The sequence below is a fragment of the Paraburkholderia sp. EG287B genome (genome assembly GCF_040965595.1).
Lineage (GTDB): Bacteria > Pseudomonadota > Gammaproteobacteria > Burkholderiales > Burkholderiaceae > Paraburkholderia.
This window is the reverse complement of sequence record NZ_JBFRCG010000006.1, coordinates 341,695-398,309: the sequence shown is the minus strand read 5'-3', so window position 1 is coordinate 398,309 and position 56,615 is coordinate 341,695. Positions and strand designations below refer to the sequence as shown.

General features: G+C 64.7%; 51 protein-coding genes and 2 pseudogenes (3 of these 53 cut by a window edge). 29 read left to right on the top strand and 24 right to left on the bottom strand.

The genetic code is table 11. The features are described from left to right. Positions 1-3 carry the 5' portion of a gluconate 2-dehydrogenase subunit 3 family protein gene (locus tag AB4Y40_RS13290; RefSeq protein WP_368688062.1) on the bottom strand. It extends 669 nt beyond the left edge of the window, so the window shows 3 of its 672 coding nt (coding positions 1-3); it begins with the start codon at positions 1-3; its stop codon lies off the left edge, out of view. Further along, positions 1-932 carry the 5' portion of a hypothetical protein gene (locus AB4Y40_RS13285; RefSeq protein WP_368688061.1) on the bottom strand. Its footprint begins 1 nt before the window's first position, so only the first 932 of its 933 coding nucleotides appear in the window; it begins with the start codon at positions 930-932; only part of the stop codon is in view: it crosses the left edge, with 2 bases visible at positions 1-2. Before AB4Y40_RS13285 ends, AB4Y40_RS13290 begins: the two co-directional genes overlap by 4 nt. A 151-nt stretch (positions 933-1,083) precedes the next feature. On the opposite strand from AB4Y40_RS13285, the gene AB4Y40_RS13280 reads away from it, so the two are divergent. From AB4Y40_RS13280 to AB4Y40_RS13270, 3 genes are all read left to right on the top strand, one after another. Then, complete coding sequence (locus tag AB4Y40_RS13280; protein WP_368688060.1) at positions 1,084-2,073, top strand: chemotaxis protein CheB; 990 nt, start codon at positions 1,084-1,086, stop codon at positions 2,071-2,073. Positions 2,074-2,149: 76 nt separating this feature from the next. Then, positions 2,150-6,229 carry a CheR family methyltransferase gene (locus AB4Y40_RS13275; protein ID WP_368688059.1) on the top strand — a complete coding sequence of 1,360 codons (4,080 nt, stop codon included), beginning with the start codon at positions 2,150-2,152 and terminating at the stop codon, positions 6,227-6,229. A 34-nt stretch (positions 6,230-6,263) separates the two neighbouring features. Next, a complete protein-coding gene (locus tag AB4Y40_RS13270) occupies positions 6,264-6,857 on the top strand; it encodes a recombinase family protein (protein ID WP_368688058.1) in 594 nt (197 codons plus the stop codon). On the opposite strand, the gene AB4Y40_RS13265 is transcribed toward AB4Y40_RS13270, so the two are convergent. Beyond that, positions 6,850-7,206: a hypothetical protein gene (locus AB4Y40_RS13265; protein ID WP_324141858.1), complete on the bottom strand. Its 357-nt coding sequence runs from the start codon at positions 7,204-7,206 to the stop codon at positions 6,850-6,852. The genes AB4Y40_RS13270 and AB4Y40_RS13265 overlap by 8 nt on opposite strands. A 280-nt stretch (positions 7,207-7,486) precedes the next feature. On the opposite strand from AB4Y40_RS13265, the gene hpnJ reads away from it, so the two are divergent. Both hpnJ and AB4Y40_RS13255 read left to right on the top strand, forming a co-directional pair. Beyond that, positions 7,487-8,908 carry a hopanoid biosynthesis associated radical SAM protein HpnJ gene (gene hpnJ, locus AB4Y40_RS13260; RefSeq protein ID WP_368688057.1) on the top strand — a complete coding sequence of 474 codons (1,422 nt, stop codon included), beginning with the start codon at positions 7,487-7,489 and terminating at the stop codon, positions 8,906-8,908. 259 nt (positions 8,909-9,167) lie between these two features. Further along, entirely contained in the window at positions 9,168-10,862 is a 1,695-nt protein-coding gene (locus tag AB4Y40_RS13255; protein WP_368688056.1) for an ATP-binding protein, read from the top strand. Here the strand turns inward: AB4Y40_RS13255 and AB4Y40_RS13250 are convergent. The 4 genes from AB4Y40_RS13250 to AB4Y40_RS13235 all read right to left on the bottom strand — a co-directional run bounded on the left by AB4Y40_RS13250 (position 10,859) and on the right by AB4Y40_RS13235 (position 13,314). Continuing rightward, positions 10,859-11,014, bottom strand: a complete 156-nt coding sequence (locus tag AB4Y40_RS13250; RefSeq protein ID WP_169739106.1) for a hypothetical protein — start codon at positions 11,012-11,014, stop codon at positions 10,859-10,861. The two genes, AB4Y40_RS13255 and AB4Y40_RS13250, sit on opposite strands and share 4 nt — an antisense overlap. Positions 11,015-11,369: 355 nt before the next feature. After that, positions 11,370-11,630: a DUF1488 domain-containing protein gene (locus tag AB4Y40_RS13245; protein ID WP_028204289.1), complete on the bottom strand. Its 261-nt coding sequence runs from the start codon at positions 11,628-11,630 to the stop codon at positions 11,370-11,372. Positions 11,631-11,711: 81 nt separating this feature from the next. Beyond that, positions 11,712-11,972, bottom strand: a complete 261-nt coding sequence (locus AB4Y40_RS13240; protein ID WP_368688055.1) for a hypothetical protein — start codon at positions 11,970-11,972, stop codon at positions 11,712-11,714. 85 nt (positions 11,973-12,057) lie between these two features. Then, a complete protein-coding gene (locus AB4Y40_RS13235; RefSeq protein WP_368688054.1) occupies positions 12,058-13,314 on the bottom strand; it encodes an MFS transporter in 1,257 nt (418 codons plus the stop codon). A 157-nt stretch (positions 13,315-13,471) separates the two neighbouring features. Here AB4Y40_RS13235 and sufB point away from each other — a divergent pair, with 157 nt between their 5' ends. Genes sufB through AB4Y40_RS13200 form a run of 7 tightly spaced genes read left to right on the top strand, consistent with a single transcriptional unit; the run spans position 13,472 to position 19,456 of the window. After that, a complete protein-coding gene (sufB, locus tag AB4Y40_RS13230; protein WP_342923286.1) occupies positions 13,472-14,920 on the top strand; it encodes a Fe-S cluster assembly protein SufB in 1,449 nt (482 codons plus the stop codon). A 13-nt stretch (positions 14,921-14,933) separates the two neighbouring features. Further along, positions 14,934-15,746, top strand: a complete 813-nt coding sequence (gene sufC / locus AB4Y40_RS13225; protein WP_368688053.1) for a Fe-S cluster assembly ATPase SufC — start codon at positions 14,934-14,936, stop codon at positions 15,744-15,746. Next, positions 15,743-17,068, top strand: coding sequence for a Fe-S cluster assembly protein SufD (gene sufD / locus AB4Y40_RS13220; RefSeq protein WP_368688052.1), 1,326 nt, complete (start codon positions 15,743-15,745; stop codon positions 17,066-17,068). The genes sufC and sufD overlap by 4 nt, the downstream gene beginning before the upstream one ends. After that, positions 17,065-18,318 carry a cysteine desulfurase gene (locus AB4Y40_RS13215; protein ID WP_368688051.1) on the top strand — a complete coding sequence of 418 codons (1,254 nt, stop codon included), beginning with the start codon at positions 17,065-17,067 and terminating at the stop codon, positions 18,316-18,318. The genes sufD and AB4Y40_RS13215 overlap by 4 nt, the downstream gene beginning before the upstream one ends. Further along, entirely contained in the window at positions 18,315-18,767 is a 453-nt protein-coding gene (gene sufU / locus AB4Y40_RS13210) for a Fe-S cluster assembly sulfur transfer protein SufU (RefSeq protein ID WP_069262276.1), read from the top strand. The genes AB4Y40_RS13215 and sufU overlap by 4 nt, the downstream gene beginning before the upstream one ends. Positions 18,768-18,795: 28 nt before the next feature. Continuing rightward, on the top strand, positions 18,796-19,122 hold the full coding sequence (locus AB4Y40_RS13205) for an SUF system Fe-S cluster assembly protein (RefSeq protein WP_368688050.1): 327 nt from the start codon (positions 18,796-18,798) through the stop codon (positions 19,120-19,122). 1 nt (position 19,123) lies between these two features. Further along, a complete protein-coding gene (locus AB4Y40_RS13200) occupies positions 19,124-19,456 on the top strand; it encodes a non-heme iron oxygenase ferredoxin subunit (protein ID WP_368688049.1) in 333 nt (110 codons plus the stop codon). Positions 19,457-19,485: 29 nt separating this feature from the next. On the opposite strand, the gene AB4Y40_RS13195 is transcribed toward AB4Y40_RS13200, so the two are convergent. Continuing rightward, complete coding sequence (locus AB4Y40_RS13195; RefSeq protein WP_368688048.1) at positions 19,486-21,429, bottom strand: aconitate hydratase; 1,944 nt, start codon at positions 21,427-21,429, stop codon at positions 19,486-19,488. 176 nt (positions 21,430-21,605) lie between these two features. Here AB4Y40_RS13195 and AB4Y40_RS13190 point away from each other — a divergent pair, with 176 nt between their 5' ends. The 3 genes and pseudogenes from AB4Y40_RS13190 to AB4Y40_RS13180 all read left to right on the top strand — a co-directional run. Then, complete coding sequence (locus AB4Y40_RS13190) at positions 21,606-21,821, top strand: hypothetical protein (RefSeq protein ID WP_368688047.1); 216 nt, start codon at positions 21,606-21,608, stop codon at positions 21,819-21,821. 69 nt (positions 21,822-21,890) lie between these two features. After that, a complete protein-coding gene (locus tag AB4Y40_RS13185; protein WP_368688046.1) occupies positions 21,891-22,637 on the top strand; it encodes an SDR family NAD(P)-dependent oxidoreductase in 747 nt (248 codons plus the stop codon). 436 nt (positions 22,638-23,073) lie between these two features. Continuing rightward, positions 23,074-24,633, top strand: a pseudogene (locus AB4Y40_RS13180) (phospholipase C); the annotation flags it as partial. Positions 24,634-24,728: 95 nt separating this feature from the next. Here the strand turns inward: AB4Y40_RS13180 and AB4Y40_RS13175 are convergent. Continuing rightward, positions 24,729-26,099, bottom strand: a complete 1,371-nt coding sequence (locus tag AB4Y40_RS13175; protein WP_368688045.1) for an MFS transporter — start codon at positions 26,097-26,099, stop codon at positions 24,729-24,731. Between the two features lie 266 nt (positions 26,100-26,365). On the opposite strand from AB4Y40_RS13175, the gene AB4Y40_RS13170 reads away from it, so the two are divergent. Beyond that, positions 26,366-27,106, top strand: a complete 741-nt coding sequence (locus tag AB4Y40_RS13170) for a hypothetical protein (protein WP_368688044.1) — start codon at positions 26,366-26,368, stop codon at positions 27,104-27,106. Between the two features lie 8 nt (positions 27,107-27,114). On the opposite strand, the gene AB4Y40_RS13165 is transcribed toward AB4Y40_RS13170, so the two are convergent. The 4 genes from AB4Y40_RS13165 to AB4Y40_RS13150 form a co-directional block, all read right to left on the bottom strand. After that, the gene (locus AB4Y40_RS13165) at positions 27,115-27,795 is read right to left on the bottom strand and encodes a hypothetical protein (protein ID WP_368688043.1); all 681 of its coding nucleotides are present in this window, start codon (positions 27,793-27,795) and stop codon (positions 27,115-27,117) included. Positions 27,796-27,885: 90 nt separating this feature from the next. Then, positions 27,886-29,667, bottom strand: coding sequence for an ABC transporter transmembrane domain-containing protein (locus tag AB4Y40_RS13160; RefSeq protein WP_368688042.1), 1,782 nt, complete (start codon positions 29,665-29,667; stop codon positions 27,886-27,888). Between the two features lie 73 nt (positions 29,668-29,740). Beyond that, complete coding sequence (locus AB4Y40_RS13155; RefSeq protein WP_368688041.1) at positions 29,741-30,043, bottom strand: hypothetical protein; 303 nt, start codon at positions 30,041-30,043, stop codon at positions 29,741-29,743. 16 nt (positions 30,044-30,059) lie between these two features. Beyond that, positions 30,060-30,629 (bottom strand): RNA polymerase sigma factor, encoded by a 570-nt coding sequence (locus AB4Y40_RS13150; protein WP_368688097.1) that lies wholly within the window; start codon positions 30,627-30,629, stop codon positions 30,060-30,062. A gap of 177 nt (positions 30,630-30,806) precedes the next feature. Here AB4Y40_RS13150 and AB4Y40_RS13145 point away from each other — a divergent pair, with 177 nt between their 5' ends. Further along, positions 30,807-31,742 (top strand): flagellar brake domain-containing protein, encoded by a 936-nt coding sequence (locus tag AB4Y40_RS13145; RefSeq protein ID WP_368688040.1) that lies wholly within the window; start codon positions 30,807-30,809, stop codon positions 31,740-31,742. A gap of 19 nt (positions 31,743-31,761) precedes the next feature. Here the strand turns inward: AB4Y40_RS13145 and AB4Y40_RS13140 are convergent, their stop codons facing one another. From AB4Y40_RS13140 to AB4Y40_RS13120, 5 genes and pseudogenes are all read right to left on the bottom strand, one after another. Further along, complete coding sequence (locus tag AB4Y40_RS13140; RefSeq protein WP_368688039.1) at positions 31,762-32,073, bottom strand: hypothetical protein; 312 nt, start codon at positions 32,071-32,073, stop codon at positions 31,762-31,764. A 31-nt stretch (positions 32,074-32,104) separates the two neighbouring features. Next, the gene (locus AB4Y40_RS13135; RefSeq protein ID WP_368688038.1) at positions 32,105-33,133 is read right to left on the bottom strand and encodes a hypothetical protein; all 1,029 of its coding nucleotides are present in this window, start codon (positions 33,131-33,133) and stop codon (positions 32,105-32,107) included. Between the two features lie 2 nt (positions 33,134-33,135). Beyond that, positions 33,136-33,657: a (2Fe-2S)-binding protein gene (locus AB4Y40_RS13130; RefSeq protein ID WP_368688037.1), complete on the bottom strand. Its 522-nt coding sequence runs from the start codon at positions 33,655-33,657 to the stop codon at positions 33,136-33,138. Beyond that, a complete protein-coding gene (locus tag AB4Y40_RS13125; protein WP_368688036.1) occupies positions 33,654-36,383 on the bottom strand; it encodes a xanthine dehydrogenase family protein molybdopterin-binding subunit in 2,730 nt (909 codons plus the stop codon). Before AB4Y40_RS13125 ends, AB4Y40_RS13130 begins: the two co-directional genes overlap by 4 nt. 36 nt (positions 36,384-36,419) lie before the next feature. Further along, positions 36,420-37,574, bottom strand: a pseudogene (locus AB4Y40_RS13120) (formylglycine-generating enzyme family protein); the annotation flags it as partial. Positions 37,575-38,101: 527 nt separating this feature from the next. On the opposite strand from AB4Y40_RS13120, the gene AB4Y40_RS13115 reads away from it, so the two are divergent. From AB4Y40_RS13115 to AB4Y40_RS13075, 9 genes are all read left to right on the top strand, one after another. After that, a complete protein-coding gene (locus AB4Y40_RS13115) occupies positions 38,102-38,527 on the top strand; it encodes a DUF4399 domain-containing protein (RefSeq protein WP_368688035.1) in 426 nt (141 codons plus the stop codon). A 51-nt stretch (positions 38,528-38,578) separates the two neighbouring features. Then, positions 38,579-39,004, top strand: coding sequence for a DUF4399 domain-containing protein (locus AB4Y40_RS13110; protein ID WP_368688034.1), 426 nt, complete (start codon positions 38,579-38,581; stop codon positions 39,002-39,004). 324 nt (positions 39,005-39,328) lie between these two features. Beyond that, positions 39,329-39,598: a hypothetical protein gene (locus AB4Y40_RS13105; RefSeq protein ID WP_321921957.1), complete on the top strand. Its 270-nt coding sequence runs from the start codon at positions 39,329-39,331 to the stop codon at positions 39,596-39,598. Between the two features lie 207 nt (positions 39,599-39,805). Next, positions 39,806-41,194, top strand: a complete 1,389-nt coding sequence (locus tag AB4Y40_RS13100; RefSeq protein WP_368688096.1) for an efflux transporter outer membrane subunit — start codon at positions 39,806-39,808, stop codon at positions 41,192-41,194. Positions 41,195-41,371: 177 nt separating this feature from the next. Beyond that, positions 41,372-43,234: an FHA domain-containing protein gene (locus AB4Y40_RS13095; RefSeq protein WP_368688033.1), complete on the top strand. Its 1,863-nt coding sequence runs from the start codon at positions 41,372-41,374 to the stop codon at positions 43,232-43,234. Between the two features lie 22 nt (positions 43,235-43,256). Then, the gene (locus tag AB4Y40_RS13090; protein WP_368688095.1) at positions 43,257-44,642 is read left to right on the top strand and encodes an HlyD family efflux transporter periplasmic adaptor subunit; all 1,386 of its coding nucleotides are present in this window, start codon (positions 43,257-43,259) and stop codon (positions 44,640-44,642) included. A gap of 48 nt (positions 44,643-44,690) precedes the next feature. Further along, positions 44,691-45,443 carry a peptidylprolyl isomerase gene (locus tag AB4Y40_RS13085; protein WP_324146608.1) on the top strand — a complete coding sequence of 251 codons (753 nt, stop codon included), beginning with the start codon at positions 44,691-44,693 and terminating at the stop codon, positions 45,441-45,443. Positions 45,444-45,461: 18 nt separating this feature from the next. Then, positions 45,462-48,533 (top strand): peptidase domain-containing ABC transporter, encoded by a 3,072-nt coding sequence (locus AB4Y40_RS13080; protein ID WP_368688032.1) that lies wholly within the window; start codon positions 45,462-45,464, stop codon positions 48,531-48,533. After that, the gene (locus AB4Y40_RS13075) at positions 48,530-49,849 is read left to right on the top strand and encodes a sigma-54 interaction domain-containing protein (RefSeq protein ID WP_368688031.1); all 1,320 of its coding nucleotides are present in this window, start codon (positions 48,530-48,532) and stop codon (positions 49,847-49,849) included. Before AB4Y40_RS13080 ends, AB4Y40_RS13075 begins: the two co-directional genes overlap by 4 nt. A 34-nt stretch (positions 49,850-49,883) precedes the next feature. Here AB4Y40_RS13075 and AB4Y40_RS13070 read toward each other — a convergent pair whose 3' ends face one another. Together AB4Y40_RS13070 and AB4Y40_RS13065 are read right to left on the bottom strand one after the other, a co-directional pair. Next, entirely contained in the window at positions 49,884-50,654 is a 771-nt protein-coding gene (locus tag AB4Y40_RS13070) for a protein phosphatase 2C domain-containing protein (RefSeq protein WP_342923256.1), read from the bottom strand. A 17-nt stretch (positions 50,655-50,671) separates the two neighbouring features. After that, the gene (locus AB4Y40_RS13065) at positions 50,672-50,965 is read right to left on the bottom strand and encodes a hypothetical protein (protein WP_368688030.1); all 294 of its coding nucleotides are present in this window, start codon (positions 50,963-50,965) and stop codon (positions 50,672-50,674) included. A gap of 477 nt (positions 50,966-51,442) precedes the next feature. On the opposite strand from AB4Y40_RS13065, the gene AB4Y40_RS13060 reads away from it, so the two are divergent. After that, a complete protein-coding gene (locus tag AB4Y40_RS13060; protein ID WP_368688029.1) occupies positions 51,443-51,910 on the top strand; it encodes a lecithin retinol acyltransferase family protein in 468 nt (155 codons plus the stop codon). 58 nt (positions 51,911-51,968) lie between these two features. After that, positions 51,969-52,211, top strand: a complete 243-nt coding sequence (locus AB4Y40_RS13055; protein WP_368688028.1) for a hypothetical protein — start codon at positions 51,969-51,971, stop codon at positions 52,209-52,211. 2 nt (positions 52,212-52,213) lie between these two features. On the opposite strand, the gene AB4Y40_RS13050 is transcribed toward AB4Y40_RS13055, so the two are convergent. From AB4Y40_RS13050 to AB4Y40_RS13040, 3 genes are all read right to left on the bottom strand, one after another. Beyond that, positions 52,214-52,429 carry a hypothetical protein gene (locus AB4Y40_RS13050; RefSeq protein WP_368688027.1) on the bottom strand — a complete coding sequence of 72 codons (216 nt, stop codon included), beginning with the start codon at positions 52,427-52,429 and terminating at the stop codon, positions 52,214-52,216. Positions 52,430-52,556: 127 nt separating this feature from the next. Next, positions 52,557-52,829: a hypothetical protein gene (locus AB4Y40_RS13045; protein WP_368688026.1), complete on the bottom strand. Its 273-nt coding sequence runs from the start codon at positions 52,827-52,829 to the stop codon at positions 52,557-52,559. 94 nt (positions 52,830-52,923) lie between these two features. Then, entirely contained in the window at positions 52,924-53,196 is a 273-nt protein-coding gene (locus tag AB4Y40_RS13040) for a hypothetical protein (RefSeq protein WP_028204749.1), read from the bottom strand. Between the two features lie 531 nt (positions 53,197-53,727). Here AB4Y40_RS13040 and AB4Y40_RS13035 point away from each other — a divergent pair. Beyond that, the gene (locus AB4Y40_RS13035; RefSeq protein ID WP_368688094.1) at positions 53,728-55,827 is read left to right on the top strand and encodes a protein kinase; all 2,100 of its coding nucleotides are present in this window, start codon (positions 53,728-53,730) and stop codon (positions 55,825-55,827) included. A gap of 145 nt (positions 55,828-55,972) precedes the next feature. On the opposite strand, the gene AB4Y40_RS13030 is transcribed toward AB4Y40_RS13035, so the two are convergent. After that, a protein-coding gene (locus tag AB4Y40_RS13030) for a phosphatase PAP2 family protein (protein WP_368688025.1) crosses the window boundary here: on the bottom strand, positions 55,973-56,615 show its 3' portion. 53 nt of this gene lie beyond the right edge of the window; only the last 643 of its 696 coding nucleotides appear in the window; its start codon lies off the right edge, out of view — the gene reads right to left on this strand; the stop codon is at positions 55,973-55,975.

Below are 56,615 nucleotides of genomic sequence, written 5' to 3'. Positions count from 1 at the left end.
CATCGTTCGGTCTCCCGCATGCGTAACGCGGCGAGCCCGGCGAGCGCGAGCGCGCTGAAGGCGGGCGGCGCGGGCAGTGGCGGCCCCGCGAACAGGTTTTGCGACCAGTTGCGCCAGCCGCCCTGCGCGCGCGCCACGCCGTTCGCATGAAAGCCGAAGCCCGCAAAGCCGAGCGCCGCCGTGAGCCGCAGCCAGAAGCGCGCGAACACGCTCGCGCGGGCCGCATGGCGGGGTGGGGCCCACGCCGCATGCGCGAGCAGCGCGCTGCTCACGGGCACGATGGTCACGGGCGCATACATCGCCGGATGCTGGAATGCGCCGCGAAAATGCAGCAACGCCGCTTCGGCCGCCGTGCCGAGCAGCCCCGCGCCGGCCACCAGGGCGAGCGCCTTGCCCGCGGGCATGCCGAACAGCTGCGGGTCGTGCCCGGGCTCGTCCCGCAACTGCTCGGCGACCGCGCCCAGCACGCCGGAGAGCACCAGCGCGAAGGGCGCACCCGCCGGCGCGCCGTAAAAGGCGTTATGCCAGCTGAATCCGCCGGGCCGTTTCGTCACGTTGTAAAGATGGAAGGCGGTGCCCGTCACGCCGGTCGCGGCGCTGGTGAGCTGGATCGCGTGACGCAGCCGGTGCGAGGCGGCGCGCCGGTCTGCGCCGCCGTGCAGCGCCGCGGCGAGCGCGCAGAGCGCCACGGCGGGCGGCAGATACATCGCACGGTTTTCGAACGAGCCGCGATAGTGCTCCATGGCGCTGTCGGCCAGCACGGAGAGCGCGAGCAGCGCCGACCCATGATTGAAGCTGCGCGCCGCGGCCACGTGCTTGCCGCTCGCACGCGCGTGCGCCGATTCGCGTAGGTTGCGCGTGGACCAGATCGCGAGCGCGGCGCCCGCGGCGACGCTCGCGACGGCCGCGGCGGCGCGCGTGGATTGTGTCATCGACCTGCCCTCCGTCGAGTTTCGTCAGTCCCAGACGAAACAGCAAGGCAGATGCCGTGGCGCCCGCGCCCGTTCTCTGCCGCCCGTGCAGGCACGGCAATTGCGCCAAATGACTGATTAATCCCGATTCATCCGCCAGCCTGGACACAAATTGATCTACCGAGACTTCATCGCCATAGGCACATCGTCGGGCGGCGTCGATGCGCTTCGAAGTCTTGTGTCCGGGCTTCCGCCCGACTTGCAGGCGACGGTCGCGATCGTGCTCCACGTGGGCAGCCACTACAGCCATCTGCCGTCGCTGCTCAGCAGCGCGGGCCCGCTGCGCGCGGTCCATGCCGAGGACGGCGAAACCTGGTCGCCGGGCCGGATTTACGTGGCGCCCCCCGACCAGCACATGATCGTGGAGGGCTCGCGCCTGCGTCTCGTGCACGCTGCGAAGGAGAACTTTGCCCGCCCGGCCATCGACCCGCTGTTTCGCAGCGTGGCCTCGGAACTCGGGCCGCGCGGCATCGGCGTGATCCTCACGGGCCTGCTCGACGACGGCGCGGCCGGCCTCGAGGCCATCCAGGCCTGTGGCGGCACCGGGATCGTCCAGGACCCGTCCGACGCCTTCGCCAGCGAGATGCCACTCAACGCCGCGCCTTTTGCCGACTACATCCTGCCGATCGCGGGCATGGCCCACCGGCTCGTGGAGTTGACGGGCCGCGTGCCGCCCGCGACGGCCGACGAAATCCTCGCGAGGCGCCGCACCGCCGAACTCATCAGCACGGAGCAGCGCGCGTGGCGCGAGGGCAACGGACTGGCCGGCGATCTGAACCGCATCGGCAGGCCTTCGACGTTCACCTGTCCCGAGTGCAACGGCACGCTCTGGCGCCTCGACTACTCGCGTCTGCTGCGCTACCGCTGCCACACGGGCCACGCCTATACGGCGGCCTCGCTCAACCGGGGCCGCAGCCGCGACGTGGAGCGGGCGCTGCGCGACGCGCTGCGGGCGCTGCGCGAGCGCGAATCGATGAGCCGTGCCCAGAGCGAGCACTACCGGCAGTGCGGCGACCGCGATGCGCAACAGCGGGAGGACGAAACCGCGCGGCGCGCGGGCGATGCGGCAGGACTATTGCAGTCGATGCTCCTGGAGGGATAATGTCGGCGCAGCACCCGCGGCCTGAGGGACGAGCGAGTGCGAACGCGATTCATTCCAACTTCAGGACCTGGCAACCATGCCGAAACGTCGTGGCCATGTGCCCCGCAGCCAGACCAATTACCCGATCGTCGGTATCGGCGCATCGGCGGGCGGCCTTAGTGCACTGCTGGCCTTCTTCGAATCCCTGCCCTCCCACACCTCGATGGCGTTCGTGGTGGTCGTCCATCTCGCGCCCGACCACGAAAGCAGTATGGCCGCGCTGCTGCGCAAGGCGACCAGCATGCCCGTGACGGAGGTGACGAGCCCGACGCCCATCGAGCCCGACCACGTGTACGTCATCACCCCGTCACTCGATCTGGCGATGGTGGACGACTATCTGCGCGTGTCCCCCAGTCAGCCTCAGGAGGGCCGCCGCGCGGCGATCGACGTGTTCTTCCGCACGCTCGCTGAAACGCATCGCGAGCGCGCCATCGGCATCGTGCTCTCGGGCGCGGGCTCGGACGGCTCCGCCGGCCTCTCGCGCGTCAAGGAAATGGGCGGCATCACGTTTGCCCAGGATCCCTCGGAGGCGGAATACGACAGCATGCCGCGCAGCGCCATCGCCACCGGCATGGTCGACTTCGTCATCACGGCGGCGGAGATGCCGCAGCGGCTGATGGACCTCTGGTCGACGACGAAGGAAATTCAACTGCCCGTCGCCGAAACCGAAGAGCGGCGCGAAGAGCATATCAACGAGGCGGCCGAGCGGGCGCTGCGCGAGATCATGATCATCCTGCGCACGCGCACGGCGCACGATTTCCGCCACTACAAGCGCGCCACGGTCCTGCGCCGCATCGAACGGCGCTTGCAGGTCAACGGCATCACCGACCTGCAGGCGTATCGCGACCATCTGCATCTGCATCCCGAGGAAACCCAGGCGCTGCTGCAGGACATGCTCATCAGCGTCACCAACTTCTTCCGCGACAAGGAAGCGTTCGACGTGCTCGAGCGCGAAGTCCTGCCGCAATTGTTCGAAGGGCGTGGCGAACAGGACCGCATCCGCGTGTGGTCGGTGGGCTGCGCCACGGGCGAGGAGGCCTATTCGCTGGCGATGCTGCTCCAGGAGCGCTCGCTCAAGTCGACGGAAGGCACCTCGTTCCAGGTCTTCGCGACCGACATCGACGAACGCGCGATTTCGTTCGCGCGCACGGGTCTCTTTCCCGACTCGATCCTCGCCGACGTCACGCCGGCACGCGTGCGCCAGTTCTTCTCCAAGGACGCCGCGCATTATCGTGTGAAGAAAGAACTGCGCGAGCACATGCTGTTCGCGCATCACAACGTGCTGAGCGATCCGCCGTTTTCGCGCCTCGACCTGATCTGCTGCCGCAACCTGCTGATCTATCTGGACCGCGAAGCGCAGATCGAAATCCTCAAGATGTTCCACTTCGCGCTGCGCCCGGGCGGCGTACTGTTCCTCGGCAGCTCCGAGTCGGCGGACAGCGTGAGTTCGATGTTCACGGTGGTGGACAAGCGCAACCGCATTTACCGCGCGAACATGGCGGTGCGCGGCGACACGCCCGTGCCCGTGGCGATTTCCGGCACGATGAACGCGCGGCCCGTGGTCGCGACCGTGCAGCCGCCGGGGCGCCGCCGCTTTTCGTTCGGCGACCTGCACCAGCGCCTCGTCGAACAGTACGCGCCGCCTAGCGTGCTGGTGAGCCGCGATTCGGAAATCGTGCATCTGTCCGACCGCGCGGGCCGCTTCCTCCAGTATTCGGGCGGCGAGCCTTCGCACAACATCGTTGCCGCCGTGCGCCCGGAATTGCGGCTCGAGCTGCGCACCGCGATCTACCAGGCGCTGCACACGAACCGCAGCGTCGAGGCGCGGCGCGTGCGTCTGGAGCGCGACGGGCGCTCGTATTTCGTCAACATGACGGCGCGGCCGGTGCACGACCCCGAGGCCAACGCCGACTTCGTGCTGGTGCTCTTCGACGAAGTCGAAGACAGCATGAGCGGGGCGGAAACGGTTTCCGTGGACGTGCAGAAGGACCCGATCATCACGCAGCTCGAACGCGAACTGCAGCGCACCAAGGAGCAGCTGCAGTCGACCATCGAGCAGTCCGAAACCTCGACGGAAGAACTGAAGGCGTCCAACGAGGAGTTGCAGGCGATCAACGAGGAATTGCGCTCGGCGACCGAGGAACTCGAAACCAGCAAGGAAGAGCTGCAGTCGATCAACGAGGAGCTCACCACCGTCAACGCGGAGCTGAAGTCGAAGGTCGAAGAGACCAGCAAGATCAACGACGACTTGCAGAACCTGATCGCCGCGAACGATATCGGCACGATCTTCGTCGACCGCAACATCTGCATCAAGCGCTACACGCCGCGCGCGACCGACGTGTTCAGCATCATTCCCTCGGATATCGGCCGCTCGCTGCTCGACATCACGCACCGGCTCGAATACGACAAGCTCGCCGACGACGCCGCCGAAGCCTTCGACTCGCTGCGCCTGATCGAGCGCGAACTGAAGAGCAACGACGGGCGCTGGTATCTCGCGCGCTTCGTGCCGTACCGCACGACCGAAGACCGTATCGACGGCGCGGTGCTCTCGTTCATCGACATCACCGGGCGCCGCCAGGCCGAAGACCAGTTGCGCGAAGGCGAGCGGCGCATGCGCATCGTCGCCGAGGGCACGAAGGACTACGCGATCATCACGTTCGACGACGAAGGCTACATCACGAGCTGGAACGCGGGCGCGGAGCGCATTTTCGGTTATACGGAGGCCGAAATGATCGGCCAGTCCGCCGATCTGCTCTCGACCGAAGAAGACCGCGTGAACAAGGTCGCCGACCGCGAGTTCGCGCTCGCGCGCCAGCATGGCCGCACCGACGAAGAGCGCTGGCACCTGCGCAAGGACGGCACGCGCTTTTTCGCGAGCGGCGTGCTTTCGCGCCTCGATGAAGCCGGCGTGAGCGGCTTTGCCAAGATCGCGCGCGACCTGGGCGAACTCGTGCCCGCGGACGCGGACCTGCGCGAGACCACGCTCGAACAGGTGCGCGACGCCGGCGAGCGCGACGGACAGCGGCGCCAGGACGAGTTTCTCGCCGTGGTGTCACACGAACTCAAGCATCCGCTCAATCTGATCTCGGCGAGCGCGGAACTCATTGCGCGGGCGCCGGAAACGCGCCAGAGCCTGAACCTCACGCGCGCCGCGGACACGATCCGGCGCACCGTGGTCGGCCAGGCGCAGATCATCGACGACCTGCTGGACATTTCGCGCGTGCGTACCGGCAAGCTCTCGGTCATGCGTTCGGCGGTGGACATGCGCGAGATCGTGCAGCGCGTTTGCCACGCCGTGCAGTTCGAGGCGCAGCAGCGCGGCATTGTGCTGAACGTCTCGATCAGCCAGACGCCGGTGATTCTGCATGCCGATTTCACGCGCATCGAGCAGATTGTCTGGAACCTCATCAGCAATGCGATGAAGTTCACCAATCGCGGTTCGGTGGACGTCTTGCTCGACGTCGCCGAAGACGAAGCCGTGCTGCGCGTGAAGGACACCGGCACCGGCATCGAACCGGCGCTCCTGCCGCATATCTTCGACATGTACAAGCAAAGCCGCCAGTCCGCCGCGCGGCGCTCGGGTCTCGGCATTGGTCTTGCGCTCGTGCGGGAACTCGTGACGATCCACGGCGGCAGCGTGCGCGCGGAGTCGCAAGGCCTCGGGCGCGGCGCGACGTTCACGGTGACGCTGCCGATGCAGCGTTCGTTCGCGCATGCGGAAAGCCGCGACGGCGCGGCCATCGCGTCGCTGCAGGGGCTCCGTATCCTGATGGTCGACGACGACACCACCACAGTCGAAACGTTCAAGCTGCTGCTGGAAAGCGAGGGTGCGAAGGTGCAGACGGCCACGAGCGGCGAGGAAGCGCTGACGCTGCTCAACGGCACTGCGCCGGATCTCGTGCTCTCCGATCTCGGCATGCCGGGCATGGACGGATACGAGTTCATCGGCAAGCTGCGTTCGCAGCCCGCGCTCGAATCGGTGATCTGCATCGCGCTGAGCGGCTTTGGCCAGGAGGCCGATGTCGAGCAGTCCGAGCAGGCGGGTTTCGACGCGCACCTCAAGAAGCCGGTGATGCTCGAAGACCTGCTGGCGACTTTCGCGCACTTGCGACGCTAGTTCGCGCGCCTCCGGGCGAGTACGGGAGCCACGTGTGCAACGGACGTTTTTCTACATCAACGGCGCAAGCGACGGCGAGTTTCCCGAGCGGGAACTGATCCAGCTCGACAAGGCGGGCTACACGGTGGCGCTCAGCCGCGTGGCCATGGACGCGGTGGCGCCGTATGTGGCCGCCGCCGAACGGCCCGCGTTGACGAGACTGCTCGGACGCATCGATCCCGAGGACGAACTCGTGGTTCTGCAGCTTTCCGCCCTGGGCTGCAACGCGCGCGACGTGCTCGCCACGCTGCTCAACTGCCGCAAGGGAAAGATTGGCGTGCGCTGTGTCGAACTGGGCGGCGTCGATCTCACGGGGCGCCCCGAGCCGCAAGCGGTCAAGATGCTGCGCGCGGTGGTGCGCATGGAGGCGGCCACCCGCAGCGAACGCAGCCGCAACGGCCTCAAGGCCGCGCAGCGCAGCGGGCGCCCCACGGGCAGGCCCGCCTCGCTCTCGGCGCACGACCGCGCGCGCGTGATGAGTTCGCTGGGCAGCGGGCTCTCGGTGAGCGAGGTGGCGCGGCGCTTCGGCACTTCGCGGCAGACGGTCCTGCGCATACGCGCCGCCGCGGGAACACCGGATCTCACGTAACCAGCGTATAAGGGTCGGCTTCCAGCGCGACGCCCGCCCCGCGTATCACCTGCATGTAAGCGAACGTGTCACCCACTGCCGCGCTCGCTTGCTCCGCGAGACTGCGCACATCGGCCGATTTTTCGGCGCTCGCCATCATGGATTCGAGCACGGCGGAATCCGCGAAGCCGTGCGCGGCCGCTGCACTGAGCACCGCATCGAGGATACGCCGGGCCGCCGCTCGGGCATCGACCGATGCGAGCGGGGCACGGTAGGCGAGAAAGCCTGCCATCAGCAGAAAGTCCGCTGGGCTGATACGGTGGCCATTGCCAACCGGCACGCCTTCCGGCATGTCGTGATATCGCGACATACATCGCCTCCCGGTTTGGAGCGCTGTGAATGCTGCTGCGGATGCCAGAAAAATATAGTACAGAAAGCATCGCTCATGCCGACGAATGCGGGGTTCTACTGTGTTCGACCGGCGGCGGCCTTGTTAAGTGGGGCTTTCGATAAGCGGGTACAGACGTTTTTTCGACGTGCCGCGGCAGCAAGTCGTAGTATTCTTGACCCGGGCAAAGCCGCCATCCAGCAAAAGTGTCATGTTTTTGTAGGCTTCGAGACAAATTCACGATTTTTCTCCGAGGGCATTCATGAAAACGCTGTTTCTGCAGGCACCTTCGTATGAAGGCTTCGATGGCGGCGCGGGCTCGCGCTTCCAGACGAAGCGCGAAATCCGTTCGTTCTGGTATCCCACGTGGCTCGTTCAGCCCGCCGCGCTGGTCGAAGGCAGCCGCGTGGTGGATGCCCCCGCAGACGACCTGACGCTCGAAGCGACCCTGGATATTGCACAGGAATACGAACTCATTATCATTCACACGAGTTCGCCCTCGTTCCAGAGCGACATCCAGTTCGCCGAGCACCTGAAGCGGCGCAAGAGCACGATTCTCATCGGCATGATCGGCGCCAAGGTGGCGGTCGATCCGCATGGTTCGCTGACCGCGAGCAATGCGCTCGATTTCGTGTGCCGCGAAGAATTCGACTTCACGTGTCTCGAGATCTCCCAGGGGCGGCCGTTCGACTCGATCCTGGGCCTGAGCTATCGGCTGCCCGACGGCGGCATCATGCACAACGACGCCCGGCCGATCCTCGAAGACATGGATCAGCTTCCCTTCGTCTCGCCGATCTACAAGCGCGACCTCACGCCCGAGCATTATTTCAGCGGCTATCTCAAGCATCCGTATCTCTCGCTCTACACGGGGCGCGGCTGCAAGTCCCGCTGCACCTTCTGTCTCTGGCCGCATACGGTGGGGGGCCATCGCTATCGCACGCGCTCGGTCGAGCACGTGCTGGAAGAGGTGAAATGGATTCGGGACAACATGCCCGAAATCAAGGAGATCATGTTCGACGACGACACGTTCACGGATCTCAGGCCGCGCGCCGAAGAGATCGCGCGCGGGCTGGGCAAGCTGGGCGTGACGTGGTCGTGCAATGCCAAGGCGAACGTGCCGTACTCGACGCTCAAGGTGATGAAGGACAACGGCTTGCGTCTGTTGCTCGTGGGCTTCGAATCCGGCGACGATCAGATTCTCGTCAACGTCAAGAAGGGTGTGCGCACGGACTTCGCGCGCCAGTTCAGCGAGGACTGCCGCAAGCTCGGCATCAAGATTCACGGGACCTTCATCCTCGGCCTGCCGGGCGAGACGCATGAAACGATCCAGAAGACCATTCAGTACGCGAAAGAGATCAATCCCCATACCATTCAGGTCTCGCTCGCCGCGCCTTATCCCGGCACGGTGCTGCATAAGCAGGCGGTCGAAAACGGCTGGCTGAACGATACCAAGGTCATCACACTCATCAATTCGGCCGGCACCCAGGCCTCGACGATCGGCTATCCGCACCTGTCGCGCGAAGAGATCTACCTTGGCGTCGAGGAGTTCTACAAGCGCTTCTATTTCCGGCCGTCGAAGATCTGGGAAATTGTCCGCGAGATGCTGGTGAGCTGGGAAATGATGAAGCGGCGCCTGCAGGAGGGCGCAGAGTTCTTCAAATATCTCCGCGCGCGCAAGGTCTGAAGCCGCCGGCGTCCCCTTCAGGGGAAACGCCCGGCATTTCCGGGCGTTTCCCTTGTCACTCGTCTGGCACAGTCCCCGTCTTTTTTCGTCGGCAGAATTGCGCGCAAGTCGCGCTGCGGCGTGCAGCACGCGCCTGACCGAAATGCTGTCATTACGAACGACCTGCGGCAATTAACATTCTTTCCGGCGGTGCATAAAATGGCTCAGCCCTATTACGTACGCCATAAATAGCTTCATCGGGCCACCGGAGGAGACCGCAATGGCACCGGAAGGCAGGTCGCCCGCCATCGCCGACATCGATGCGCGGCCGTCTCGCGCGCCCGACCATGCGCGCGAGAATCAGGCGCTGCTCGCTCTGGTCACCGCGCAACTGGACTCGCGCGAAGTGTTGTTGCAGAGGATTGCTGACTTTGCGATGCGTCTGTGCTGCGCGCAATCGGCCGGCATCAGTTTGCTGGAACACGAAGGCGAAGAGCGCTACTTTCGCTGGCACAGCGTGGCCGGCAAGTTCGCGAACCTGTGCGGCACCCGAATCCACTGGAACGACTGTCCGTGCGCCGTCGTGCTCGAAGCCGGCAAGCCGCTGCTTTTCACCGCGCTGAGCGACGACTTCCCGGTTCTCGCCCCCGCATGCGCCGTCGTGCAGGAGGCGCTCATCCTGCCCATCGTTTCGAAAGAGCGGCAACTGGGTGCGATCTGGGCCGCCTCGCTCGAAGAACGTTCGCGCTTCACCCGCGAAGACCAGCGCGTGCTCAGCGAGTTTGCCGCCGTGGCCGGCTCGGCGCTCGATTTGGTCGAGGCGCGCGACCATAGCCGCATGCAGACGCAGCGCTATTCGGAAGTGATCGCCGTGCTCGCGCACGAGTTCCGCAACCCGCTCGCGCCGCTCGAAAACGCGTTCCAGGCGCTCCAGATGATCTGCGAAGACCGCGCGCCGCAGCGCGAATACTTCGCGGTTGCGCAGCGCCAGATCGCGCAGCTCAAACGTCTGATGGACGAACTGCAGGATGCCTCGCGCCTCGACCATGACAAGCTGAGCGTCGACCCCACCGATGCGTCGTTGAACGAAATCCTCGCCGACGCGCTCGCCTCCATTCGCGAGCGTGCGCAGGCGCGCAGGCATAGGCTGAGCGTGCATCCGCTTGCCGGCGACCTGCGGCTGTTCGCCGACCCGACGCGGCTCACGCAGGTGATCGTGAACCTGCTGTCCAATGCCGTGCGCTATACGCCCGACGGTGGCGAGATCGCGCTCGTCGTCGAACACAAGGACACGGGCGACGCACGCTGCGTCGAGATTTCGATTCGCGACAACGGCATCGGGATCGACCCGGCCGTGCTCTCGCGCATTTTCGAGCCGTTTGCGCAATTCGCGGGCAAGAGTGCGCGGCTGGAAGGGGGGCTCGGCATCGGGCTTCCCATCGCGCAGCGGCTCGCGCAGCTGCATGGCGGCGAGATTCTCGTGACGAGCGAGGGGATCGGGCGCGGCACGCTGGCGCGTCTCTCGATTCCCGTGCGAACCGGCAGCGCCGAAGCCCTCAAGCCGCTCGCCGCCGTGCTGGCGGGCAACGGCCCGGCGCGCGTGCTCATCGTCGACGACAATGCCGACGCGTGTTTCGCACTCGGCGCGTTGCTCGAGCTGGAAGGGCATGAAGTCAGAACGGCCGGCGACGGCACGAGCGCACTGACTGTGCTGAGGCAATGGAAGCCACATCTCGCGCTCGTCGATATCGGCATGCCGGGCATGAACGGCTACGAGCTGGCGGAGCGCATGCGCGCCATGCCGGATCACGCCGACGTGATGCTGGTCGCGCTGAGCGGCCATGTTTCGGACGGTGATCGGGCGGCCGCGCTGGCGGCCGGCTTCCATGCGCATCTCGCGAAGCCCGCCGATATCGGACGGCTGCGCGCGATGCTCGCGACGTGCGCGCAAGACGCCTGGCGCGAGGCCGGCTAGCGCAGGTGCGAAGAGCGGATGCCGTTGTGATGGTGGAGATTGCGCAACAGGCTTGCGCGGCGCCGTTCGCGGCGATAGTGCGCGATCACGGCCGTGGCCGCGATGACCAATACCATGACGCCGATGGCGGTTCCCCACTGCAGTGCGTCCATGTCTGCCTCCTTGTCACGTCAGGGCCGTCGCGTCGAGGCGAACGGGTTCAAGCGTAGTGTGGCTGGCAGGGTGCGTTCCGCGGCAAGCGCCGGGGGAAACAACGCGACGCACACGAAAGGGTGGCGCTGGTCGCGGACGCAAGAAAAGATTAGCCGATTGCGATGTGCAATTGAACCGCGCGGGTATGTACGGATGCCGGCCATTGTGGACACTTCGGCTTCGCCAGACTGGCACTCGGACGAGCGCTCTTGAGTTCTTTGGGGAAGTATCGAGGCCTCCCTGGAGCAGGCCACTCTGGCTGACGATTCGAACCCGGTTGCGGTTGCGGTTGCGATTGCGCTTGCGTCGGCGCGCTTACTCCAGATCGCGCGTTTCGAGCTCCACGGACTGGCCCCCGTTTTTCTCCAGCGCGTGCCGCGCGGCCAGTTCGATGCTTGGGCGGTTCGCCTCGAAGGCGCTCAATAGCGCATGCGCCGACGTGCCGGTGTTGCCGAAGCGGTCGTTCAGCGCGTCGAGCGACACGCTGCACCATACCGGGCGGTTGTCCACGTTGGCTTCGAACGCGACGCGTGCGGCAGCCACAGCGTGGCGGCGACTCGTGAATTCGATTCTCATCTTGGTCCTCCGTGAGTTCTATCGTTTAAGGGTAGAGCCTGGTGCAGCCAATGGTGAGTTCTTTTTGCGCTTCTTTTTGCGCTACTTGGCCTGAGCGTCGCTGGCGGGGTCGCTGCGCATCATCTTGTCGTGGGTGGCGGGCCCCTTGGGTTTTTTCACAGGCATGTTGTCGGGGTTGGTGGGGTTCGATCCGCTTGCCGTGCCAGGCACGGCTGCCGGCGGCTTCACCATCGGCGGCGCAGGGGGATGAGCGGGAGTTTGGGTCTGTGCGTTGACCGACAGCGAGGCGACGAGCGCCACACAGGCGATCGCGCCCCAGACGGGAACATGCAGTGGCTTCATGGCTTCTCCATTGGCATTCTTCGTCATGTGCCGGCAGGGTGTCGCGAATCGCATGCCTGCTCGCGTGCACTCGCGGCCATCGTCGTCAGTGAAACAACGCCGATGTGTCGACGTCGGCGAGTTGTTCCAGTTCGTCGCGGCGCGTGTCGCACGACCGGCGGATGGTCGCGCCCTGCGTGACCCAGATGGCCAGCGCGACGACGGCGAGGCTGCCGAGCGCGAGAAACGCCGCTGGATAGCCGAAGCGGTTGGCGAGCCACCCGCCCAGCAGCGGACTCAGGCAGCCGCCCGCGGCCTGCACCGCAAGCACGGCGCCCTGACCGAGATTTACGCGGCCGCTGCCATGCAGCAAATGCACCACGAGCGCGGGGATGGCGACGCTCTGCAAACCGGAGCCGAGTCCGTCGAAGACCTGCACGGGCAGGATGCCCCACGGCGACGCCAGCCACGCGGCGAATACGCCGCGCAGCGGCAGTGTGAAGAGCGTCGCGAGAATGACCCACCAGAAGCCCCAGCGGCGAATGATGCGGCTTGCGAAGACCGCGGCCGTGAGCATCACGACCTGCGAGATGATGATGTTGGCGGCGGTGATCTGGTTGGCGTCGCCGTGATGCGCCGCCGCGACGGCAAGACTGTAGAGCGGCAGCATGGCGGAATTGCCGAGGCTGAACGCCGCGAGCGACGCGGCGAGCAGCAGCAGCGGGCGGCAGTGCAACAGCATGCGCATGCGCTCGGCGCGCACCTGCGAACGATCTTTTGCGTCGTCGTGCACGAGGCCGCGCGCGTAGTGCCGGTGCACCGAACGCGCGGGAATGAGCAGCACGGACGCGATGCACGCGAGACCGAATGCCGCGCCCAGCACGAACACGTAGGCAATGCCGAGCCACCATCCGAGCGCGCCGGACAACGCCGCGGCGATGATGTTGCCGGCATGGTTCGCGACCTGGTTGCGTCCGTATTGCCGGTCGAAGTTCTTGCGGCCGACCATGCCGAGCGTCAATCCCGTCAACGCGGGGCCCATCACCGAACCCCCGACGGCTGTGGCGATCTGCGAAAACGCGATCGGCCAGTAGCCGTGCGAGAGCCAGATGACGCAAGCGGCCACGATGGTCAACAGGCTGGCGCCGACCACCACCGCGCGGCGGTGATAAACGGCGTCGACGAGCGCGCCGCCGGGCACCGTCGCGAGTGTGCCGACCACCGCGCCCAGGGTCAGCACGGTGCCGATCGTTTCGGGCGTCCAGCCATGCGCCTGCAGATAGATGCCGAGAAAGGGGCCCGCACCCGCCTGCACGTCCGCGGCGAAGAAACTGACGGCCAGTAGTGGAAGGGTCGGCTTCACGCGGATGCGTTGTCATTTCTCTCTTGCGAGAAGGGTCTTCCGCATCGGGCGTGCCTGCTGCGCGCGTCATGCGCTGCGGTTAAACCCCGGCCATGCCAGGGTTTTGCCAGGGGTTCTAGAATGAGGTCATGAGTGTAAAGGAGACCGTAATAACGTCATGGATACACAAGCGAAAACATTCGAGGAATTGCTGCGGCGGGAATATCGGCACGGGTTCGTTTCGGACGTGCAGTCGGACACGTTGCCGCGTGGTTTGTCCGAGGACGTGATCCGTCTCATCTCGGCGCGCAAGCAGGAGCCGGACTTCATGCTCGAATGGCGGCTCGCCGCCTACCGGCATTGGCTCACGATGACCGAGCCGCATTGGGCGAGCATCGAACACCCGCCCATCGACTTCCAGGACATCGCCTACTACTCGGCGCCGCACACGCAGGCGAACCGTCCGAAGAGCCTCGCCGAGGTCGATCCGGAACTCCTGCGCACCTACGAAAAGCTCGGCGTGCCGCTGCAGGAGCGCGAGATGCTCGCGGGCGTGGCCGTGGATGCGGTATTCGACAGCGTCTCCGTCGCCACGACGTTCCGCCGGCAGCTGGGCGAGCTTGGCATCGTCTTCTGCTCGTTCTCGGAAGCGGTGCGCGACCATCCGGACCTCGTGCGCCAGTATCTCGGCTCGGTCGTGCCGTACACCGACAACTTCTTTGCCACGCTCAACTCGGCCGTCTTCAGCGACGGCTCGTTCTGCTATATCCCGCCGGGCGTGCGCTGCCCGATGGAGTTATCCACCTACTTCCGCATCAACGCGCGCAACACGGGCCAGTTCGAGCGCACGCTCATCGTGGCCGACAAGGGCGCCTACGTGAGCTACCTGGAAGGCTGCACCGCGCCGATGCGCGACGAAAACCAGCTGCACGCCGCCGTGGTGGAACTCGTCGCACTGGAAGGCGCGCAAATCCGCTACTCGACGGTGCAGAACTGGTATCCGGGCGACGCGCAGGGGCGCGGCGGCATTTACAACTTCGTGACGAAGCGCGGCGACTGCCGCGAGGCCAACGCGAGGATTTCGTGGACCCAGGTCGAAACCGGCTCCGCCATTACGTGGAAGTATCCGAGCGTGATCCTGCAGGGCGACAACTCGATCGGCGAGTTTTATTCGGCGGCGCTCACCAACCACTATCAGCAGGCCGATACCGGTACGAAGATGGTGCATATCGGGCGCAATACGCGCAGCACGATTCTCTCCAAGGGGATCTCGGCCGGCCGCGGCAAGAACGCCTATCGCGGGCTCGTGAAAATGGCGCGCTCGGCCGAGAACGCGCGCAACTACACCCAGTGCGATTCGCTGCTGCTCGGCGACCGCTGCAGCGCCTTCACGTTTCCGTATATCGAGGTGAAGAACCCGAGCGGGAAAGTCGAACACGAAGCGTCCACGTCGCGGATCGGCGAAGACCAGTTGTTCTATTGCCGGCAGCGCGGGCTCAGTGAGGAGGACGCGGTGTCGATGATCGTCAACGGTTTTTGCAAGGACGTGCTCAAGGAACTGCCGATGGAATTCGCCGTGGAAGCGCAGAAGCTGCTGGGCGTGAGTTTGGAAGGCAGCGTAGGTTGAGAGGGAGAAAAGAATGCTGGAAATTCGCAATCTGAATGTCGAAGTGGAAAGCAAGCCGATTCTGCGCGGGGTGGATTTACGCGTGAATGCGGGCGAGGTTCACGCGATCATGGGGCCGAACGGCTCCGGCAAAAGCACACTCGCCCATGTGCTGGCGGGGCGCGAGCAATACGTGGTCACGGGGGGCAGCGTGCAGTACGACGGCTGCGACCTGCTCGCGCTTGCGCCCGACGAGCGCGCGCGCCGCGGGCTCTTTCTCGCGTTTCAGTATCCGGTGGAAATACCGGGCGTGAGCAATATCTATCTGCTCAAGGCCGCGCTCAACGCGCAGCGCAAGCATCGTGGCGAGGCGGAACTCGACGCCATGGACTTTCTCGCACTGGTGAAGGAAAAAATGGCGGCCATGGAGATGAAGGAAGACCTGCTCTACCGGGGCGTGAACGAAGGGTTTTCGGGCGGCGAGAAAAAGCGCAACGAGGTGCTGCAGATGACGGTGCTGGAGCCGCGTCTCGCCATTCTCGACGAGACCGACTCGGGGCTCGATATCGACGCGTTGCAACTCGTCGCCCGTGGTGTGAACCAGATGCGCAGCGCGGACCGGGCCATCGTGCTCGTGACACACTACCAGCGCCTGCTCGACTACATCGTGCCGGACCAGGTGCACGTGCTTTCGCAGGGGCGCATCGTGCGCTCGGGTTCGCGTGAGCTTGCGCTCGAGCTGGAGCGCAAGGGTTATGGCTGGCTCGGCGAGCAGGATGACGACGGACCGGCAGCGGGGCAAGGCGCCGGCACGCAACACACGGCAGCGGCCAGGGAGCAACGATGAGCGAATCAACGCGCGAGCATTACCGCGACGCCTTCCGCACGATGGCGGGGACGCTGGCGGGCGTCGAGCTGCCGTGGTTGCGTAAGGCGAGACGGCACGCGTTCGACCGGTTCGAGACGCTGGGCTTTCCCGGCACGCAACTCGAAGCGTGGAAATACACCAATGTGATGCCGATTGCGAAGCCGCATTGGCATTTCATGCCTTCGGACGGCGAGCAAACCGACTACGCCCGCCTGATCGACGACCTCGTGCCCGCCGACGCGGGCGGCCGTATCGTGTTCGTGAACGGCCGCCACGTGCCGAAGCTCTCGTCCTTGCCGCCTTTGCCGGAAGGCGCGTTCGTCGGCACGCTCGCGCAGGCGATGCGCAGGATTCCTGAGCGGGTCGAATCGATCATGGCGCGGCGTGCGCCCGAGGACGGCTTTGCGGCGCTCAACGGCGCGTTTCGCAGCGACGGCTACGTGGTCGTGCTGCCGCCCGGCTGCGCGCTGGACTGGCCGCTGCACGTGCTGTTCTTCAGCAGCGAGGCCGCGCTCGCCATGCATCCGTTCAACGCGGTGGTGGCGGAGCGGGGGGCGCGTTGCTCGATCGTCGAGCAGTTCGCGGGCATTACCGACGAAGCCTATTTCGTCAACACCGCCACCGAAATCGTCGCCGACGAAGAGGCCGACGTTCAGCATTGCCGCATCCAGCAGGAGGCGCGCAGCGCGTTTCATATCGCGCACGTGGGCGTTTCGCAGCGGCGCGCGAGCCACTTCACCTCGCACTCGTTCGCGTTCGGCGGCGCGTTGTCGCGCACGCAGATCGACACGCGCCTCGATGCGGAAGACGCGCAAGCCGACCTGAACGGCCTGTATTTCGTCAGCGCGCGGCAGCACGTGGATCATCACACGCGCATCGACCATGAGATGCCGCGCGGCACGAGCCGGGAATACTATCGCGGCGTGCTCGACGGCGCTTCGCATGCGGTATTCGATGGCCGCGTGATCGTGCATCAGGACGCGCAGCAGACGAACGCGCATCAAGGCAACGACAATCTGCTGCTCTCGCGCAACGCGGAGATCGACACGAAGCCGCAACTGGAGATTCACGCCGACGACGTGAAGTGCACGCACGGCGCGACCGTCGGCCAGCTCGACGAGAGCCCGCTCTTTTATCTGCGCTCGCGCGGCATGGACGAGCGCATGGCGCGGGCGCTCCTCGTGTGGTCGTTCGCGCGCGTGAGCGTGGATCGCGTGGAAAGCGCCGCGCTGCGCGGCCGGCTCACACAACAGCTGCTCGCGCGCCTGCCCGGCGGCGAGTACCTGCGGGGACTGTCATGAATCTACTCGAACCGGTGGGCATTCCCGACGCCGAAGCGGTCATCGGCTGGCGCCGCGACTTTCCGATTCTGCGGGAAAGCGTGCACGGCAAGCCGCTCGTGTACCTCGACAACGCGGCGACCACGCAGAAGCCCGCGAGCGTGATCGCCGCCGAGCAAGCCTATTACGAGCACGACAATGCCAACGTGCATCGCGGCGTGCATCTGCTGTCGCAGCGGGCGACCGATGCCTACGAGGGCGCCCGCGCGCGCATTGCGCGTTTCATCCACGCGGCGCACGAGAAGGAGATCGTGTACACGCGCGGCACCACGGAAGCGATCAACCTGGTGGCGCAAAGCTACGCGCGGCCGCGCCTTCAACCCGGCGACGAAGTGCTCATCACCGCGATGGAGCATCACTCGAATATCGTGCCGTGGCAGCTCGTCTGCGCGCAGACGGGCGCGCTGCTGAAGGTGGCGCCGATCGACGACGACGGCACGCTCGACCTCGACGCTTTCGCACGCCTGCTCGGCCCACGCACGCGCATGGCGTCGGTGGCGCATGCGTCGAACGCGCTGGGCACCGTCAATCCGCTTGCACAGATGATCGGGCTTGCGCATGCGCGCGGCGTGCCGGTGCTGGTCGACGGCGCGCAGGCGATTGCGCATCTTCCCGTGGACGTGGCCGCGCTCGATTGCGACTTCTACGCGTTCTCGGGGCACAAGATCTACGGGCCCACGGGCATTGGCGCGCTGTATGCGAAGGCTGCGCTGCTGGAAGCCATGCCGCCATGGCAGGGCGGCGGCGACATGATCCGCTCCGTGACGTTCGAGAAGAGCGAGTACAACGTCATTCCGTGGCGCTTCGAAGCGGGCACGCCGAACATTGCCGGCGCGATCGGGCTCGGCGCCGCGCTGGACTACGTCGGTGCGATCGGCCTGGAAGTGGCACAACGGCACGAGGCCGATCTGCTCGCGTATGCCGACGCGGCATTGCGTGCGATGCCTAACGTGCGAAGGATTGGAACGGCGAAAGAAAAACTCGGCATCGTCTCGTTCGTCATGGAGAACGCGCACGCCCACGACATCGGCACGATACTCGATCAATGCGGCGTGGCCGTGCGCACGGGCCATCATTGCGCGATGCCGGTGATGGACCGGTATGGCGTGCCGGCCACGGTGCGCGCCTCGTTTGCGCTGTACAACACGCGCGCCGAAGTCGACGCGTTGCTGGACGGACTTGCGCGCGTCGAGGAGGTGTTTCCGCTATGAGCGACTTGCGCGACCTGTACCAGGAAACGATCTTCGACCATTACCGGCGGCCGCGGAACTGTCACACCGTGCCCGGTGCAACGCATAGCGCCGAAGGCTACAACCCATTGTGCGGCGACCGCGTCACCTTGTATCTGCGTATCGAGGACGGCGTGGTCAAGGACGCCGGCTTCGAGGGCGCGGGGTGCGCGATCGCAACGGCTTCGGCCTCGTTGATGACCGAAGCGCTCAAGGGCCGCACGCAAGCGGAGGTCGAGGCGCTGTTCGAACGCTTTCACGCGATGGCAACGGCGCCTTCGGACCGCCCGGCCTCTGCCGAAGGGCTCGGCAAGCTCGCGGTGCTCGCGGGCGTGCGCGAATTTCCGGCGCGCATCAAGTGCGCGACGCTCGCGTGGCACACGCTGCACGCCGCGTTGCGCGACGAGCGCGGGACCGTATCGACGGAATGACTCTGCGCGTGCCTGGAGGCAATTGACGATGAATACGCAAACGGCGAGCAACGACCTGCGCGAACGCGTGATCGACGCGCTGCGCTCGGTGTTCGATCCGGAGATACCGGTGAACATCTACGATCTGGGGCTCGTGTATCAACTGGACGTGGACGCCGAAACGGGTCACGTGACGATCCGCATGACGCTGACCGCGCCGGGCTGCCCGGTCGCGCAAACCTTCCCCGGCACGGTCGAAGAATACGTGAACGACGTGGAAGGCGTGAGCGAGACGAACGTGGAGCTGGTCTGGGACCCGCCGTGGACGAGAGCGCGCATGTCCGAAGCGGCGCTGCTGCAACTGGGGATGCTCTGACATGGCCGACTGGGTGGACGTGGCGCCATACGCCGAGTTTCAACCGGGTTCCGTACGCAGCGTCGATGTGGACGGCACAGCGGTCGCCGTTTTCAATCTCGACGGGACCTGTTATGCGATCGAGGACACCTGTCCGCACGACGGCGGCGTGCTCACGGGCGGCGACGTGGAGGGCGACGAGGTGATTTGCCCGCGCCATGGCGCCCGTTTTTGCATCAAGACGGGCAAGGTGCTCGCGCCGCCCGCGTATGAGGACGTCGCGGTGTTCGCGGTGCGCGTGGAAGCGGGCATGGTGCAGGTGCGCGATACACGCTGGGACGAAGGCTTTTCCTGAACGCGGCGCCCCTGCCGACGCCGCACGTCTTACGTACGCTGCAATCGCTGCTGTGTCCAGTTGAGCACGCCGCCACTGCGAAGGTACTCGACCTGCCGTTGCGTCAGCGTATGGCGGGTTTCGAGCGTGCGTTTGCCGTCCTCCAGCGTGATCTTCAATGGCTTGCCCGAGGCTAGCGCGGTCTGGATGCCATCGAAATGGAGCATGTCGCCGGCTTTGATCGATTCGTAATCCTGTTCATTGGCGAACGTGAGCGGCAGAATGCCGAAATTCACGAGATTCTGGGCATGAATGCGCGCGAAGCTTTTGGCAATCACCACGCGCAGGCCGAGAAATCGCGGCGCGAGCGCGGCATGTTCGCGGCTCGAGCCCTGCCCGTAGTTGCCGCCGCCAATCACGCAGTGATCGCCCGTGTCGCGCGCGCGTTTCGCGTAAGCGTCGTCGATGCGCTCGAAGGCGAACTCGGCCAGCTTCGGCACGTTGCTGCGAAACGGCAGCACGCGGGCGCCCGCAGGCAAGATTTCGTCGGTGGACACGTTGTCGCCCGCCTTCAGTAACACGGGTAAATCGAAGCTTTCGGGCAAGGGCTCGAAGTCCGGCAGGCTCGCGATGTTGGGGCCCTTCTTCAAGGCGACTTCGGCCGCGTCTTCGCGCGCCAGCGGTCTCGCGAACATGGCGCGATGAACAATGGGGTGATCCGGGTCGCTGATGCGCGGGTAGGGCATGGGCAGCGTGCGCGGGTCGGTGATTTCCCCCGCGAGCGCGGACGCCGCGGCGGTTTCCGGGCTCACGAGACAAACCTTGTCTTCGGGCGTGCCCGAGCGGCCCGGAAAATTGCGCGGCACGGTGCGCAGCGACAGCGTGCTCGTGGCCGGCGCCTGGCCCATGCCGATGCAGCCGTTGCAGCCCGCCTGGTGCAAGCGTGCGCCCGCGTGCAGCAGATCCTGCACGTAGCCTTCGCGCGAGAGCATCTCGAGCTGCGCGCGTGACGTGGGATTGACGTCGAACGACACGCGCTCGTGCACGGCCTTGTCGCGCACAATGGCCGCGGCCACCGCGAAATCGCGGTAACCGGGATTGGCGGAGGAGCCGATATAGGCCTGATAAATGGGCTCGCCGGCCACCTCTTTCACGGTGACCACATTGCCGGGGCTCGAAGGCATGGCGATGAGCGGCACAAGCGACGAGAGATCGATTTCGTCCTCGATGTCATAAGCAGCCCCCTCATCGGCGCCCAGTTCGCTCCAGTCGTTCTCGCGTTGCCAGGCGCGCAAGAAGCGCCGCGTTTCGCGGTCGGAGGGAAATATGCTTGCCGTCGCGCCGAGTTCCGCGCCCATGTTGGCGATGACGTGACGGTCCATCGCGCTCAGACACGCAAGGCCCGGGCCGTGATATTCGATGATCCTGCCAACGCCGCCATCGACGCCATGGCGGCGCAGCATTTCGAGAATCACGTCTTTGGCGCTGACCCAGTCGGGCAGGCTGCCCGTGAGCCGGATGCCCCATATTTGCGGCATGCGCGTGAGGAACGGTTCGCCCGCGATGGCCTGCGCCACTTCGAGCCCGCCCGCGCCGATCGCCAGCATGCCGAGTGCGCCCGCCGCGGGCGTGTGGCTGTCGGAGCCGAGCAGGGTTGCGCCGGGTTTGCCGAAGTTTTCCTGATGGCAGGGGTGGCTCACGCCGTTGCCGGGCCTCGAGTACCACAGGCCAAAACGTTCGGCGGCGCTGCGCAGGAAGAGGTGATCGTCGGCATTGCGGTAATCTTCCTGGATCAGGTTGTGATCGACGTATTGCACGCTGAGCTTCGTTCTTGCGTAATCGAGGCCCATGGCCTCGAGTTCGAGCATGACGAGCGTGCCGGTTGCGTCCTGGGTCAAGGTTTGATCGACGGAGATGCCGATTTCATCACCGGCGGCAAGCTTGCCGTGTACGAGATGTGAAGCGATGAGTTTTTGAGCGACATTGAGGTGCATGATCGTCCCTCATTCTGGGTGGGCATAGGGGCTTTGCAAACGAATGGAGCAATGCCTGCGCCCAGCTGTCGGCGGCATAATGGGTGCGCGGATCGATGCAATGGCCGGTCGACTCGATCACGCCGATCGCGCCGGTTTCCGCGCTTTGCATGCGTTGCAACTATCGAGAGGCATCCATGAAGGCACTGTTCCATCTCGCGGCGGCGGCCGCGGCAGGCACGCTCGTCATGTTCTATCTGGACCCGGTTTCCGGGCCGCGTCGCCGCGCGAAGCTGCGCACGCCGCCGTTTTCGCGCCGTGGCGGCCGTGCGAACGCCCACGGCCATGCGGCCGGGCTGGGCGTAGACGGCGAACTGGCGGGCCCGGGCGGCGGCATCGGCACCGCGCCGTGAGCGCGTCAAGGCGAGCGTCTTGCGCAAGGGCGGCGGTGCAGTGTCAACCCATCGCTGAAGGAGTCCGCCATGTCCGCTCTTTTACCCGACCTCAATCATCGCGTTGCGCTCGTGACCGGCGGCTCGCGCGGGATCGGCCGCGCCATTGCCGTGGCGCTGGCTTCGGCTGGCGCCGCGGTCGGCGTGAACTACCGCCAGCGCGCTGACGAGGCGGACCAGGTCGTCGCGCAGATCGAGAGCGCCGGGGGCCGCGCGCTCGCGGTGCGCGCCGACGTGTCGTCGGCCAGCGAGGTCACGAGCATGATCGGCGAGATCGAGCGCCGCCTCGGCGCGGTCGATGTGCTCGTGAACAACGCCGGCACAGGCACGTTCAGCGACATCGAGTCGCTTACAGAGGCCGAATTCGACCACACGCTCGCCGTCAATCTCAAGTCGGCGTTTCTTTGCACGCAGGCGGTGCTGCCCGGCATGCGCGCGCGCCGCTGGGGGCGCATCGTCAATCTGTCGTCGGCGGCCGCGCGCGGCGGGGGCCTCGTCGGCGTTCATTACAACGCTTCGAAAGCGGGCCTCGAAGGCTTGACGCGCGGCTACGCCTCGCGCGTGGCACGGGAAGGCGTGACCGTGAACGCCGTCGCGCCCGGACCCATCGACACGGAAATGGCCGCGCCGCTGAAAGCCGCGAACGTCGCCGAGCGGCTGCCGGTTGGCCGTCTCGGTGAAGCCGATGAGGTCGCACAGGTCGTGTTGATGGTGGTCGGCAACGGTTTCGTCACGGGGCAGACCATTGCCGTCAACGGCGGCGTCAGTTTCATCTAGGCCGCCTGTTCACTTTCGGCTCGCCGCGTAGCGGCCCGGTTCAATTGGTTCACCTTGTTTGCTAACCGGCGCGCGTCAGCGCGCTGCGCAATCTTCATACCTGAATGTAGTCTGGCTTTATCGCTTCAGCGATTCGGCGTCAAACTTTCCAGTCGAAAATATTTCGTAAGGAGTCTGACGCTGAGCATTCATACCTCGATGCTCTAATCCTCATGCCGTGTAGCCTCCGCATTCAGCTGGCATGAGCGCCACGATGCGAGCTGCATAACGCCTTCACCCGGCTTCACGGTGATCCCGACAATACGAAACCAACCAGGAGCCGAAAATGCAATGGCGTCATGTCGCAGTTGGTTCGCTCACAGCCGCAGCACTCGCATCGACAGTTGCGTGGAGTGCTGGTGACGATCACGACAAGAATCATCCGGAACACAATCACACCGCCACTCCGATCAAGCACCTGGTCGTGATTTATGGCGAGAACGTCTCGTTCGACCACTACTTCGCGACTTATCCGCACGCGACCAACCCGTCCGGCGAGCCTGCGTTCCGGGCGCAACCGGGTACGCCCGAAGTGAACGGTCTTTCTGGCACGCTGCTGACGAAGAACCCGAATTTCACGAACACGGCCAATGGCGCGGGCGCGGCCAATCCGTTCCGTCTGGATCGCACGCAGGCGGCCACGGCCGACCAGAACCACGCGTATACGGCCGAGCAGCAGGCATACGACGACGGCCACGCCGACCTGTTCCCGTTGTACACGGGTAACGGCACGAGCGGCGGCGCCGGCGCGTTCGGCACGAAGGGCCAGGTGATGGGCTATTACGACGGCAACACCGTCACGGCGCTGTGGAACTACGCCCAGCACTTCGCGATGAGCGACAACGCCTATACGTCGACCTACGGTCCGTCGACGCCCGGCGCGCTCGAAGTGGTCTCGGGCCAGACCAACGGCATGAAGGTTGTGCTCACAACCAAGAAGCCTTCGGTCGCCGGTTCGTACTATGTGAACGACGGGCAGAACGGCTTTACGATGATCAACGACGTCGATCCGGCCTACGACCTCTGCTCGAGCGCGACCGATCAGGCGCAGATGACCGGCAAGAATATCGGCGACCTGCTGAACGCGCGTAACGTCTCGTGGGGTGGCTTCATGGGCGGCTTCAACCTCGCGACGACGAACAGCAACGGCACGACCGGCTGCAAGCGCAGCACGGTCTCGCCGGTGGTGGGCGCAGCGACGGCCGACTATATTCCGCACCACAACTGGTTCCAGTACTACGCTTCGACGTCGAACCCGCAGCATCTGCGTCCGAGCTCGCTCGCCGCGATCGGGCACACCGAAGGCAAGAACGGCAACCCCGACCCGGCGAATCACCAGTACGATAGCGACGACTTCTTCGCTGCCGTGAAGGCGGGCAATTTCCCGTCGGTGAGCTTCCTGAAGGCTCCGGCCTACCAGGATGGCCACGCCGGTTATTCGGACCCGCTCGACGAGCAGGCGTTCGTCACGAAGGTCGTGAACTTCCTGCAGGAACAGCATGACTGGGAAGATACGGCCGTGATCGTGGCATGGGATGACTCGGACGGCTGGTACGACCATGCCTACGCGCAGCCCACCAGCGCTTCGTACGACAGCGTGGCCGACCAGCTGACGGCCGCCGGCATCTGCGGCACGGGTTCGGCGCCTGCCGGCCTGAACGGCAAGCCCGTGAACGGCCGCTGCGGTCCGGGCACGCGCATTCCGTTCGTCGTGATCTCGCCGTGGGCGCGCGAGAACTACGTCGACCATACGCTGATCGACCAGTCTTCCGTGGTGCGTTTCATCGAAGACAACTGGCTTGATGGTCAGCGCATCGGCGGCGGTTCGTTCGATGCGACGGCGGGCAGCATCATGGGCATGTTCGACTTCGACCGCCGCGGCCGCGGCCACGAAGACCGCAGGCTGTACCTCGACCCGACGACGGGCGTGGCGCTCGACAAGGCACCGAAGGTCTGAGCGTTCAGGTTCGCTGACCGTTGTTGATGGGTAAAAAGAAGCGCGCCCCTGCGAGATTCGTCAAGCAGGGGCGCGCTGTGTTTTTCAGCAGGCGATCACGCAGGGTGGGAAGCGTGCCCGTGATCGCCTGTTCCGTGCGCGTCGTCGTATTCGCGCGAAATATCCTTGTTCGTGTAATCGCCCATGCGCCAGGCGGCGAGCAGACTGATCACACCGCACACGGCGATATAGATCGCAATGGCATAACCCGTGCGGTAGTACGCGAAGAGCGCCGTTGCGATCAGCGGCGCCGGGCCGCCCGCAATCACGGAAGCGAGCTGATAACCGAGTGAGGCGCCGCTGTAACGCAGCCGACCCGTGAACGATTCGGCGATGAACGCCGCCTGCGGACCATAGAGCATGGCGTGCGGCACGAGCGACAGCACCACGGCCGCGAAAATCAAAGCCGTGTTTTTCGTATCCAGCATGCCGAAGTAGATAAAGCCGAAGATGCCCGCGGCCAACGCGCCGATCATGTACATGCGCTTGCGTCCGATCAGGTCGGACACGTGCCCAAAGAACGGAATGGTCACGAACTGCAGCACGGCGGCAGACAGAACCGCAGTGAGCATGAGGTCGCGCGAAACGTGCAGCGTCTTCACGCCATACGTGAAGACGAAGGCCGTGTAGATGTAGAACGGCGCCTGTTCGGCCATGCGCGCCAATGCCGAGAGGAGAATGTCCTTGGGCTGGCGGCGAATGACTTCGAGCATCGGCGTTTTCTCGATTTTGTTCTCGGCGAGGAGCTTCGCGAAGATCGGCGTTTCGAGAATGCTCAGCCGGATATAGAGGCCGATCGCGACGAGCACGATGCTCAGCAGGAACGGCACCCGCCATCCCCACGTCATGAAGGCGTCTCCGGAGAACGCGCTGACGGCGAGCACCACGAGATTGGCGATAAAGAGTCCCGCCGGCACGCCGAATTGCGGCCAGGAGGCGACGAAGCCGCGGTGCGAATTGGTGCGCGCCCATTCCATCGACATCAAGACAGAGCCACCCCATTCGCCGCCTACGCCCACGCCCTGAATGAAGCGCAGCACCGTGAGCAGAACGGCGCCCCAGATGCCGATGGATGCATAGGTCGGCACAAAGGCCACGGCGAAGGTGGCGAGCCCCATGAGAAGCAGCGTGACGATCAGCGTGGCTTTGCGGCCGACGCGATCGCCGTAGTGGCCGAAGATGGCCGCGCCGACTGGCCGTGCGACGAAGCCCACGGCATAGATCAGAAAGGCTTGCAATGTGCCAACGAGCGGGTCGGATTCGGGAAAGTACAGCTTCGCGAAGATAAGCCCGGTGACAATACTGTAGAGGAAAAAGTCGTACCATTCGATCGTCGTGCCGATGGTGCTGGCAATCACAGCGCGGCGCAACTGACGATGGGCGTCTTCCTCCGAAAGGAGCGTGGCTCCCGGTTGATCGACATTCATTTCGCACCCCCAAGGCAAGGGCGATATGGCCAATGCAAAACGCATGACCAGGGTCCCGGTGGTGCGCAAAAAACGTGCCCAAATCGGCCGGGATGTTGGCTTCGCCGGATCGGGTAGAAGTGATACGTCCCTTGCTATCGCTCCATCCTGATCGGCATGGGTTGAGACGTTGTTATACAACTCGATGATATATCACGTTGTGATGCAGTGTGCGTATTTTGAATGAAATCGCCATGCGGCAGTGCATCACGGAAGACGGAGGCGCGATGACTCCACAGCTATCCTCGCAGGCCCTCAGCCCTTCGGAGTATATTGCGCGGCATCTGCAGAATTTCGCCTCGTCCACGCCGGCTTCGGCGAGCGTCAATCAGCCTCTGCAATTGATCGTGTGGAGTGAGGACGTATTCGTCATCGCGGGCATGCTGTTCGTTGTGCTCGCATGCATCGGGGCGCGCCGGGACAAGTGGGCGCTGTTTACGCTGACTCCCGGGGTGTCGTTCGGCCGGCGTCTTTATCTCTGGTGGTCCTGCGCCTGGCGTCAGTGGCTCGCGAGCGCGCTGCTCTTCGTGGTGGCCTTCTCCGTGTTGCGTCTCTCGCTCGGAAAGATTGCGACGCCGCTCATGGCGTTCGCCGCGAACCGGATGCCGCACGACCTCGCACAATCCTCGCCGGCCATTTCGCTTGCGATTGCCGGCATGCCCTTCATCGTGCCCATGCTCGCGTATTTGCTGCTCAGCCTGCCGCTCGTGGGGTACATGGTGCGACGCGGGCTGGCCGCGCACGCCATGCCCGCGCCCCGGCAGTTCGGCTTCTGGCGCGCCACGCTGCTCGGCGTGATCACTTACGCGTGGACCTTGCCGGCCAGCCTAGCCATTACCAATGTAGGGGTCTCCTCTGCGCAGCCACTCGCGAACGCACTGCGTGCGATCCTGCTCGTGGCATGGGGCATGTATATCGTGCTGCCGCGCCAGGCGCGCAGCGTCGCGCGCCTGGCCGCCCCTCGGTAGCGGGGACTTCAGGCCGCCAGATCGACGACGGCCTTCAGCGGCATCAGTCGCCATTCGCCGGCGGTCGCGAACGCGATGATCTGTGTCAACGCGCCCACGCCGTGCTTGCCGTCCTGCGTGCCGAGCATGTCGTCCTCGCTGAAAATCTCGCCAACGGGCGCAAGCTCGAGCACCGGAACTTGCGCTTCAGCGAGGATATAAAACCATAGCGGCGTGTCGTCCTTGAACGTGTCGCCAAGCACCGGGCTCGCGCCATCCGCATTCAGTGAGGCAATGCGATCGAAGCGGAAGGTCTTCGACGGGTTGCTCGACACCTGGGTGCGGACCACGAGTTCGTCGGGACCGAGCGGCGTCACGCCGAGCGCGCTTGCCACCGTCTCGCCGCTCGGCAGGCCATAGACGTTGCCGCGCAACAGGTTGAGCATGGCGAGCGAGCGAAAGCCCTTTGCCGATGCCAGCTTGTCTGCCGCGGCGGGAATCGGCACTTCGGACACGCTGTGCGGGAGTTGCGATAGGGGATCGACGAGCGATGGATCGAACTTGTACGCGTATTGCAGACGCTTGACGTCGTTCGAAGCATCGTCGGCAACACCGGAGGCGGCCTTGTTCGCGCCGTCGAGTCCGGGGCCGCCTTTTTCGCCCGGCAAGGGATGCTCGCGCGGGAAGAAGCGCTGCCAGTCGTCGATCACGTGTGTTTCGGGCAACCGGTCGAAGCCGACGAGGCTGTCCGCGTTCGTATTAGTGCCGTCGAATATCGGTGCTGGCCGCCCGGCTGAGGGTTACGTGACGGTATGCGCGTGTTGCGCGCCGAACTGCAGCGCCGCGAGCTGCGCGTAAAGCGGCGAACTCTGCAGCAGGTCCGCATGCCGGCCTTGCGCCACGATGCGGCCTTGCTCCATGACGATGATGCGGTCGGCCTGCTGCACGGTGGCGAGACGATGCGCGATGACGAGCGTCGTGCGGTTTTGCGCAGCGTTGTCGAGCGCCGTTTGCACGAGGCGTTCGCTCGCGGCGTCGAGCGCGCTGGTGGCCTCGTCGAGCAGCAGAATGGGCGGGTTCTTGAGGATCGCGCGCGCGATGGCAATGCGCTGACGCTGACCGCCTGAAAGGCGCACGCCGCGCTCGCCGAGGAAGGTGTCGTAGCCTTGCGGCAGTTCCTCGATAAAGCCGGCCGCGGCCGCCATGGCCGCGGCGCGCTGGACGGCTTCGAGCGTGGCGTCGGGCGAGCCGTAACGAATGTTGTCGAGCACGCTGCCCGAAAAGATCACCGACTCCTGCAGCACGACGCCGATCGCCTGGCGCAACGCGGCGAGCGACACCTGTTGCGTCGGCACGCCGTTGATGCTGAGGCTCCCCGATTGCGGGTCGTAAAAGCGCAGCAGCAATTGAAAGAGCGTGGTCTTGCCTGCGCCCGACGGACCGACCAGCGCGACATGCTCGCCCGGGCGCACGTCGAGCGAGAAGGCGTCGAGCGCGGCAATGCCCGGGCGCGAAGGGTAGGAGAAGCCAACGTTGTCGAAGCGGATGCCCGCGCCGTGAGCGGGCAGCGGCACGGTCGCCGCCGCCTGCGCCACGGGCGAGCGCGCGGCGAGCAGTTGCAGCAGCCGTTCGGTGGCGCCCGCGGCCCGTTGCAGATCGCCCCACACTTCGGCAACGGCGCCCACGGCGCCGGCCGTGAACACCGCGTAGAGAATGAACTGGGACAGCTGGCCGGCGCTCATCTGCCCGGCCAGTACGGCCTGCGCGCCGAGCCAGAGCACGAACACGACAGCGGCGAACACGAACACGATCACCACGGCCGTCAAGCCGGCGCGCGCCCGAATGCGTGTGAGCGCCGTTTCGAAGGCCGCTTCCACGGCGCCGCCAAAGCGCTTGGCCTCGAACGACTCCTGGGCATACGACTGCACCGTGGGCATGGCGTTGAGCACTTCGCCCGCCAGGGCGCTCGCGCTCGCCACCTTGTCCTGGCTCGCGCGCGAAAGCCGCCGCACGCGCCGCCCGAAGATGACGATAGGTGCGACCACAACGACCAGTGTCGCGATGATGTAGCCGGACAGCACCGGGCTCGTCGCAACGAGCATCGTCACGCCGCCGACGGTGAGGAGCACGTTGCGCAGGCCCAGCGAGAGGCTGGTGCCCACCACGGTCTGGATCAGGGTCGTGTCGGTGGTCAGGCGCGAGAGCACTTCGCCCGTTTGGGTGGTCTCGAAGAACTGCGGGCTCATGCGTATCACGTGGTCGTACACGGCGCGCCGCAAGTCGGCCGTCACCCGCTCGCCGAGCCACGAGACCCAGTAGAAGCGCAGCGCCGTTGCCGCGGCGAGGATCAGCGACACCACGAAGAGCGCGATGAAATAGCGGTCGATATGCGTGCGGTCGCCGCTCGCGAAGCCACGGTCGATCAGATACTTGAATGCCACCGGCAGCGCGAGCGTCGCGCCCGCCGAGGTCAGGAGTGCAAGGAAAGCAAGCGCCCAGCGTCCCGCATAGGGGCGCAGGAAGGGCAAAAGGGCGAAAAGGGGCGCGACGCGTGAAGAGCGGCGGGCGGCGACATCTGGCATGGAGCTTCCTGGCGGATCGGCAATGAAGGGATTGTGCCAGCCCGCGGCGGGGCGAGGCTGGCCATGGGCTGGCTTACTGCGCGGGCGGCGCGGCGCCATTGCGCAGTTGCTCGCGCTCTTCCGGCGTCATGTGCTGCCATTGTTGCCACTGGTGCCAGTGCATGCGCCGGCGGCAGCCGCCATGCCCGCGGAAGCCGCCGAACAGGATCCGGCACAGCACCAGCAGGCCGATTGCGCGTGGATAGTCGATGGCATGCGCATTGGCCACGATCGCCGGTGCGATCCAGTTCCACAGGCCCATGACGATGGCGCCCAGCAGGGCGATGACCGCTACCATCAGCAGTGCCTTGGCGAATATTTTGCGGCGAAACTCCATTTCATTCTCCTTCGGTTCAATTCTCGAGGTCGTCCCATGACGCGCGCAAACGTTCGCGCAGATGCAGCACCGCATAACGTTTGCGCGCCAGCAGCGTGTTCACGCCAACTCCGCTCGCAGCGGCCAGTTCCTTGAAACTGCGCCCGTCCAGTTCGTGCGCGATGAACACCTCGCGCTGGCTGGCGGGCAATTCGTCGAGCGCGGCGCGCAGCGCGTCGAGCATCGCTGCGCGTTCGTAAGCGGCCTCGGGGCCGGCGTCGGGCGAGGGCAGCGCGAGATCGAGGCGGTACTCGCTTTCATCTTCTTGCGGCTCGACGAGCGGCACTTCCCTGCGTTTGCGAAACCGGTCGACGATGCGATTTCGCGCCACGCGAAAGAGCCACGCGCCAACCTGCTCGATGGGCTCCGGCAGCCGCCACGCCTGAACCAGTTCCTCGAACACGTCCTGAAGAATGTCCTCGGCTTCCTCCTGGTCGAGCACGCGGCGGCGGATGAAATTGCGCAGCCTCGGGCGCTCGCGGGCGACGGTGTCGGCGATTTCGCGGTCCCGCGTACTCTGCGGGCTGGGGGTGGGCGGCGGTTCCATACCCGTGTAGACGATCCGGAAAGAGAAATATTGTGACGCGTAATCTCCGGTTTTATGTGGCATGAATAATTCGTTAAGCAAGACCGGGGATAGCCGCATTTTTATCGACATCGGTCACTATATTTCGGTCACAATGCAGGCGTCGAACAAAACCAATAAATTCACACGCTATCGGTCATGCACCTTCACGAGCCTGGCAGCGGTACTGCGTCAAAAACGCTGGAACTCCTCGCGGACCCTGGGCAACTGCCCCTCGAAACGCCGCTCCCATTGGCGGTGTTTCACCATGACGGAACGATGCTGCTGCCGCAAGGCGGCATGCTGAACGGCGAGCAGCGCGACTTCCTCTTCGCGCACTTCCAGCCTTATCGCAACACGGCGGAGCAGGCGAGTCTCGCGAGCGCGCAAGACACCGACCGTGGCGAGCGTGGCAAAGGGCCGTTGACGCTGGACGACATGAACCTCGCCATTGGCGCGCTGCTGGGCATACGCAGCCAGGCGGGCACGGGGCGCGAGATGCTGCCGTGCCGGCTGATCGGCTTCCGGCCGGGCGGCGCGATGTTCGTCACGCCACCCGCTGCGGCCAAGCCCGCGTGGGAGCCCTTCCAGGGCGAACAGGTCGAGATCGTTGCGATCGCAACACAAGCCGTGTTCTGGCTCGTCTGCACGGTCGAGGCGGTCTGCACGCATCCGTTCCGCTATCTCGTGCTCTCCGAACCGGGCACGATACGCCGGCTGCGCGAACGCCGGGCCGTGCGCATACGCACGCAACTCGCGGTGCGCTATGGCGTGGACCTGACGGGCTCGGAACTGGACCGGCTCGGCATTGGCTGCGATATCAGCGTGCTGGGGATGTCGCTTGCCGCCGGACGCAAGATCGGCGAGGTCGGCGAGCGCATATGCGTGGTGTTCCCCATCGAAGCAGGCAACGTCGGGGCGACGTTCCAGGCCGTCGCCGTGATACGCAATCTGCGCGCCGATACCCCACAGGCAGGACTCACCCTGCATGGTCTCGAGTTCGACACGCTTTCTCCCGAGAGCCAGGTCGCCCTCAAGACGTTCGTGTTCGACCGGCAGGACGCCGTGTCTTACTGGGCTGGCATGCCGACCTGAACGGGCCGCACGATAGCGCTCAATTCCGCTTGCTGCGTTTTGCCGCCGCCGCAATTTTTTTGGCGGCCGCAGCGGTGGTCGTGGTCTTCGCGGCGGTTTTGACGGCCAGCGCGGCCGGCGTGGCGGTCGATGGTGCGGCGGCGAGTGTGTAGCCCTGCGCTTTCGCCGTCATGTGCTCTGCGATCAATTCGGTCTGAAACCGGTTGATCGTGTCGGGGTCCGTAAAGATGGTCTGCGTGTTGTTTTGCGCCAGGTAGCCCTGCTGCAGGTCGAGCAGATCGAAGGTCTGCAGGGTTTGCGTGACATCGGATATGACGTTGCTCGCGCTCAAGTTCTCTGCCATTTCAGGCTCCTCGTTTGGGTCAGTGCAATGACCGGTTGTTCGAACTCGAAGGCATGGGTGTGAACGTGCAATTCGGGTCTTTGTGCGAGGGATCACTGCAGCAGGCCAGTAACGCCTCGACCGACGCGACGTTTGCCTTGTCCCATTGCTCTTTGCTCATCGCGTTGTCGGTCGGCATCCAGTGGTTTAGTGGATAAGTGTTGGCGAGCTGGTCGTTGCCTGGCGCTTTCAGCTTGCCCACCGAAAGCCCGAGAAAGGCGGTGCAGCTTTGCTCGCTGCCAATGCGGTGACAGCCAATGCAGGTGTTGCCCGGTGTGCTCATCGTCATGAGGTGATACGACGAGAAAGCCTGACCGATGCTCGAATACTTCCCCCATGGGTCGGTGGGCACCTTGTCCCACACCTGCCCGATATACGGGCTGAAGATGAAGGGGCCCGCGTCGTGGCATTTGAGGCAGGTGGGGTTCTTCGGCGTGCTGGTGGCAACCATGGTGGGTGTCGCCCAGAATTCGACTGCGGAGGGCTGTCCTGCAGGCGGCTTTCTCTCGTTGGGCGGCGGCACACGTGTCGCAACGATTCCGCTACTCGCGGGCACGTCAGCTTGCGATATCGGTGGTGGCGGTGGCGGCTTCGAGGCGAACCAGCAGGTCTTGCCGTTGCCCGAGTGATGCATCACGACGACCACGAGGTCATAGAACCGACTCTTGTCTTCGCGCAGCACATCGCGACGGCAATACGCGGAAATTTGCGTGCTGCCGCGCGAAAGATTCAGGATTTTCGAAAACGGAATGCATTGACCTTTTGCTTCTGAAGTCGGGCTCAGCAAAGAAGGCTTGTCGCATCGCGTAGGGGACTCTTTGAGCCCGGGCGGCTTTCCATCGATCGTAATGGGAATATCCGTCCCGTCATTGCAGTTGAATGGCGGCATCTCGCCAATTTCCCTCACGCATTGATCGGCGTATTCGAGCAAGGTCTGTTCATGCGTAAAGGCAGCAAGCGGCACGGCGAAGAGGAGGCACAGAGCGAACAGGCGGGCGCGGACAGACATGGTCATCCTCCGCTTTTCATCTGCATTTGCGCGACTTTGCGAATCGCTTCGCGATACTTCACGTAGCCTGTGCAGCGGCACAGGTTTCCCCCCACCCAGGTGTCGATTTCCGTTTCGAGCTGATCTGCGCTGATACGGTACGCCTTCAAATGTTCGAGCATGGCGGTCGCCGCCATCAAAAAGCCCGGCGTGCAGTAGCCGCACTGAAACGCGAAAGACTCGAGAAACGTCTGCTGCAGCGGCGAAAGCCGGTTGCCGTCCGCGAGGCTCTCCACGGTGTAGATATGTTGATTCGCGACCGCGCTCACGGGCGTGACGCACGCCAGGGTCTTTTCCATCAGCGCGTCGCGGCTGCCGCGCAGGCCCACGGTGCACGCACGGCACGCGCCAATGCCGCAGCACACCTTGGTTCCTGTCAGGTCCAGGCGTTCGTGAAGGAATTCGGCGAGGCTCATGTCGGTATCGGCGGCCGGTACCGTGACAGCGCGTCCGTTTACGTGAATCCTGATGTTGGCTTCGTTCACTTCAGGGCCTCGCGTATCTTGTCGGGCGTGACGGGGGTTTCCCTGAAGCGATGCCCGGTCGCCATGGCCAGCGCGTTCAGCAGCGCCGGCGCGATGGGGCACATCACGGCCTCGCCGATGCCGCGCGCGCTGTGATGGTCTCCATCTGGCGGCGGCAGCGTGATCAGTTCCTGGCGCGGGACGTCGGTCATGCGCGTGATCAGGTAGCGGTCGAGATTCCACGTACCGTTGCCGGGGCCGTCATTGCCCAGCGGGCACGATTCGCTCAGCACATTGCTCATCGCCATGGCCACCGCGCCTTGCGACTGGCCTTGCACGATCTCTGGACAGATCAGGCGGCCGGCGCTGAGCGTCGTGACGACATGTTCGACCCTCACGTGCCCGGATTCGGGGCTCACGGAGACCGCGACAAGCGCCGCCGAAGGCGCATAGTTCGTGCGCCCGAAATTGAACGTGTCGCGTGGCGGCAGCAACGCGCCGTGAGGCAAGCCCTTGAGATGGTGCGTATCGGGCCCAACGGCGATGTAGTCGCAGTCCATCACGACGGCGCCCGACGCGAACGTGTACTGGCTTCTCCAGAACCCGCCGGCATAGGTGACATGGGCGGCGGCCACGGTAGGCAACTGCTGGCGGTTGATCTCGTCGAGCAACGCGGGCCAGCTGATTGCCTGGTGACCGGTGGCGCCCAGCTTGCCCTTTGTCCACTTGAGGTCATGCCGCTCGACGTGCGGGCTGGTCCATATTGCACGTGCGGCGGGCAGCACGCTTTGCAGCAACAACACCATCGCGGCGCGGTCTACGGCCTGAAAGTGATGGAACGCACCGAGGCAGGCGCTCGAAGAACCAAAGGGGGCCGAGATCGCTTTGCTTCCGGGAGCATCCAGGATGCCCAGCTTTGTGTAATCGAAACCCGGTATTTGAAACGCCTCGACTTCGTTCATGGTGATTTTCTGCGCGTTCTGCCCAAGGCACGCCGCAGGCGCCAGGGCCAACGTCGTCGCTGCGCCATTGCCCATGTCCGTGTAATGCGTGAGCACATGCAGGCCCGCGTTCGGCTGAATCTGCACCATCGCGAATACGGCGTCTTTGCCGGTACCGTAGGCCTGGTTCGACATGGCGAGCCCAACGCCATATCGCAACCCGAGCGCGTGGCGTTGCGCGCGCACGCTTTCCCTGTTGCGCCATAACTCGTGCGCTTCAAGCTGGTTCAGCAGCTCGGCGAGTTGGAGATGGAACAGAATGGGTGCGCCTGTGAGCGTTTTGCCGTGCTGCTTGCGGAGCAGGTTAGCGCGCCGGATGTCGAATGGACTTTTGTGCAGCGCCTGGGTGGCCTCGTCCATGAGCGTTTCGATGGCGAGATAAGCCTGAGGACCGCCGAAGCCGCGCTGCGAGCCGCCGAACAACGCGGGTGTATAACTCACGGAGCTTTGCGCAATGGCGCGCGGAATGTCGTAGCAGCTCATGGCGCTCATGGCGGCAAGGTCGCCAACCGGGCCCGTGAGATTTTCCTTGGTGCCGCCATTGAAGCTGAAGGAACTGACGAGCGCCTGGAGCTTGCCGCTATCGTCGAGCCAAATGGACTCCGTGAAATCCGTTTCCGCGCGTTTCAAGCCGACCTGAAATTGTTCATAGCGCGATTGCTGCCAGCGCAACGCCCCCTTCGCGAAGGGCGCGGCGAGCGCGAGATAAACGGGAAAATACGATTCGTCGCGGCCGCCGAATCCGCCGCCTGGGTAGCAACTGATCACGTGAACGTGCTTGACGTCGATATTGCTGTCCTTGAACACCTTACCTGCGGCCAGGCAGTCGCCGCGCGGCGATTGTGTGCCGAGCACCAGGTTCAGACAACCGGAATCCGCCTGAAACCACGCCAGCCCCGACTCCGGCTCCATGAAGACGGGATCGATGGCGGGCGTTTTGAAAGCACCGTCGAACTGGTGCCAGGCCTTGCTGACGACCTTGGCGCTGGCCAGACTGAGAATGCCTTTACTGATGCTGTTGCACCTCGCGCTGGATGTCTTGTCGACGTGGCAGCTGTTGTGGAGGTTCGAGAACGACGTCGCGTCGTCGCGCACATAAACCTTGGATGCGGTCGCATACAAGGTGGTGATGGCGCTTTCCGGTACCGGTGCGCCGTACCGGATCACCGACTCGTTGAAATCGAGCAGTTTCTTCGCGCGGCGATACGTATCGAAGTCTTCGAAGATCAATAAGGCGACGGGCTGGCCGTAGCAATTGGCGGGTTTGCCTTTCTGCGCGAAGAGATAGATATCCTGGCTCGCTACCGGATCCTTCTCGGCAGCGAGATAGATGCGATTGTCATTCAACGTCTGGTTGGAAACCACGGCGATTGGGCGAAGATCGTGCGGCAATACGCTCAGGTCGAAGTCTTCGAAGTTCTTGTCGACACAATTGCACCGCAGCGCGTATAGCCAGTTTTCTTCTTTCGGCCAGCCGTCGAAGTCGCGCGCCTTGTAATCGCGTGCGTAGATCTTCGCGCCCGTGACCTTGCTCACGCCGTCGATGCGCCAGCGCGCCTTGCCAGGCTCCGGCGCCCAGTCGGGCGCGCCGTTCGGTGCCTGTGGCGCGGCGTGGGCGCCCGTCGCGGCATGTGCAGTTGGGCTGGCGGCCGCGTATGCGGTGATGGAACTGACCGACATCGTGACCGCGCCGCTCCCCATGGCCTTGAGGAATGTCCGGCGAGTGATCGGAACATCGCAAGCCATGTGCGTCTCCCGGCGAGACCCGCAGCGTAGTCTGCGTTATTTCATGTCGCGCGCTACGCGAAATCCATTGGCCTCGTAGCGAACGCTGCTGTCGTATTTGAAGCGCGTGGCGGCGAGCATATAGCCCGCGCCGTCGCGCCACGATCCGCCGCGGATCACGCGCGTCTGGCAGTTGGGCTCGTCCCACGAGTGGCCATCGTTCGGCGCGTTCTTGTACGAGTTGTGCCAGCAGTCGCTGACCCATTCCCAAACGCCGCCGGCCATGTCATAGAAGCCGAACGCATTGGCCGGGAACGAGCCGACGTCGTCGGGCGCGTCGACGTGCCATGGCTGGCCACAGTCCTTGCAGTTCGCCGTGCCCTTGCGCATGTCGTTGCCCCACCAGTAGCGTGTTTCGGTGCCGGCCCGCGCGGCATATTCCCATTCCGCCTCCGTCGGCAGGCGGTAGGGCTTGCCACTGATCTTCGAAAGCCATTTCACGTACTGCTGCGCGTCGTCCCAGCTCAGGTCGCGCACGGGGGCGTTCGGCGAGGCGTTGTTCTCGTTCGACAGGTGCGGGCAGGCGCTCGCGGCAACGCACGCGTTCCACTGCGCCACCGTCACCGCATACTTCGCGAGCGCATAGCTATGGCTGATCGTCACGTGGTGCGCGGGCCGCTCCGAGGCGTCGTCGGTGTCGATGCCCATGGTGAAGTTGCCGGGCGTCACCGCGACCAGCACCGGGCAAGATGGGCAGTCCTGAATGTCGTGCGGACCCGGCTTCGAAAGGGCAGGGTTGCCCTTCGCCGCGACTGCCGCCGCCGCAGCCGTTGCCGCGGTCGTTGCGGCGGCCGGCGGTGCGGAGGCGGGCGCTGCCTTGGTCTGTGCGGCTGGCGGCGCGGCCGGGGGCGGCGGTGTCTTTGCCTGAGGCGCTGACGCTGGCACGGGTGCGGGTGCGGGTGCCGGTGTGGGCGCGGCGGCAGCGGGGCTGCTAGCTGGGTGCTGGGCGGACGTAGCGGGCGCGGCGGACGCTGCAGCCGGTTTCGATGCCTCCGCACGCAAACGTGTCAGGCGAGCCTGAGCGAGCGGCGCGAAGCGTCCGTTCGGATAGGCCTTGAGATACGCCTCATAGTCGCTCGCGTATTGACTGTCCTTGATCGAATTCCAGAACGTGATTTCATATTCCTGGGAGGTGTCTTTCGGCATCAGGCCGACGCGCACGATCGCGACGCCATAGCGTTGCCGCACTGCGCTGGCCGCGGTGAGTCGCTCATGCGCGGCGTGGGCGCTTGCGTACCGGCCAGGGTCTTGCGGCTCGAGACGCGGCTGCTCGCGTGCCGGAGCCGAACGGTCATGCGCAGCGGGCGCGGCCGAGCGTAGTGTCGAGGTCAGGCCTAGCGAGATCAAGAGGCACACAGGCAACACTAGCCGCCACATGTTCGTTCTCCCTATCAGGTGCCAACCCGGGTGCCAACCCAGGCGTCATCGCCTTTCAATGCCGACGGTGCGCTACCCCGCTGCAGTCGCCGGCCGCGCTCGCGTGATGCGCAAGCCGGCGCTGGCAAACGCACTGCCTGCGCACAACTACAAAATAGCACGCACGCCGCGCGATGCAGTAACTGGGTGGCACCCGCACGCGCCGCGCCGATTTATCTCCGCCCGCTTGAATCCGTCCTAAGCTGTAGAACACGCACCGAACTCCAAAGCGGCGCGCCGTCTGCCGAACAAGGAGCACGAAGATGCAACGAAGAGCAACCCTGTTGGCCCTGGCAGCGGCCGTTCTGATGCCGCGCGTCGCGTTTGCCGAGCGCACCCCGTCGCCGCCCGGCGCAGAGGTCTACATCATCTGGCCGCCGGACGGCGCGACGATTCCCACCGGCAAGTTCTGGGTGCGCATGGGGTTGCGCAACATGGGCGTCTGCCCCAAGGGGATCAACAAGGCGAACACCGGCCATCATCACCTGCTCATCGACACGGACCTGCCGCCACTCGATCAGCCGATCCCGTCGGATCGCAATCATTTGCATTTCGGCGCGGGCGAGACGGAAGCCCGGGTCGAGCTTCCGCCGGGCAAGCACACGCTGCAGTTGCTGATGGGCGACTACAACCACGTGCCGCACGATCCGCCGGTCTACTCGAAGAAGATCACGGTCACGGTCAAGTAGCGAAGGACGTCCGGCTTTAGCCGCAGCGCAAAAGAAGCGGGAGTGCACGCCATGAACAGGTTCCTCGTTTTTGCTGCCAGCCTCGTGCTGCTCACGGGCGGTGCGGCGCATGCAGGCACGACGCCGGCCGACCCGAACGCGCACGTTTATATCGGCTGGCCCAACGACGGCCAGGTCATGCCGGCCGGCCGGCCATTCCGCGTCTGGTTCGGCCTGCGCAACATGGGCGTGGCGCCTGCGGAAGTCGAGTTTCCCAACACGGGTCACCACCATCTGCTCGTCGATACGGACTTGCCGCCGATGGATCAGCCCATTCCATCCGATCGCAACCACCTGCACTTCGGCGCCGGCCAGACCGAAACCATGCTGCAATTGCCGCCGGGCAAACATACACTGCAGCTGCTGATGGGCGACGCGCACCACGTGCCGCACAACCCGCCGGTGTACTCGAAGAAAATCACCATCTACGTTAAGTGATCCATACGAATCGGGTCTCGCACGCCAAGGCGATACACGAACGTTTGCGACGCTTTCACGTTCCCCCACAAACAGTGTTCGCGGCGCGCCAACATAAGCCGATTGACGCGTTGGCGTGCGCCCATCACCACGCACGACCCGCGCGCGCCTCGCGCCGCGCGTGAGACTCCGGGAATTCCAGAACTGTCCTTGTGCAACGGGCGATGCACCGCCATGCGCACGCGCGCTCGCGCACCTGGCACGCCTCATGCCTTGTTGGACCCGAGCCCGCAACCATGCAGCTCACAATCCCAACACTGTTGCATCCTTTTCTGGAGAACTGCCATGAGCAAGCTGATGATCGCCGACCTGAGCGTCGCACAAGAACTCGACCGCCGTGAAATGAGCGCCGTGCGCGGCGGCCTGGGCCTGTGGCCCGTCTACTACCCGACGATGCCGAGCGTGAAGGTCGACTCCACCAACTTCTCCGCATCGCAGCTGATCGGCCAGACGAACACCATCCTGTCCAACACGGGCAACGACGTGGCGTTCGTGAACAACCTCCACGCTTCGACCAACCCCGTGCAAACGGCTCACAACACGATCAACTTCTGATCGTGCTGCCAGCCGAGGAGGCTTACCCGCCTCCACGGCGCCGCCCTCCACCGCATCCGCTGCACACCGCTTCTTCGTCGCGTCCTTCGCCGCCTTTCCCTTAAGGAGTCGATCGTGAACACACTGCTCTCGCCGTCCGCCGCACACGTACGTCGCGGCGCGTCGCGCTGGCTGACCCGCGTCGTCGGTTCGGCTGGGCTGTGTGCCGTGGCGCTGTGCGGCTGCACGGATCTGAGTACGCCTGCGTATCGGCGCCCGGACATGCCTGAGAAGGAAGCCTGGGCGCATACGAGCCGCACGTTTTCGGCGGCCGATACGGTCAATCCGCAGTGGTGGAAAGAGTTCGACGATCCCTACCTGAATACACTCGTAGATAAGGCGATTGCGGGCAATGTCGATATCCGGGTGCTGGCGGCGCGCATTGGCGCGGCCGGCGCGCAGATCGGGGAAGTGCAGGCCGGTGCACTTCCGACGGTCGACGCGGGCGCGGGTATCGACTATGAGAAGAGCACGGGGCTAGCGCTCTCGAAGACCTATAACGTCGCCACTCAGGTCAACTGGGACATCGATATCTGGGGCAAAGTCGAAAAAAGCGTGCAGGCCCAAAAGGCCGAGTATCACGCTAGCGAAGCGGATTGGCGTGCAGGCTATTTGACGCTCGTCGCGAATGTGGCGAGCACTTATTTCCAGATTCTCCAGTTCGACGATCAGATCCGCGACGAGGAAGACACGCTCAAGCGGAACAAGCAGATTCTCACCATCTACCAGCAGATGTACGCAAACGGTGTCGCGCCCAAAACCGAGGTGCTGCGCCAGAGCGCGGAAGTCAACGGCGTGACGAACGAACTGCTGGAATTGCATCGCGAGCGCGATACCGCCGAAAACGCGCTGTCCACGCTGGTCGGCGTGCCCGCGGGCGAATTCAGGATGCCGTTGGGCCAGTTGCGCCAGCGCGTGAAGCTGCCGGCCGTGCCCATGGGCCTGCCCGCGCAGTTGCTGGGGCGCCGCCCCGACGTGGTGGCCGCGCAGTACCGCATTCTCGAATCGTATGACGAAGTCGGTTCCGCGCGGCTCGCGCAATTGCCGACCCTCAGTCTCACGGGCCGCGCCGGCACGGCGGCGTTTTCGCTTTCCGATCTGTTCAAGGTGTTCACGCTGAGCTTCATGCCGAGCATCGACTTCCCGATGTTCGACCCCAGCGTGCATGCCCACATCAAGACGACCGAGGCCCAGAGCAAGGTCGCCGAAGAGCAGTATCGCCAGGTGGTGTTCACGGCGTTCGAAGAAGTCGAGAACGCGCTCGTGAACCTCGATGCGCATAAAAAGCAGCGCATCGAACTGCTCCAGCAGAACGAGCGCCTGCGCACCGTCGCGGCGCAGGTCGAGGCGCAGTTGAAGGAAGGGCTCGTGTCGCAACTCGAAGTATTGGAGTCCGAACGTTCGCTCGCGAATGCGGAACAGTCGCTTCTGGCCAACCATGAGCTGATCCTGAGCGACACCGTCACCCTTTACAAGGCGATCGGCGGCGGCTGGCCCGACGTCGATGTGGCCAACGTGGCCTCGAATTCCGCTGTGTCGGCAGCGCCCGTCAAGTGAGCGCGCTCGTTGCAGCGGACCGCGTCAGTTGTTTGACTCCAGCCAACAGTCGCCTACACTTTTCTCACACCCCGATCGCCAGGTGCAAGGCGCGCGGCTTCACTCGGAGAGTCAGTGCGCACGCGGCGCTTGCGCCACGCGCATTCCGGCTCACAACTGCTGATCGCTGGCGGAATCATGGTGCCTGACGCCGCTTCCATTGCCGAGAGCCAGACATCGCTCGACCGGACGTTCGATATCGTGCTGCGGCCGATATCGCATGCGGAGCTGGGCGAAATCCGCATCGACAAGGATCTTTTCGCCGTCGGGCGGACACAGCCGCCTTTTGCCGCGGCGCGGCCCGAAGTCGTGGTCGATGTCTCGCGCCGTCACGCGCGCATCTTTCGCGAGGGCGCGGCGGCCTACGTGGCCGACCTGGGCAGCAAGAACGGCACGGCGGTCAATGGTATCGAAGTCACCCAGAAGCCCCACGTGCTCAAGGACGGCGACGAACTCAGCTTTGCCGGCGCGCTCGCGTTTCGCGTGAGCTTCGCGCCGCGCACGGTGCGCGCGCCCGTGCGGGCGACCGTGGTGACGCTCACGCCGGAGCGCGCCGATCTCGGTCTGCAGCAGATCGTCGTCACGAGTTTTCCGTTCCTGGTCAGCAAGGCCGACGAGACCTTCTCGCAGTATCACGACGCGTATCCGCACCAGGTGAACTATCTGTCGCGGCGTCATGCGCACATCTATGCCGAAGACGACGCGATGTACGTCGAAGACCTCGGCAGCACCAACGGCACGTTCCTCGACGGCCAGCGGCTCGACGATCACGCGGTCAAGCTCGAAGACGGCCAGCGGATCGCCTTTGGCGGCGAGCACTTCGTCTACCGGATTGGCCTCGAGAGCACGAGTGGAAGCGATGCCACTGTGACGGCGACGCGCGAACACCGCGCCTCGGTGCTCGCCGAAGACGCCGACCGCACGACGTTCATTGGCAGCGCGCACTCGTTTCTCGACATTTTCTGCACGCCGCCCGCGCCCGCGCAGGACGACGAAATCAACCCCGATGCGCCGCAACCCGCGCCGGAACCGGGCCACGACGCGCGACGCCGGCGCGGCAGGGTCGAGCTCTTCCTGAGCGAGTTGAGCGAAGCGCTGGGCGGCAGCGGGAAGATCAACATGGGCGCGTTCGCGCGCTGGGGCGGCGGCGGGATTGCCGTGATCCTCGCGCTCGTCGCGCTCACGTATTTCCAGGGCGCGCCGCAGCGCGACATGCAGGCGTTGCTCACGAGCGGACAGTTCGAAAGCGCGGCGCGCATGGCCGATCAATATCTCACGCGCCACCCGAACGACAGCACGTGGCGCGCGATGGGGACGGAAGCGCTCATCAAGGCGAACGTGCCCGACTGGGTCGCCGCGATCAACGCGCGCGCGTTCGACCGTGCGCGCGCCATCGTGGAAGACATGCGTACGCTCGCGCGCCACAATCCGGACGCCGCGCCGCTCGTGGAAAACATCGGGTGGATCGGCGCACTGCAATCGTTCGTGCAGGGACGGGGCGGTTCGCAGGCGCCGATCCGCATCTATCGCGACGAGGCGCCGATCCACGCGCTGACGAGCCGCTGGAACGACGACCCCGGCGAGCACCAGCGTGCATTCGACCGCATCTCGGCGTATGTGCCGGCGTTTGCTGGCGTGTATGCGGATTCGCTCAGCCACTTGCGCAAGCTGCAGAGCGATGACTCCGTGTATGTGGCCGCGCTCGATCGCATCCATCAGGCCATCGACAGCGCGCTCGCGAGCGATCGTTTCGACGCGCTCACGGCGATGCTGAACGACTACGCGCAGCGCTATCCGCGCCTCGCCGGGCTCGATGAGGTGCGCGCCGACGTCGACCAGTATCAGCAGATCGACAGCGAGGCGCACGCGGGCCATGCGCAGGCCGTGCACGACAGCCTGGCCGCCGCTCACTTCGCCACGCCGCCCTTCGCAGCCCATGCGGGCGCGCTCGAAAAGCTGGCGCTAGCGGGAGGGCATGGTGAATCCGCGCCAGCTCATTGAGCGCCTGAGCAAGGCGTTCGGCATGCATGGGGGGCGTGCCGCGGCCGAACCGCCGCGGCCGCTTGGCGAGGCGCTGGGCGACCACAGCGAGGAAGGCGTGGCGATCCTCACGGCGCGTCCGTGGCGCCTCATCGAAGCCACGATCATCACGATGGTGGCACTCGTGGTGTGCGGCCTCCTGTGGTCGTTCGTCGGCCGCGCCGACGTCATCGTGAGTGCGCCGGGGGCGCTGGCCCCGGAATCCGAGGTGCGCCGCATCTACGCGCCCGTGGATGGGGAACTCGTGGACATCTACATCGCCGAAGGTCAGCCCGTGGAGAAGGACGACGTGATCGGCCGCATCAACGCGCGCGGCGCGATCCAGGCGGCGACCAACGCGCTCGACGCGCGCCTGAAGCTCGACGACGCCGAGCGCGACTGGAAGGAGTTCCCCGAGAAGAAGGCGCTCATGGAGCGCAAGGCCGAGGCGCTCAAGGCGCAGATGGACGTTGAAACGCATCTGCACGAAACGCGCGTGGCGGAGGGCACGAGCAAGCTCCAGCAGGCCGAGAATGCCCAGCTCGACGAAGCGCGCGGCAATATCGACAACGCGCGCCACGTGCGCGACCTCGCGAAGGAAGACCAGGACAAGTACGAGCGGCTGTTCGCGCTGCCCGGCGGCGGCGGGGTCTCGCAAAGCCAGGTCGAGGAAAAACGCAGCGCGTTCCTGCAGGCCGATAACAACTACCGGATCGCCCAGGCGCGGCTCAGCGAATTGCAGGCGCAAACGAGCCACGAGTTCGCCCAGGCGAAGGCGCAGCTCGAAGGCAGCGCCGGGCAGCTCACGTCGCTGCGCATCGAATACGACGCGACAGAGCGCGAAATCGCCAATACCGAGGACAAGCTGCGCCTGCAGGTGCAAACCGCGCGCCTTGCCGCCGACGCCGCGGCGCGCATCCGCTTCGAGAACATCGACAAGGACAACTTCCTGCTCGTGCTCGCGCCGGTCTCGGGCGTGATTACCGACGTGACGACGACGCAGCCCGGCGACAAGATCCAGGCGAACACGCCGCTAGGGGGCATTGCGCCGGCCAACGCGCGCCCGGTCGTGAAGGTGGCGATTGCGGAGCAGGACCGCGCGTTCCTGCACGAGGGCTTGGCCGTCAAGCTGAAATTCAACGCGTTTCCGTACCAGCGCTATGGCGTGGTGGACGGCACGCTCGAGTATATTTCGCCGACCACGAAGCCGCAGGCGCAGACGAAGGAGCCGGTTTACGAAGGGCGCGTGCGTCTCGCGCGCGATCATTTTTCGATTGGCGGCGCGACCTATCCGTTGCGCTACGGCATGACGGCGACCGCCGAAATCGTGGTGCGCGAGCGGCGCCTGATCGACTTCGCGCTGGACCCATTCCGCCAGGTCGCAGGCTGAAGGCGCTAACCAGTTCAGTATTCGGGAATCGGAAATCAGGGGAACGCAATGACGACAATCGTACGGATCGACGATGAAGCGATCGGCACGGAAGATTTCATCCGCGTGCTGAAACTCACGGGGCAGTTCGAGAGCCTGGTCGAACAGCAGGTGCGCGACCGCCTCACGGTCATCGCCGCGAAAAAGATGGGCGTGAAGGTGGAGCCCGACGAAATCCAGCAACGCGCGGACCAGTTTCGCCGCGTACGCGGGCTGCACCGCGCGGCGGACATGAATCGCTACCTGGACGTGTTCGGTATCAGCCTCGACGAATTCGAGCACTTCATCACCGATACGCTCTATCAGGAGAAGACCTTCAGCCTGATCTGCAACGACGAGGCGGTCGAAAGCTATTTCAAGCTCAATTCGCCGAAATTCGACAGCATCGAAGTGAGCCACATCGTGGTGGACTCCGAAGGCAAGGCGCGCGAGGTGATGTCGATCCTGGAGGACGAGCCGCAGGCGTTCGGCGAAATGGCGCGCGAGCATTCGATCGCCGATACCAGCGAGCGCGGCGGCGTGATCGGCAAGGTGCTGCGCGGGTCGTTGAAGACGGACATCGAGGCGAAGGTGTTCAATGCGCAGGTCGGCGACCTGCTCGGCCCGTTTCCCGCGCCGGACGGCTCGTTCTTCGAAATCTTCTGCGTGACGGCAAAGCACCCGGCGTCGCTCGAAGCGGACGTTTCTTCCGAGGTGCGGCGGCTCTTGCGCGAAGAGTGGCTCGCGGAGCGCGCGCAAGAACATATCATCGACGCGCACTGAGCGCGCAGAGCCACGCAGATGGACACCCAGGCGCCCCTACCGGCCAGCGCGCCGTCGCTGGTGGATTTTCTCGCATCGGTCGAACCGCTCTCGCTCTTTTCGCGCGAAGAACTCGACCGTCTCGCCGCGCAGGTCGAAACGCAGAGCTACGCGTTCGGCGACACGCTGTGCAAGCGCGGCGAGCCCGCCGCCGGACTCTATGTGATCCGCTCGGGCTCCGTGCGGCTCATCGCCGAAGAGCGCGGCAAGGAAATGAGTCTCGGCGTGCGCAAGGAACGCGAAGTGTTCGGCGAAATCGCCATGCTGCGCGATTACTGGCACGAAGTGTCGGTGCGCGCCTCCGCGAAGACCGAGGTGCTTTGCATTCCCCGCGCGGCGCTCGAACCGCTGCTGGCCGCGAATCCGGCCGCGCAGTCGTTCGTGACGAGCTATGTGGCGATCAGCTCCGCGGGCGGCTTCGTCACGCGGCTGTTCGACCTGCGTGGCAAGCTCTCGCGCGCCGAACTGGAAGAGTATGTGTCGAGCGTGGGTGTCAAGCGCGTGAGCGCGGGCAAGGAGATCATCCATCAAGGCGCCGGTGGCGACACGCGCCTGTATGTCGTGCGGCAGGGCGAGGTCAGTATCGCGCGCGAGGAAGAAGGCAGCGTCTATCAGATCGCGAAGCTCGGCGCGGGGGAGATCTTCGGCGAACGCGCGTGCCTGCTGCGCCAGGATCAGCCCGCGAGCGTCACGGCGGTCACCGATGTGCGGCTGCTGGTGATTCCCGAGAAGACCGTGCATTTCATGCTGGAGCGCAACCCGAAGCTGCGCGAGGTGCTGGAAGAGCGCGTGCGCTTCAACGAGCGCGAATTGCAGCGGCAGAAGAAGCTCGCCGAGCGCCGCAGCCGGCCCGTTGCCGTGGACAGCGGGGCGGATGCTGCATTCAGCGAACGCGTGGTCAAGCGCTTCGTGCTGGTCGAGCAGGCCGAGGAGATGGATTGCGGTGCGGCGTGCCTCGCCATGATCTGCCGGCATTACGGCATTCCCATGACGCTCGGCAAGCTGCGCGACCTCGCGAACGTGACGACGCAGGGCGCGACGCTGGACAGTCTCGCGCGCACCGGCGAGGCGCTCGGTTTTACCACGCGCGGCGTGCAGTGCACGTTCGAGGCGCTGCAAGGGTTCGAGTTGCCCTTCATCGCGCACTGGGAGGGCTACCACTATATCGTCGTGTACGGCGTGTCGAAGCAGTGGGTGAGGGTGGCCGACCCGGCGCTCGGCTTTCGCAAGCTGAGCGTCGAAGCGTTCGAGCGCGGCTGGAACGGCACGTGCCTGCTGTTCACCGAGGTCGAGACCACGGGCGCGCAGGCGGCGACGCGCTCGCCATGGGTGCGCTTCATCGGCTATCTGCTGCCCTACCGGAAAATACTCGCGCACCTGTTTCTCGCCACCTTCGTGATCCAGCTGCTGGGCGTGGTGCCGCCGCTCATTATCCAGAACATTCTCGACAGCGTGATCGTCCACCAGAACGTGAGCCTGCTGCATCTCCTGATTGTGGGGCTGATTATTTCGCACGTGTTTACGCAGCTCATGACGACGATACGCGCGCATCTGTCGAATTTCATGGTGCGCAGTCTCGACTTCGCGATGATGTCGCAGTTCTTCAAGCACACCATGTCGCTGCCGTTCTCGTTCTTCGCGCGCCGCAAAACAGGCGACATTTTCGCGCGCTTTCAGGAGAACCAGACGATACGCGCGTTCCTGACCGAATCGACGGTGACCACGGCGCTCAACCTGCTGATGATTTTCATCTACTTCACGATCATGTTCCTCTACAACGTGAAGCTGACGCTGCTGCTGATCGCGTTCGTGATTCCCATCATGGCGCTCACCGCCATTGCGACGCCGCGCATCAAGCGCTACGCGCGCGAAGTCTTTGCCGTGTCCACCGACGCGCGCTCGATGCTGATGGAGACGCTCGGCGGCGTCGAAACCGTGAAGGGTATGGGGATCGAAAGAGCGGTGCGCCTGAAGTGGGAGCGCAAGTACGCGAAGTCGCTCGAAGTGCAATATCATGCGCAGGCGTTCCATATTCTGGTTGGACTCGGCAGCCAGTTGCTCAACGCCGCGACCACGATCGTGATTCTCTGGGCGGGCGCCACGCTCGTGCTCGATCAGGAGTTGAGCATCGGGCAACTGATTGCGTTCAATGCGTTCATGGGCAGCGTGCTCGCGCCGCTCATGGGGCTCGTCGGGCTCTGGAGCCTCATGAACGACGCGGCTGTCGCGATGGAGCGGCTGGGCGACGTGCTCGACATCGAGCCCGAGCAAAAGCCCGCCGACCTCGGTTCGCGCGTACTGCTTCCCGACCTGCAGGGCGACATCGAATTCGACGGCGTGTATTTCCGCTATGGCGGCAACGAAACGCCGTATGTGCTGGAAAACATCAGCTTTTCGGTGGGGCGCGGCCAGATGGTGGCGATCGTGGGGCGCAGCGGTTCCGGCAAGACGACGCTCGCGAAACTGCTGGTGGGCTTCTACGCGCCGACCGAAGGCAAGATCAACGTGGACGGCTACGACATGAGCGCGATCGACCACGCATACTTTCGCGCCCAGGTAGGCTACGTGATGCAGACGAACCTCGTGTTCTCCGGCACGATTGCCGAGAACATCGCATGCGGCGATGCCACGCCGGACTGGCGGCGCATGGAGGAAGTGGCGCGCATGGCCGATGCGCACGCGTTTATCAGCAAGATGCCGCTCGGCTACGAGCAGGTGGTGGGCGAGCGCGGCATGGGCCTTTCAGGCGGGCAGATCCAGCGTCTTTGCATTGCGCGTGCGCTCTATCACGACCCGCGCCTGCTCGTGTTCGACGAAGCCACCTCGTCGCTCGACACGCAGTCGGAGAGCAACATCCTTTCGAACATGCACGACATACTGCAGGGCCGCACGGCGCTGATCATCGCGCACCGGTTGAGCACCATCATGCGGGCGGACAAGATCCTCGTGCTCTACGAAGGGGCGATCGTGGAGCAGGGGCGGCACGAAGAACTCGTCGAGCGCAAGGGCATGTATTACCAGCTCGTGCAAAAGCAGCTGGGGGCGTCATGAAACTCTTCGATCCGCACGGATTCGGCAGCTCCGTTGTTTCGTATGCCGGGCTGCTCGAGAAGATCGAGATCCTGCGCTCCACGCTGCGCTGGGCGCCGCGGCTCGAACGCACCGACATCGAAAAGCTCTTGAACCAGTCGAACGCGCTGCGCGAGGAAGTCATGCAACTCTCGCGCAAGGAGCGCTTCGTCGAGGCGGCGGCCGAGGCGCCCGAAGCGCTCGATGCGCTGGCGAGGCCGGACCCCCTCACGCCTACCGCGCACCGGCGGCGCGAGGCGCTGATCGAACGCAGCTTCATCTTCGAAGGCATATTCGGCGATAACCCGAAGCTGCTCGCCGCGCTGGAGATCGCAGAAAAGGCGGCGCCGACCGACCTGCCCGTGCTGATCGACGGCGAGAGCGGTACGGGCAAGGAGTTGATGGCGAAGGTGATCCACGCCAACGGTGCGCGCGCCGACCGACCGTACATCTCGGTGAATTGTGGCGCGATACCCGAGAACCTGCTCGAATCGGAGCTGTTCGGGCATCGCAGAGGGGCGTTCACGGGGGCGTCGAGCGATCGCAAAGGGAAGTTCGAAAGCGCGCATACGGGGACGATCTTTCTGGACGAGATCGGCGAGTTGCCGCTGCAGGGGCAGGTGAAGCTGCTGCGCGTGCTCGAATCGCACGAGATCCAGCGGGTGGGCTCCGATGAGCCTATCGGGGTCGACACGCGCATCGTTGCCGCGACCAACCGCAATTTGCGCGAACTCGCCGCGCAGGGGCTGTTTCGCGAGGATCTGTTTTATCGGCTGAGCGTGATTCATGTCACGCTGCCTGCGCTGCGCGAGCGCAACGACGAGATTCCGCTTTTGATTGCCTATTTCGGCGACGAGGCTGCTGCGCAGCTCAAGCGGCGGCCTATGAAGCTTACGCCCAAGCTGCGCGATTTTCTGCTCACGTATGCTTATCCGGGGAATATTCGCGAACTGCGTAATCTCGTGTATCGGCTTTCGTGCCTTGCGGGTGAGACGGCCGATATCGAGCATCTGCCCGATGATATTCGGCCCAAGTCTGCTGCGCTGGCTTTGCGGGTGGCGGAGGCTGAAGCGGCAGGTGCGCCGCTGTCACTGAGCGATGCGAAGCGCGCTGCGAGTGATGAGGCCGAGAGGGCGTTTCTCGAGCGTGGGTTGCAGGAGACCGGGGGCACCGTGGCGGAGCTTGCGAGGCGCTGTGATATGAATCGGTCGCATTTGCAGATGCTGCTTAAGAAACATGGGATTCATTCTAAGGATTTTCGGCATGCCGAGAAGGTGAATCATGAGAAGGGGTCTTGAGTTTGGAGCCCAGCGGGCGCTATTTTTAGCGCGGTTAGCGCCCAACAGCAGGATTAACCAGCGTCCGATCCGACGCAACCGGATCATCGACCTTCACCACCACAGCGGTAATGTTATCCCGCCCCCCAGCCTGCAAGGCCATCTCAACGAGCAAATCAGTGGCATGCTGGCAATCCCCAGCCTCGAGCGCCCGCACCATCTCGGGCGCCTGCACTTCATTACTCAACCCATCGCTGCAAAGCAAAAAGAGGTCTCCGTCGCGCACGACGATGCGGCCTTCGTCAAGATCAAGCCAGTCTGCCGCACCGACGGCCCGTGTTATCAAATGCTGCGATGGATGGTGGCGCGCCGCTTCGGCGCTCAAATGCCCCTGCGCCTGTAGCTCCGCCACGTAGCTATGGTCCGTCGTGAGCGCTTCGAGCTGCGCATCGCGATACAGATAGATGCGGCTGTCGCCCGCCCATAACCAGGCAAATTCACGCCCCTTCGCCATCAGCACGGCAACGGTGCTGCCGATCATGCGCACCCCGCGCCGCGCCGCTTCTTCGCGCAACTGGTGGTTCACCGTCTGCAGCGTGCCGCGCGCCGTGGCCGAGAAACTGGTGAGCGCGTTGGGCACGACAATGGCCCCAAGCGCCCGCACGATCATGCCGCTGGCCAGATCGCCCGCCGTGTGCCCGCCCATGCCGTCGGCCACTGCCCACAAGCCCCGCTGGGGCTGATCGAGACATGCATCCTCGTTGAGCGCCCGCACACGGCCTACGTCAGTGCGCGATGCCGAGCTCCATAACAATCCGCCTGTCACGATCGAGCCTCCATAGGCTACGCGACGAGTCCGTTATTCCTGCCGTTCTGGCCCACGTTTACCGCAACGTTCGAGTTCGACGCCGAATTGGTCACGTCGAGCGTCTGGTACTGATTGACGACCTGATTCGCGTAGAACGTGTTGTTGGTCTGGTAGAGGTTGATGACGGGTCCGAACGGCGAAGGCTGCGCGGGCTGGTAGGGCTGTATCCAGCCGAATACCCACGGCGCGCCTGCGCCCCGGATAAACGACATGGCCTTGCGGTCGAGATCGCATTGCAGATGAAGGTCGGTGATGGCGAGCGAGGTCATGACAGGTCTCCGTCAAGATGATGGCCGCGGGCACGCGGCGTTCCGACCATACCTTGCAAGCAGCATGCCATTTTTCGGCGAAACGCGGCGCTCGCGCGCCATCTCCCCGTGAGGCTTGCCCCATATGACATCGCGTTCGCGCAGCGCGTTCCGCGCGCGCCCGCGTCTCGTGCGGCCGCGGTGCGATGGTCGTGCACTCGCCAACACGTTGGTTGCCGGTCGTCATCAGGACTCCGACACATACGCCAGCGCGCTTCGTGAGGCGGTTTGGCGGCGAACTGATGGCTCGGCGCCGACACAATCGAAGCGCTCGAGTTGGCATGTCGCCGACACACTGGCGCCTCCAGCGCCTACGTTCTCCCGCTACGCCTTATCCAACCGTGATCGGCCGCCTGGCATGTCTGATGCAGGGTAGTTGGCAACCGGCAAACCGTTGAGCAGCACCGGAAGCCGGCAACCAGCCAGACGGATGCAGCCATGAGCCCCGACCTCCAACCGACGATGCACGCAGACGAACCGCCGCTCGGCGCGCATCTCGTGTCGCGTCGCGCGGGCTACAACCATCACGGCATCTATGTCGGCGGTGGGCGCGTCGTTCATTACGCCGGCTTGTGCGTGTCGCTGCATCGCGGTCCGATCGAAGAGGTCACGCTCGAACGTTTCGCGGCCGGCTACGAAGTCGCCGTCGTCGCGCATCCGTGCGCGGCCTTCGTGGGCCGCGAAGCTGTCGCGCGTGCGCGCTCGCGTCTCGGCGAAGACCGCTACCGCCTGCTCAGCAACAACTGCGAACACTTCTGCACCTGGTGCGTGGACGGCAAGGGCCGCAGCGACCAGGTCCGCACCTGCATTGCCCATCCGCTGGCCGGCTTGCGCGTGGTGCGCGCGCTGATTCACGCGCGCCGCGTGCAGGCCAGCCGCCAAACGTACGCCGCGCGGGCGGTGTGAACGCCAGATCCAGTCGAGACCATTACGACACGCATCGCCACTTGCATCGGAGACCATCATGAATTCCGCCGAAACTTCGCTGCGCACCCTCGTCGACAAGTGGCTCGCACCCAACGCGCGCGTGCCGGCCCGTGTGGTGCGTTTCAGCCGCACGCAGGAGCAACGGCAGCGCTACGTCTGCGTAGAAGCGGTGCATCCCGCGCGCACGATTGCAATCTTCTTCTTCCGCCACGACGATGGCACGTGGTGCGTATTTCCGCCTGCCAGCACACGTCCGGCGATGACCGCGCGCGCGACCTGAATTCAGCGCAGCAGCGTCGGGCGGGGCCGCGCCGAGGGGACGGTTGTCGGCCCCCGCTGCGCGGGCGAGCCTTCGATCTCCACACGTACGCCGATAAATGGCCGCGGCACGAGTAGCGTGCGCTGCGAGGCGACGCGGGCGCCGCCCACGATCGCGGCCATGGCCTGCCTGTCCAGTTCCACGCTTTCCGGAAGGTCCTTGATGACGATAATGCTCATGGTCTGCTCCACGTGAGCGGATTGGGCTAGAGGGGAGTCGTTTGAGTATAGGCGGTGGCGCGCGGCGCACGTAAACAAGCAGGCGGCGCCTCGCGGCGCCGTCTGCATGATCCCTTCGCGGCAGCGGCTAAAACATCACGCCGGTGTTCGCGTATTGCGAGGGATTGACCTTGAGATTCAGCGGCCCGAAGCCAGCGCCGATATAACCGATATTGTTGAGCGCGGCGACGTCGACCACCTGAACCTGCGAGATGTTCTGCACGATGTTGGGCGAGACCGTGATGTTGGCGATCGGGCCGTAGCCACCGTAGGAGCTGCCGTTGCCGCCGCGTACGGCTGCCATGGCGCGGCGGTCGAGCGCCGTTCCGGGAGCCAGCTCGCGGATAACGAGGGAACTCATGATGAGCCTCCAGTTGCTGATGAATAGGACGGATGGACCCGGGCGGGCGGCACGCGCATGAACGCAGCGTGCGGCCGCGCCGCCGGCGGGACGATCAGAAGTTGATCGTGTTGTGGGCCGTCTGCACCGGGTTGACCGTCGCGTGGATGTTCTGCGCGAAGGCGACGTCGTTGCCCACGTTGTTCTCGATGGTGTTCGTCTGGCCGATCAACTGCTGGGCGTTGAAGTTCGTCGTGTCGTACTTGAACGACGGCGCCGGGTAGTAGCCGGGCCAGAGGCTCAGGCCGCCGCCGCCGCGAACGGCGCTCATTGCTTTGCGGTCGAGTTCTTGCGCGACGCTCAGGTCGGCGATCATCAGCTTGCTCATGACAGTTCTCCAGAAGGGCAGTACGGGGTAGTTGGCGATTGAGCTGCAGTATCTTGCGGGCTCGCTCCTCTTAATGCACAGGGTGTGCCAGCGCCTTCGCGCTAGCCTTACGAACCGCGCGACGCCTTGTGCGACGGGGCTTTGCAGCAAGCCGCCGGGTGCGGGGAGGACCGCTGCCAGCGCCTGCGCGCGAAAACGCTGATGGTGGAAGCCCAACAGCGCGCGGCGAGGCCGTTGGATCTGTGGCAACACGTGCGAGCCAAAGGCCTGGTTCGGGCACCGATTGCACTGCGCGTTGCCGCAGATTAATCTCTCATCAGACCTTGTTGCATGGTTGCAAGCGCGCGCGCCGGCTGAGATCACGGTGCGCGCAGATCCGGCGGCGACTCTGTATGCTTTAAAGACGACGGGACCGCGTTGCAGCGGACTCGACGGGGATCGCGGCAGCAGCCACACGCGGCGCGATCGTGCGCCGTTAACGTGTGACCCAAAGCGCCTCGGCCATCCTGAAGCCGAGTTGAAGGCATGCGAATGATGAGCCTTGCGCAGCTGATCCAGACATTCCAGAGCGGGGCGCTCTCACGCGAGGCGTTCTTCGCCGAGATCGACCACGTGCTCGCGGTCGACGCGGCCAATTGCGCGCGCCTGCGCGAAGCGGTGGACGCGACGCAAACCGTCCACCCGCTGCCCGACGCCGTGTATACCGAGGTCCTGCGCCGCATCGAACATCGCGAGGACAACGCGGCGGCCGTGGACGACTCCACTCGCATCCACGATGCCCTTGCCGCTGCGCGTACCGCCACCACGGGCGACGATGCGGAACACGTGAAGGGGATCGGCGACACGCTCAACGGACGCTTCGTGCTCGAAGAATGTCTGGGTGTGGGCGGCATGGGCACCGTCTACAAGGCGCTCGATTTGCGCAAGCTGGAAGCTTCGGACCGCAAACCTTATATCGCGATCAAGGTGCTGAACGTGCAGTTCCGCGGCCAGCCGACTTCGCTGATCGCACTGCAGCGCGAGGCCCGCAAGGCGCAGACGCTCGCGCACCGCAATATCGTCACGGTGTACGACTTCGACCGCGACGGGCCGCTCGTCTACCTCACGATGGAATATCTGTCGGGCAAGCCGCTCAGCAAGCTGCTGCGCGCGCCCGGTTTCGCGGGTATGCCGTTCGAAAAGGCGCGGCCCATCATTGCCGGGATGGGGCAGGCGCTGGCCTATGCGCACGAGCGCGGCTTCGTGCATTGCGACTTCAAGCCCGCCAATGTTTTCCTCACCGACGGCGGCGAGGTGAAGGTGATCGACTTCGGCATTGCGCGCGTGTTCCAGCGGCCCGAAGAAGATCCCGACGTCACCGTGTTCGATCCCGCGACGCTCGGTGGCATCACGCCCGCCTATGCGAGCCCGGAGATGTTCGAGCATCGCGAACCGGACCCGCGCGACGATGTCTATGCGCTCGCCTGTGTGACCTACGAACTGCTCGCCGGCAAGCATCCGTTCAACCGCAAATCGGCCACCCAGGCACGCAGCGACAAGATGCGCGCCGAGCGGCCGCCTGGGCTCGATCGCGGTCAATGGCGCACCTTGAGTGCGGCGCTTTCGTTTGACCGCGCCTCGCGCACTGCGAGCGTCAATCAGTTTCTCGAAGGCATGGGCGTGCTCACGCATGCACCGGCGTTCCCGGGCGCGCGGGTCGGCGCCATTGGCGTGGGCGCGGTCGTCGTCGCTGCGGGGCTATGGCTAGGCTATCGCATGCTTTCCGGGCATGGGCAAACGGGCGCAACGCCCTCCATGGTCGCTATGTCGCCCGCCAGTGCGATGAAGGCGGCCTCGGAGGCGCCGGCCTCGCCGGTGCTTGCCGCAGTGCCAGCGGCGGTTGTGGCGAGCGTGCCAGCCGCGAGCGCGGTTGCAGCGGCTCCGGCATCGAGCGCGCCGGTGGCCGACGCGGCGTCGATCGCCGCGCTGAACGCGACGCTCGCGCGCATTCCGTGCTCGGCGCTTGCGGCTTCGCTGCCCGAGCACGTGGTCCAGGTGCGTGGCTTTGCCAATACCGGCGAGAACATGGCGCACGTTCATGACGCGCTCGCGCAAACGCCCGGCGGGCAGGCCGCGAAACTCGATGTGACTGCGGTCGAGAACCACAACTGCGAAGTCGTGAGCGCGTTCGCGCCGTATTGGCGCGCCAACCATCTGGCGGGCGGCGGCGCGACGATCCATACCCGGCCGCTCGACGCTCGCCTGACGCAGGGCATGCCGCTCATCGTCGATATCACCACGCCGCATTACGAGTCATACGTCAACGTCGATTATTTTGCGCTCGACGGCAGTGTCGTGCATCTGGTTCCCAGCAACGTCGAGCGCGACAACCAGGCGCCGGCCGGCTTCTCGGCGACGGTCGGAGGATCGGGATACTGGCTCGTGGACAAGCCGTTCGGCACGGAGATGATCGTTTTGCTGATTACGCCGGCGCCGTTGTTCGATGGGCTGCGTCCGGCTGCGGAGTCTCGCTCGGCTTACCTTGCGGCCGTGGGGCAGCAGTTGAAGCAGATGGAAGCACACTACGGCGCAGGGCGTATCGTTGCCGATTTCGTGCAGATCACGACGCACGCGCGTAGTGATGCACAGTAGTGCCCTTCCAGAGTCGTCATTTCCCCGTGACCGATCTGATCGCATCGCGTAGCAGTCCGAATAAAGCCGCTGCCATCACCATCGCGAAGGCGGTGGGCGGGAAAGCCCGCAGCCCGGATTGGCGTGGATTCGACGCCGGCATCAGTCATGTCGCTGTATGCAGTACCGAATGGGCGAGCCGTAGAAGATCGTCGAACTGCGTGACCAGTTCGAAGCAGAGCAGAAAACCGACCGCCGCGACCGGCCCGGGGTAGCGCATGACGTAGCGCATGAAGGGCTTGACCGTGCGTCTTCTCACGGCTCTGCGCGTCATGATCCAGGTAATCACGATGCCGATCAAGGCGCCGACGAGCAGATCCGTCGGGTAGTGATAACCCAGGTACGCACGCGGAAAGCAGACGAATGCCGCGACTGACAGAAACGCAAGAATGCCGATGCCTCGCCAGACGAGGAAGATCCCCATCGCCACTGCCGTCCACAGCATGGCGTGATCGCTGGGAAAGGAACTCCAGTGCATCAGCCCGGCAAGTTGCACCGGTGACGAGGCGAAATGCAGATGCAGGTCCGGCGTGAATAGCGGCCTTTCCCGGTACGGCAGAATGTGCGCAAGGAGGCGCCCCACCGCTAATGCAATCAGTCCGCTCGCCAGCGTGGCGAGTACGATCTCGCGGCGCCAGCCACGCCGCTCGTGTGGCTGGAACCAGATCCACCACAACAACGGGATCAACAGATAGCCCTTGAACGTGTAGAAGTCGGCAATTACCCCAATGGCGTAATTGACCTCGGGC

What these genes read in the sequence shown, in the direction of transcription:
- AB4Y40_RS13190 (WP_368688047.1), top strand. Translation starts at nt 21,606, where the DNA reads ATGAAGGCACTGTTCCATCTCGCGGCGGCGGCCGCGGCAGGCACGCTC.
- AB4Y40_RS13185 (WP_368688046.1), top strand. Translation starts at nt 21,891, where the DNA reads ATGTCCGCTCTTTTACCCGACCTCAATCATCGCGTTGCGCTCGTGACC.
- AB4Y40_RS13055 (WP_368688028.1), top strand. Translation starts at nt 51,969, where the DNA reads ATGAATTCCGCCGAAACTTCGCTGCGCACCCTCGTCGACAAGTGGCTC.
- sufC (WP_368688053.1), top strand. Translation starts at nt 14,934, where the DNA reads ATGCTGGAAATTCGCAATCTGAATGTCGAAGTGGAAAGCAAGCCGATT.
- AB4Y40_RS13050 (WP_368688027.1), bottom strand. Translation starts at nt 52,429, where the DNA reads ATGAGCATTATCGTCATCAAGGACCTTCCGGAAAGCGTGGAACTGGAC.
- AB4Y40_RS13135 (WP_368688038.1), bottom strand. Translation starts at nt 33,133, where the DNA reads ATGTCTGTCCGCGCCCGCCTGTTCGCTCTGTGCCTCCTCTTCGCCGTG.
- AB4Y40_RS13040 (WP_028204749.1), bottom strand. Translation starts at nt 53,196, where the DNA reads ATGAGCAAGCTGATGATCGCCGACCTGAGCGTCGCGCAAGAACTCGAC.
- AB4Y40_RS13035 (WP_368688094.1), top strand. Translation starts at nt 53,728, where the DNA reads ATGATGAGCCTTGCGCAGCTGATCCAGACATTCCAGAGCGGGGCGCTC.
- AB4Y40_RS13060 (WP_368688029.1), top strand. Translation starts at nt 51,443, where the DNA reads ATGAGCCCCGACCTCCAACCGACGATGCACGCAGACGAACCGCCGCTC.
- AB4Y40_RS13125 (WP_368688036.1), bottom strand. Translation starts at nt 36,383, where the DNA reads ATGGCTTGCGATGTTCCGATCACTCGCCGGACATTCCTCAAGGCCATG.
- AB4Y40_RS13255 (WP_368688056.1), top strand. Translation starts at nt 9,168, where the DNA reads ATGGCACCGGAAGGCAGGTCGCCCGCCATCGCCGACATCGATGCGCGG.
- AB4Y40_RS13095 (WP_368688033.1), top strand. Translation starts at nt 41,372, where the DNA reads ATGGTGCCTGACGCCGCTTCCATTGCCGAGAGCCAGACATCGCTCGAC.
- AB4Y40_RS13115 (WP_368688035.1), top strand. Translation starts at nt 38,102, where the DNA reads ATGCAACGAAGAGCAACCCTGTTGGCCCTGGCAGCGGCCGTTCTGATG.
- sufB (WP_342923286.1), top strand. Translation starts at nt 13,472, where the DNA reads ATGGATACACAAGCGAAAACATTCGAGGAATTGCTGCGGCGGGAATAT.
- AB4Y40_RS13195 (WP_368688048.1), bottom strand. Translation starts at nt 21,429, where the DNA reads ATGCACCTCAATGTCGCTCAAAAACTCATCGCTTCACATCTCGTACAC.
- AB4Y40_RS13205 (WP_368688050.1), top strand. Translation starts at nt 18,796, where the DNA reads ATGAATACGCAAACGGCGAGCAACGACCTGCGCGAACGCGTGATCGAC.
- AB4Y40_RS13075 (WP_368688031.1), top strand. Translation starts at nt 48,530, where the DNA reads ATGAAACTCTTCGATCCGCACGGATTCGGCAGCTCCGTTGTTTCGTAT.
- AB4Y40_RS13175 (WP_368688045.1), bottom strand. Translation starts at nt 26,099, where the DNA reads ATGAATGTCGATCAACCGGGAGCCACGCTCCTTTCGGAGGAAGACGCC.
- AB4Y40_RS13045 (WP_368688026.1), bottom strand. Translation starts at nt 52,829, where the DNA reads ATGAGTTCCCTCGTTATCCGCGAGCTGGCTCCCGGAACGGCGCTCGAC.
- AB4Y40_RS13065 (WP_368688030.1), bottom strand. Translation starts at nt 50,965, where the DNA reads ATGACCTCGCTCGCCATCACCGACCTTCATCTGCAATGCGATCTCGAC.
- sufU (WP_069262276.1), top strand. Translation starts at nt 18,315, where the DNA reads ATGAGCGACTTGCGCGACCTGTACCAGGAAACGATCTTCGACCATTAC.
- sufD (WP_368688052.1), top strand. Translation starts at nt 15,743, where the DNA reads ATGAGCGAATCAACGCGCGAGCATTACCGCGACGCCTTCCGCACGATG.
- AB4Y40_RS13105 (WP_321921957.1), top strand. Translation starts at nt 39,329, where the DNA reads ATGAGCAAGCTGATGATCGCCGACCTGAGCGTCGCACAAGAACTCGAC.
- AB4Y40_RS13200 (WP_368688049.1), top strand. Translation starts at nt 19,124, where the DNA reads ATGGCCGACTGGGTGGACGTGGCGCCATACGCCGAGTTTCAACCGGGT.
- AB4Y40_RS13080 (WP_368688032.1), top strand. Translation starts at nt 45,462, where the DNA reads ATGGACACCCAGGCGCCCCTACCGGCCAGCGCGCCGTCGCTGGTGGAT.
- AB4Y40_RS13240 (WP_368688055.1), bottom strand. Translation starts at nt 11,972, where the DNA reads ATGAAGCCACTGCATGTTCCCGTCTGGGGCGCGATCGCCTGTGTGGCG.
- hpnJ (WP_368688057.1), top strand. Translation starts at nt 7,487, where the DNA reads ATGAAAACGCTGTTTCTGCAGGCACCTTCGTATGAAGGCTTCGATGGC.
- AB4Y40_RS13085 (WP_324146608.1), top strand. Translation starts at nt 44,691, where the DNA reads ATGACGACAATCGTACGGATCGACGATGAAGCGATCGGCACGGAAGAT.
- AB4Y40_RS13150 (WP_368688097.1), bottom strand. Translation starts at nt 30,629, where the DNA reads ATGGAACCGCCGCCCACCCCCAGCCCGCAGAGTACGCGGGACCGCGAA.
- AB4Y40_RS13090 (WP_368688095.1), top strand. Translation starts at nt 43,257, where the DNA reads ATGCATGGGGGGCGTGCCGCGGCCGAACCGCCGCGGCCGCTTGGCGAG.
- AB4Y40_RS13265 (WP_324141858.1), bottom strand. Translation starts at nt 7,206, where the DNA reads ATGTCGCGATATCACGACATGCCGGAAGGCGTGCCGGTTGGCAATGGC.
- AB4Y40_RS13215 (WP_368688051.1), top strand. Translation starts at nt 17,065, where the DNA reads ATGAATCTACTCGAACCGGTGGGCATTCCCGACGCCGAAGCGGTCATC.
- AB4Y40_RS13155 (WP_368688041.1), bottom strand. Translation starts at nt 30,043, where the DNA reads ATGGAGTTTCGCCGCAAAATATTCGCCAAGGCACTGCTGATGGTAGCG.
- AB4Y40_RS13145 (WP_368688040.1), top strand. Translation starts at nt 30,807, where the DNA reads ATGCACCTTCACGAGCCTGGCAGCGGTACTGCGTCAAAAACGCTGGAA.
- AB4Y40_RS13160 (WP_368688042.1), bottom strand. Translation starts at nt 29,667, where the DNA reads ATGCCAGATGTCGCCGCCCGCCGCTCTTCACGCGTCGCGCCCCTTTTC.
- AB4Y40_RS13275 (WP_368688059.1), top strand. Translation starts at nt 2,150, where the DNA reads ATGCCGAAACGTCGTGGCCATGTGCCCCGCAGCCAGACCAATTACCCG.
- AB4Y40_RS13110 (WP_368688034.1), top strand. Translation starts at nt 38,579, where the DNA reads ATGAACAGGTTCCTCGTTTTTGCTGCCAGCCTCGTGCTGCTCACGGGC.
- AB4Y40_RS13170 (WP_368688044.1), top strand. Translation starts at nt 26,366, where the DNA reads ATGACTCCACAGCTATCCTCGCAGGCCCTCAGCCCTTCGGAGTATATT.
- AB4Y40_RS13250 (WP_169739106.1), bottom strand. Translation starts at nt 11,014, where the DNA reads ATGGACGCACTGCAGTGGGGAACCGCCATCGGCGTCATGGTATTGGTC.
- AB4Y40_RS13245 (WP_028204289.1), bottom strand. Translation starts at nt 11,630, where the DNA reads ATGAGAATCGAATTCACGAGTCGCCGCCACGCTGTGGCTGCCGCACGC.